Source organism: Rhodomicrobium vannielii ATCC 17100 (assembly GCF_000166055.1).
Classification (GTDB): domain Bacteria; phylum Pseudomonadota; class Alphaproteobacteria; order Rhizobiales; family Rhodomicrobiaceae; genus Rhodomicrobium; species Rhodomicrobium vannielii.
In genome coordinates, this window is the sequence record NC_014664.1 from 518,224 (window position 1) to 575,231 (window position 57,008).

Here is a 57,008-nt window from a genome sequence, read left to right on the forward strand (position 1 = left end):
ATCGGACCGCACGGCGGCCGCGATTTCCGCCAAGGGCAACAGCCTCGTGACCTCGGTCATCGGCATGAGCGAGCGCGTGGGCCGCGAAATTCCTGTGCTCCTCGAAAAGCTCGGCACGGAGCAGACGCGCCTTAGCGGCATCATCGACGGCGCGACGCGGAACCTTGCCGCGCTCGAAACAGCGCTTGCCGAGAAGACGCAGTCTCTCGACGCTACGCTTACCGACAAGACCTCCGTGCTTCAGACCGTGCTGAGCGAGCATTCGCGCTCGATCGACACGACGCTGGCCGAGCGCATTCAGGGTCTTGAGACGATCCTATCTCGCCGCACGCACAATTTCGAAGTCAACCTGTCGGAGCGCGCCAAGCAGCTCGACCAGGCACTCGCGGCACGTACGCAGGCGCTCGAAACGTCGGTCGGGAAGCATTCGACGAATATCCGCGAGACCCTGGACAAGCACTCCGGGTCGATGGAGCACATGCTCGCGCGGCAGGCGTCGTCCATCGAGCGCGCGGTCACGTCGAGCTCCGTCAATATCCAGCGCGCGGTCGAGGAACTGGCTGTCCGCTCGAACAGCGGCTCCGAAGCTCTGACAAATCAGGCGCGCGTGCTCAAGGAAGTGTCCGCGAACCTCGTGTCGCAGCTCGGCGGCCTCACGAAGCGCTTCGAGGATCAGGGCAACGCACTTGCCACAGCGTCACGCACCTTCGAAATGTCGAACGCAAAAGTCGACACGATGATGGAGCACCGGCAGGTCGCCTTCACAAAGTTGATGGAGACCCTGTCCACCCGTGCGACCGAACTCGACCGCATGATGAACAGCTACTCCAACATGCTGGAGCAGTCCCTCAGTCAGGCAGAGCTACGCGCGCGCAAGGTGACTGAGCTTCTGGCCAAGGATTCGGCCGAAAAGTCTCAGGTGGCCATCCGCGAAATTGAGCGGCTCCGCGTCGATGCTCAGGAGCACACGCAGAAGGCCGTGTCCGAGTTGCAGGCCAACTTCACGTCGCTCTCGGATCAGGTTTCGAGCCAGCTTACCGCGCTGTCTTCTAAGTTCTCCGATACGACGCGCGTGGTTCGCGACAATACGCGACGTGCAACCGTCGATCTCGAAACGGCACAGAACGAGCTGCAGCGCCACGCGAAGGGCTTGCCGGAAACGGCAAAGCAAAGCGCTGGCGCGATGCGGCGGGCTCTTCAGGATCAGCTTTCGGCGCTCGACGCGCTTTCCGATCTCGCCAACCGTCATGCCTATTCAAGCGCGGTCTCCACGCCCGACAGGCGCGAGCCGGTTCAGCAGCAACAACTGCCGCCACAGCAGCAACAAGACCCTTCGTTCGGAGCGCAGCGTCAGGGCTACGACTTCGGTCAGCCGCCGTCTGAAAAGGCCCTTTGGCCAGAGCAGCCGCCAGCGCGCCAGGCTCTGCCCGATCCCGTTCCCGTCCCTCCCCAGCCGCAACCGCAGCCCGTGCAGACTGTCTATCAGGAGCCTCCCGCAGCTGAGCGGCGCGGTAGCTGGAGCCTCGGCGATTTGCTCGCCCGTGCCTCCGAAGACGACGGCAGCTTCTTCGACAAGGACGAACAGGCAGGGCTTCCCGGTTCCTTCGCACCGCGTCCCGCCGCCGCTCCTCAAGCGGCAGATTTTAGCTCCGACTTCACGATGGGCGACATCGCGGCGTGCATCGACGAGCGGCGTGTGATGGAAGTTTGGCAGCGCCTGAAGCGTGGCGAAACGGAAATCCTCAAGCAGCGAGGCTTTTACAACCGTCAGGCGCAGGGCGTCGTCGACCGCGTTCTGCGTCGCTACGAGACAGACAAGACGTTCCGCTCCATCGTCGAGCGCTACCTCGGCGACTTCGAGAAGATGCTTCAGGATCTGAGCCGCAGCGACCCGCGCGGTGGCAGCGTGCAGTCGAGGCTTGCTTCGGAAGAAGGACGCATCTATTTCGTGCTGTCGCACATCAGCGGACGACTCGGCGGCTAGAACGACGCGGAGCCAGAAGCGGCACAACGCTCATCCGACTGGTGAGCGGATATTTCGGGCGCGGGGTCGGAACGATCTCCGCGCCTTTTTTGCGACCTGTTTCGTCCCCTGCTGTTGAGGAAGGGGCGCATCTCATCGCGCGGCAACCCGACGCTGCAACGGCGCACCCGAGTCATCATGCCCACCCCGCCGAGCGCCACCAAAAGACCCCTACCTTCCGCTGTTTCGCCCCAGTCGCACCCTTTTCGCGGAGCACTTTGCCGGCGTGTTCATCACTGCAATTGCCTGGATCGAAACCATGAAACCGATAATCGTAGCCGCAATATTCGCAGGACTTTCCACCATGGCGGAAGCGTCGGAACTGCCCCTGAAACGAGTCGTGTTGTCTTCGAGCGGGCTCGCTCAATTCACCCATGCGGGCGAGGTGGCTCCGGGCGCGGCCTTGTCGCTCCCCGTTCGTGTCGATCAGGTCGACGACGTGCTGAAGAGCCTCACCCTGTTCGCGGCACCGGGGACGCTCGGGGCCGTAAGCCTGCCCGGCAAGACGCCGCTCGCCGAACTCTTCCGCGATCTCCCGTTCGATCAGTCCGCGCTCGCGTCGCAAGCCGCGCTCCTCAACGCGCTGGTCGGCGCGGAGGTCGAAATTGAAGGCAGTGTGAATGCCGCAGGCCGCATCTTCCGCGTCGAAGACGAAGCGGCACAGCTTCCCAATAATGGCGGCGTCGTCAACCGCCATCGCCTCACGCTGCTGACGCCCAAAGGCATGGTTCAGGCGATCCTCGAAGACCTCACCGCGCTGCGCTTCGCCGATCCCGCGACACGCGCACAGGTGGACAAGGCGCTGACCGGCCTCGCGGGCAACCGCGCCAAGGATCTGCGCACGCTTTCGATCTCGCTGACAGGCGACGCGAAGGCGGCGGCGTTCAGCTATGTGGTCGCCGCGCCGGTGTGGAAGACGGCCTATCGACTCGTGCTGCCGAAGGATGGCGGCAAGGCGCGCCTGCAAGGTTGGGGCGTGCTCGAAAACCTCACCGGCGGCGACTGGAAGGACGTGGAACTGACGCTCGTGTCAGGCAATCCGGTCGCGCTGAAGCAGCAGCTCTACACCGCTGTTTTCGTTGACCGGCCGGAAATTCCGGTCTCGGCTGGGGTGCGCATCGTGCCGAAGAAGGATGAAGCCGAGGCGCGCAAGTCTTTGCGTTCGGGCGCTCCGGCTTATCGCGCTGCGCCCGCGCCGATGGCCGCCATGGAAAAAGCCGATGGCGAGGCGGACCTTTATGTCCCGCAGACCATGGGCTCGGCCGCGCAGGCCCCCGAAGCCGAGGAAGCCGCCACGCAGGTGCTTTATCGTTTCCCCGGCAAGGTGACGCTTGCCTCCGGCTCGACGCTGATGGTGCCCTTCGTCGATGCGGATGTCAGCGCGTCCCGCACCTTCATCTATCAGCGTGACACGAACGAACGTCATCCGCTGGCGGCAGTGCGCCTCACGAATGATGGCGCTTCGGCGCTGCCTGGCGGCATCATCACCGCGTTCGAGTCGGGCAGCGACGGCGCGGCGAACTTCGCAGGCGACGCGCAGCTTCCGCTTCTGCCGAAGGGAGCGACGCGCTTCGTGACCTTCGCGCTCGACGGCCGCACCGACATTCGCCGCATCGACCATGGCGTGACGCGTGCCCGTCTCGGCAAGGCGGTCGGCGGCACGCTGACGCTGACCACCAAATCGCGCTGGGCCATCGACTACGAAATCACGCCGCCCGCCACCGAAGACCGCGAGGTGATCATCGACGAGCCGCGCGCCGATGGGTGGAAGCCGCTGGCCGATACGAAGGATATCGAGGAGACCGCGACGCGGCTTCGCCAAAAGGTGAGCGCGCCCGCGGGCAAAACGACGCGGACGACGCTATCGCGCGAGCGCGTCGATTTCCAAACCGTGGTGCTCACGTCGCTTTCGCCCGACGAGATCGTGGCGACGCTTTCGGGGCTGGAAAATGCGTCGCCCGCGCTGAAAGACACGGTTGCGAAGCTCGGCGTCGTCGTCGACACCCTCGCGAAGCTGAACAGCCGCAAAGACGAAATCGACGGCGAGCGCAAGAAGATCGCCGACGATCAGGACCGCATCCGCAAGAACCTCGCGAGCGTAGGGCAGGGGACAGATCTCGGGCGCCGCTATCTCGATCTCCTGAAAACCCAGGAAGACAGGCTTGCGGCGTTTTCGACCGAAGAACGGAAGATCGAAGGCGACATTGCCGCCGCCAATCGCAAGGCCGAGGACATCGCGCAAGCGCTCGTGCTGTAACGCGAGGCCTGCGTGCTTCACGAGGCGCGGGGCCTAAATCAAAAATTCTGGCGGAACGGGATCGCTTCGGCTCAATGTCGGAGCGATTCCCCGCCAAATGCCGCGCGGTTACGGTCTGGGAGGGTTTAGGCGGCTTCTGCCACGCGCCGATCTCATCCGATCGCGGGATGTGTGACGGGCCCGGTTTGGATAGGCTGATTGGAAGCCGCACGTTGGGGGACACTTCCATGAAATGCATTTTGCCGCGGACGATGCCTTATCCGAAGATAGCCGCGACGGTGTTGGGCGCGCTTGCCGTTGCCGTCGTTTTTTGTGCGGGGTGTTCGAAAGCGACAGCCGAGACGATCGACGTTTACGACGATCACGGTGGATCGGTGGTGGCATACGATCAACGCTGGGCCGGGCTCGCGCGGCGGGGCGTGAATGTCCGCATCATTGGTCCGTGTCAATCGGCCTGTACCGTGCTTCTGCGCCATATACCGCGCAGTCGTATCTGTGTCACGCCTGCCGCGTCTTTCGGCTTTCATCTCGCCAAAAGGCAGCGAGGCACTGACATTCTGCGAGCAGGCTATGCGCCCGATATCATGGGCTGGATCAACCGTCATGGCGGCCTCACGCCCGATTTCATCTGGATGAGCGCGCCGGATACGTACCGCTTTTTCCGCAAGTGCTAGAGCAGTGAATGTTACGATTCGCGCCCGCTGGCGGCACAGTCATCTTGGTTGCTCGTGCTTGACGCGCGCATAATTCTGCTTGAGCGCGTATGGCAACGTGGACCAACCGTATGCGCCAGAGCACTGGGGTATGATCCGCAAAAGCGGACAATCTCGCGCAAACAAAGACCTGGCGTGCGATAACGAGCGTTGCCGGAGCATACCGGCGTCAGTTTGCGCGGCTGAGACCTGCGTCAAGCCTCGACTTGCGACGCGGCACCGTCATTCGGCAACAGGCCGGGCAGGCGCGGCACCTGCACGCCGATCATGCTTTCGCGCGTGACGAGGGCGGCAAGGTCTTCTTCCAGAAAGGCTTCGCTTCCGGCGGGCCGCATCGGCAGGACGAGATAGACGTGGTCCGCCGCCGCATCGTGGACGCGCACCTCGACATAGCTCGGGATGTCCGCGCCGAATTCCGCGAGCACCTGGCGCGGCTCACGCACGGCGCGGCTTCTGTACGCGGCGCTCTCGTACCACGCAGGCGCACGGCCAAGCAGCGCGCGTGGAAAGGATACGCCGAGCGAGGACACGACGAGATTATGCAGATGCGGCGTGTTTTCCACGACGATGAGCCGCCCCGGCCCCGCGTCACAATCGAACTCGCGCGCGGCGAGGTTGGCGTTCTCGAAAAGCCGCGCCTTGAAGCCAGGATCGACCCAGGCGCGGGCGATGAGCCGCGCGCCATAGGCGGGTGAACCTGCGTCGAGCGCTTCGACGGCACGCTGAATGTCGACGGCCTTGATCAGGCCCTTCGCGATGAGCAACTCGCTCAACGCCGCTTCGAGCGCTTCGTAATAGCCAAGCGGAGCAACTGTCGATGTTGTCGCGATCGCCCGCGACGTTGAACCGTGCTCAGGCCCGGCGCTTCCGCCGACCCGGCGCAACCCTACGATACCAAGGAAGTTGATCATCGGTCTTGTCTTTCGGATTGAGCGTCAGCCAGTGCTCGAACAGCTCGATTTCGAGAGTATCGTTCGGCGGGCCCTTATAGTCGGGCCACAGGTCGACCTGCCGGAACCGCACCCGATAGAGCATCTTCTTCGGCGTGAAGCGGCCATAGGCGATGTCGTCGGGGTTGAGGAATTCGCCGAGCGCGCGCGAGATGGTACCTTTGGCGCCCATGACGTAACGCGGCGTGCGGGTATAGGCCGGGCCGATCACGCGGCGCACATGGACGGTGTCGCCGGTGCCGAAGCGCGGCTCGTTGCCCTTGATGACCGGCAGCATCGAAGGCGCGACGGGCACCAGCACCGCCGGTGTCTCCGCTTCTGCCGAGGCGTCGGAAGGGACTTCGTTATCGGTGATGATCGTCTGGCTCATGATCGTCTGGCTCATGGTCGTCTGGCTCATGGCCGCCCCTGTTTCGAGACTGCTTCCAGCGCATCCGCCAGTTGGTCGCCCGAGATGACGCCGCGTTCGAGCAACGCATTCGCCAGCGCCACGACCGCGCGTTCATGATAGGTCGCGCCCTCGGCGGCGGCGTTGTCTATGCGCCGACGCATGTCGTCCGGCGTGAACAGTCCGCGCGCGGGATGCTGCACGAGCGTGAGCAGCGCCTCGACGCGATCTTGCCAGGGCAGCGACTCACGGCCGGTAAACTCGATCGCGCCAGCGGGCGAACCGCCGATATCGTTCTGTTTTCTCGGAGCTTCTTGCATGGGAATCGGCCGCGATGACGGTTTGGTGACAGATGCATCACGGTATAGCAAGACGGTGCTCGAAATGCAAAAATCAACGTCGGCGCGCAACGTGAGGCCGGTTATCGCACCGCCGGCGGGCGACGACGCGCGCGCTATGCGCCGTTATATTCCGCCCAGCATTCCGGCGTTTCGTAAACGCGCACGGCGGTGAGTTGCGGCAGCGCGTCCTTCACGCGGTCCCAGATCCACGCGGCGATGTTCTCGGCGGTGGGGTTCTCCAGCCCTTCGACTTCATTCAGATAATAATGGTCGAGCCGCTTGAGCAGCGGGCCGAACGCCGCCTCGATGTCGAAGAAGTCGACGACGAACCCGGTTTCCGGATCGACCGGCCCTTCGAGCTGAAGCTCGACCCGATAGGAGTGTCCATGCACTCGGCGGCAGGGATGAGTGTCCTTTACGAAGGGCAGGCGGTGTGCCGCCTCGAACCGGAACGACTGCGTAACTTTCATCGAAAAAATGCTCTCAACTGCGGATGGCGCGACGACGCGCCGCCTCCTTATAACCCATGCTCGCGGCTTGTTTCCAACATTTGCGTTCCGTTTTCGCAGGCTCGCAAGCAAGCTGGCTCGGCATAACCTCGAAATTGCCGGCCATGTTGTCGAATCGTTCTCTAGAACGAATCGGGGACGGTCACGCGCCAAGCTTGCGTCAAGCTTTATGTTTGGAGTGACGACCGCCTATGGAAAAAGCTGCGTCTTCGTCCAGGCTGCGCCGCGACCCTCCCGCCGGAACACGATGCGGTCGTGGAGGCGATATTGGCGGTCCTGCCAGAATTCGATCTCCAGCGGCACCACGCGGAAGCCGGACCAGTAGGGCGGACGCTTCGGCTCGATCCCGGCGAACAGCTTGCCGAAATGCTTGACGGCCTCGCCGAGCGCCGCGCGGCTTTCGAGCGGTCGCGACTGCTTGCTCGCCCATGCGCCGATGCGGCTGCCAAGCGGACGCGAGGCATAGTAGGCGTCGGCCTCTTCCGCGCTCACCTGTTCGACCGTGCCGCGCACACGCACCTGACGGCGCAGCGATTTCCAGTGGAAAAGTAGCGCCGCTTGCGGATTCAAGAGAAGCTCGCGCCCCTTGGTGCTCTCGAAGTTCGTGTAGAACACGAAGCCGCGCTCATCCACACTCTTCAGTAGCACCATCCGCGCGTTCGGCATGCCGCTCGGGTCGGCGGTGGCGACGGTCATCGCGTTGGGATCGTTCGGTTCGCTCCGCTCGGCTTCCTTGAACCATGCATCGAAGAGGGGCAGGGGATCGCTCGCCTGCGTGAAATCGCCGTCAGTCGTCGAGGTCATTTTTCGGGTCCGGGGTTGGTCGCAGACGCGCTCCGCTTGGAGCCCGGCGTGTAAACACGCAAACGAACTCGCCCGCGCCGCGTCAACGACGGCCGAACTTATCGCGTCCGCACCCGCCAAGCTATCACTTTACGCGAGCGGCTTAATGTGTAGGATGCGTCACCGTTAATATCGGGGAACGAACGTGGTCCAGACAGCACCTTTGATGAGCGGAAAACGCGGCCTGATCATGGGCATCGCAAACAATCGGTCCATTGCCTGGGGGATCGCCAAGGCTGCGGCGGACCAGGGCGCGGAACTGGCGTTTACCTATCAGGGCGATGCGTTGAAGAAGCGCGTTGAGCCGCTGGCGGCCGAAGTCGGCGTGAAGCACGTCCTGCCGTGCGACGTGACGGACGACGCCTCTGTCGATGCGGTTTTCGAAACGCTGAAGGCAGATTGGGGCAGCCTCGATTTCGTCGTGCACGCAGTCGCCTATTCCAACAAGGAAGAACTCGACGGCCGCTATGTCGATACGACGGCTGATAATTTTTCGAAGACGCTGCTCATCTCGTGTTACTCATTCACGGCGATTGCGAAGCGCGCCGAGAAGCTGATGACGAACGGCGGCTCACTCCTCACGCTCACCTATTACGGCGCCGAAAAGGTCATGCCGCATTACAATGTGATGGGCGTGGCGAAGGCCGCGCTTGAAGCGAGCGTGCGCTACCTTGCCGAGGATCTCGGCCGTCAGAAGATCCGCGTGAACGCGATATCGGCCGGGCCGATCAAGACGCTCGCGGCTTCGGGCATCGCCGACTTCCGCTATATCCTGAAGTGGAACGAATACAATTCGCCGCTCCGCCGGACGGTATCCATCGAGGATGTCGGCGGCGCAGGGCTCTATTTGCTGTCCGATCTCAGCAAAGGGGTAACGGGAGAGGTGCATCATGTCGACGCGGGCTATCACGTCGTTGGCATGAAAGCGGAGGATGCTCCCGATATCGCCGTGATTCAGTCCAATAGCTAGGCTTCAGTAAAACTGGCTTTGCGGCGGGCGCGACCGCCGATGTGGCGCGAGGTGAGTATGGAACCGTTCAAGGCGCTGACCCTGGTGGCGGCATCCGCTGTCATTTCGCTTGTCACAGCGGGCGCGGCCGGCTTCTACGCGGGCTATTCCGCCGGTCGCAGTAACCTCGCCGAAATCAAGACCTATCTCGCTGATGCGCCGGTTTCGGTTGCGAGCGGTTCGGGCGGCGCGCCGGTTTCGTTGAAGCCCGTCACCGATGAGATCCGCGCCTTGTCCGCGAGGATCGAAGCGCTCGCCGCCGAACAGCCCAAGCCGGTCGCAACCCCGGCGGCGGACGCTTCCGCGTCGTCCAAGCCTGTCATCGACGAAATCCGCGCCCTATCCCGTCAGCTCGACGGCGTGAAGGCCGACGTCTCGAAGGTTCATGCGGTTGCGGCGCCCGCATCTCCCGCGCTTGAGCGTGCCGTGGCGTCGGCGCCGGACTATTCCGACGCGCTGACGGATATCCGCGAGCAGGTTCGCGGCCTTGCCCTCAAGATGGACAAGCAGGAGCCGAAAGCGCCGAAAGCTCTTGTGGACGAAATCCGCTCGCTGAGCACGGCGGTTCAGGCGCAGGACAGCGGCACGAAAAGGGTGGTCGACGAAGTCCGCACGGGCTTCGCTTCGCTTCAGAACGCGGAGCCGAAAACGCCTAAGGCACTGGTGGAAGAGGTTCGCGCGATTTCGGCCACGATCAGCGCGCAGGCGGCCAAGCCGCAGGTTTCCGTGGTCGACCAAATCAAGATTTTGCAGGCGTCGATCGAATCGCTGAAGGCTCGGCTCGCGAGCGGTCAGAGCGGCGGCGCGACTGCCGATGGCGCCGATCTCGCGCAGATCCGGCAGCTTCTCCTCGCCGCGACGGAGCAGTTCGGCAAATGCCAGACGCAACTTGCGTCTTACTCCGCGCCGGCTTCCGCGCCGGTGGCGCAGACGGTGAGCGCACCCGCGGCCGCCGCTATTTCGGTTTCGCCGAGCACGCGTCAGGAACCGGCCGCCGTTGTGTTCTACGACAACGTCATGCTGAAGAAGGATCAGGAAAAGCAGTATGACGAAATCGGCGTGCGCCTCGCGCTTCAGGCCATCGGGCCGAAGCAGGTGAAGGTGGCGGTGAACCGGCAGGGCTTCGGCCTGGCATTCGGCGAGCGGAAGGTCTTCCGCAGTCAGGACGTCGAGTGCGAGATCAACCTGATGGAAACGAACCTTAACGAAGCGCAGGCCCGCGTCAGCCTGTCCTGCAAGCGCTGACAGCGAGACATGCCCCTCATATATTTCATTCGTCACGGTCAGACCGATTATAATGCCGCGCGCCGCGTGCAGGGCTGGCTAGACATCCCGATCAACGCGACCGGTCGCGTGCAGGCGCTGCGCAACGGCGGCGTGCTCAACGAGCTGATCAGCGACAAGATGCGACTCGATTTCATCTCCAGTCCGCTGCTTCGAACGCGTCAGACGATGGAAATCATGCGCGCCGCGATGGGGCTTCCCACAGCCGGATATCAGACGGACGATCGCCTGAAGGAGATCAGCTTCGGCGAATGGGAAGGCATGAACCGCGAGGAGATCGACGCGATCGCGATGGATCTGCATGCGAGCGTCGAGGCGGATCGCTGGAACAAGGCCCCGCCCGGCGGGCAGTCGTTTCGCGACTACACGGCGCAGGTGCTGTCGTGGCTCGCGGAAATAAAGCGGGACACGGTAGTCGTCGCGCATGGCGGCACGAGCCGCGTCGTGCGGGCGCACTTCATGAAGCTCGGCCCAGTCGACATGCATAAGCTCGATGTCCCGCAGGACAAGGTGTTGCTGATCGAGGGCGGCGCGCTGCATTGGCTGTGAGCGGCGTCGATCCGGCGCAACGCCACTCGGCGTTGAAACGGTTTCCAGCCGACGCCAATTGAGCATGATTCGCAAACTGGCTCTCGGTTGCGAGAGGAAAGTGTCCGCTGGCGCGAGATATTGCCGCTCCTGACGGGGCGAGGAGCAGAGATGTCCTATAACACCTTCGGCCATATGTTTCGCGTGACCACGTGGGGCGAGAGCCACGGCCCCGCCATCGGCTGCGTGATCGACGGCTGCCCACCCGGCATTCCGCTGACCGAGGCCGACATCCAGCCGTTCCTCGACAAGCGGCGCCCCGGCCAGTCGCGCTTCACCACGCAGCGGCAGGAAGAGGACCGCGTGCGCATCCTCTCGGGCGTTTTCCCGAACGAGGCGGGCGTGCAGGTGACGACGGGCACGCCCGTCGCGCTCGAAATCCAGAACACGGACCAGCGCTCGAAGGACTATTCCGATATCAAGGACAAGTTCCGTCCCGGCCACGCGGACTTCACCTATGTCGAGAAATACGGCATCCGCGACTATCGCGGTGGCGGCCGCTCGTCCGCGCGCGAGACGGCGATGCGGGTCGCGGCGGGCGCGGTTGCGCGGAAGGTTGTGCCGGGCATCGCCATTCGCGGCGCGCTCGTGCAGGTCGGTGCGGAGCAGATCGACCGCGCGCGCTGGGATTGGGCCGAGGTCGAGCGCAATCCGTTTTTTGCCCCCGACGCGGGCATCGTCGAGCGCTGGACGGCCTATCTCGACGGCGTGCGCAAGGCTGGCTCATCGTGCGGTGCGGTGGTTGAAGTGGTCGCGGAAGGAGCGCCCGCCGGCCTTGGTGCGCCGCTCTACGGCAAGCTCGACCAGGACATCGCCGCCGCATTCATGAGCATCAACGCCGTGAAGGGCGTGGAAATCGGCGAGGGGTTCGCATCTGCCGCACTTTCGGGCGAAGATAATGCCGACGAAATGCGCATCGGTCCAGACGGCCAGCCGGTTTTCCTGTCGAATCACGCGGGCGGCATCCTCGGCGGCATCTCGACGGGGCAGCCCATCGTCGCGCGTTTCGCCGTGAAACCAACGTCTTCGATCCTCACGCCGCGCCGCACCATCGACACGCAGGGCCACGACGCCGAGATCCTCACCAAGGGGCGGCACGATCCTTGCGTTGGCATCCGCGCGGTGCCGGTCGGGGAGGCGATGATGGCCATCGTTCTGGCGGACCACTGGCTCAGGCATCGCGCGCAGACGGGCCGGTAACGCCTGCTGCGCGGATGGCGTGGCGTGGGGCGGCGTCCTCGGGATGTATCTATGTGCTTCCCGCAGTGCGTTCGGTGCGTTAAGATCGCGTTAATTGGGCGGCACGATCCGGTGGAATGCGTCACGGCCCCTTCGGCCGCCGCGACGGCATCGCGTCTCGCGCCGTGCCCTGACGTTGTGTGGAGCGAATGACATTTGAGTCCCGATTGCTGCGAGATCTCGCTCGAATGTCAATTCAGAAGCTCCAGGAGACTCATAGTTGAGTGGCCCTTTTTGTTCCGAAATTGCTCGCGAGCGTGCTGCAAGCGGATGTAATGTCGGTATCGGACCACTCAGAGCATGATCCGCAAAAGGGTAACGCCGGTTTTGGGATAATTCATGCTCAAACAAGACATTGGAGCGCGCTTTTGAGTCCATCAAAGGCGAAAACACTTCAATCGTTGTCAAACGGGTGTGCTCATGGCGCGGCGGCCAGATCTTCCAGACTACTTGCAGGACGGGTTCATTCTTCCCTACTCGCGCACCGAGGTGCCGCGCTTCCACGTGCTGGCGTTCATTTCGGCGGCCACGTTCGCCGCGTGGCTGACGTGGGGCTACGAACTGCTTTCGATCACGGCAATCCTCGCGGGGTGCTCGGCGTACTATTTCTTCCCTTTCACAGAGAGCCGTCCGCGTCTCGGCGCGAACCAGTACGGCCTGTTCATAGACGGGCTCGGCCTCATCGCCTGGCGCTCCATCGGCGAACTGACGTTCGTGTCATTTTCCGTGCGCACGCTCGACATGGAGGAACTTCACATCAAGCTGCGGGAGCCGCTCGGCCGCGCGCTCATCGCGGACTGGCGGCGGCTGCCGATCTGGCGGCTTCTCATGCGCTTGCCGTGGAAGATGGGGCACGACGGCATCATCCGCATCAACCTCCAGCCGTTCGAGCCGCCCGGCGAGGAGATCGCGAAGACGATGGAGCGGATGTGGAAGTTTTATCGGTGAGCTGCCGCCGCCCATCACACATGAACGCCGGGGAATAGCGTCGAGAACGCGACCTGCTCGGCGGTGAGGTGCTGTTCGGGCGCACGGTCGGCGGCGGCGCCGTTTCCTTTCGTCGCCGTGTCGGGGAAGAGCTGGAACAACACGCTGTTGACGAGCAGGCCGAGCCGGGGAGCGGTTGCGCCGACAAGGCCGCCGAACACGCCGAGGCCGGTGGCAACGCGCGCCGGGCGGTGCAGGATCGCCTCGGCCAGCATTTCCGCCGCCTGATCCGGCGTCAGCACGGAGGCGTGGTCGTAGATCTTCGTCGGTGAGATCATCGGCGTGCGCACGAGCGGGAAGTTCACCACGGTGAAATGCACGCCCTTTTCGAAATACTCGGCCGCCGCCGCACGCGTCCACGCTTCGAGCGCGGCCTTGGACGCGATATAGGCCGAGAAACGCGGCGCACTCGTCAGCACACCGATGGACGAGATGTTGATGATGTGCGCGTCGCCCCTCTCGACCATCGACGGCAAGAGGCCGAGCGTTAGCCGCACCGCGCCGAAGTAATTCACCTGCATCGTGCGCTCGAAATCGTGCATGCGGTCGTAGGAATCGGCGACCGCCCGGCGGATCGAGCGGCCGGCGTTGTTGATGAGCACGTCAACGCCGCCATGCTCGCCGAGCACTTGCTTCACCAGCGCGTCGCATTGATCGGCGTGCGTCACATCGGCGGCGTAGGTGTGGAGCGTGAGCCCTTTCGCGGCGGCTTCCTCGCGCGCGGCTTCGAGCTTCAGAGGATCGCGCGCGACGATCAGCACGGTTGCGCCCGCGCCCGCTAGCTTCATCGCCGTGGCCTTGCCAATGCCCGAAGAGCCGCCGGTGATGAGCACGACCTTGCCCGCCAGCTTCTTGCGCAGCGTCTTCGCCGTCATGAGATCGGGATCGAGCTTGCGCTCCCAGTAATCCCAGATCGCGGCGGCGTAATCGTCGAGGCGCGGCACCATGATGCCCGCCGGTTCGAGAATCGCCTGAGTCTCGCTCGAATCGAACCGCGTGGGGTAATTGAGGAAGGTGAAGACGTCCTTCGGCAGCGCGAGTTCCTTGCGCAGCGCGGCTTGCAGACGGCGCAGCACCGGCATCGACGACAGCCCCGCCTTGAGGCCCGGCGGCACGAGGCGCAGCAGCCCCACATTGATGCGCATGCTGATGTCGGGCGCGTGGCCCGCATGGGCGAAGATGTTCATCACGTCGCCGACGCGATGCGGATGCGGGTCGGTGAGGTGGAACGCGCGCCCGTCGAGGCCCGGCTGGTGCGCGATATGGTCGAGGGCCGCGACGACGAAATCCACCGGTACGATGTTGATGCGCCCGCCTTCGAGGCCAACGAGCGGCATCCACGGCGGCACCGCGCCCCGGATCTTCTTGATGAGGCCGAAGAAGTAGTAGGGCCCATCGATCTTGTCCATTTCGCCGGACTTCGAATCGCCGACCACGATGCCTGGCCGGTAAACGCGCCAGGGCACCGAGCATTCGCGGCGCACGACGCCTTCCGACTCGTGCTTGCTCGCGTAATAGGGGTGGTCGAGCCCGCGCGCCTCCTCGAACATGTCCTCGCGGAACGTGCCCTCATAGAGACCTGCGGCGGCGATGGAACTCATGTGGTGGAAGTGCCGTGCGCCGATCGTCTCCGCGAAGCGGACAGCGTTGCGCGTGCCCTCGATGTTGGTGCGCGTCTCGATTTCGGCGTCGGCGTCGAGATCGTAGACGGCGGCGAGATGGAAGACGTGGTCTACCTTGCCCTTCAGCGCATGCGCGTTCTTCGCCGACACGCCGAGGTCGGGTTTCAGCAGATCGCCCTGCACCGCGATGGCGCGTTTCGCCGTCACCCCCCAATATTTGCGCAGGACATCGGCCCGCGCCGGGTCCGGGCTTCGCATCAGGAAATAGACGGTGGCGTCGGCCCGGGACAACAACGCCTTGACGAGCCGCTTGCCGATGAAGCCGCTCGCACCCGTAACGAAATAGATCATGGATCCCTCCCTCGGGCGCGGCATGTTTCCCGCCGTCGCCCGTCCCACTAAATGATTAGGCAGAACAGCCTAGAATGGTTTGATTGAGGTCAATCGACTTTCAGGCCGCGCAGATTATAAATACGAATACATACAACCATTCGCAAAGCGAAGGAATGGGAGGATAAAATGGGAAAGAAACTCAACGAACTCGCCGGTGAAGGCAGCGATACCCACCTCGTTCAAACGATCCGTGATTCCGCGTCGAACATCTGGCTAGCGGGCCTCGGTGCCTTTGCCAAGGCGCAGGAAGAAGGCGGCAAACTTTTCGAAGCGCTCGTGAAGGAAGGCGAGGCGGTGCAGAACCGCACGTCGAAGCAGGCGCAGGAAGCCATCTCCGACGTGAAGACGAAGGCGACCGGCACTTGGGACAAGCTCGAACAGGTGTTCGTCGACCGCGTCGCTCGCGCGCTTCACAGCCTCGACGTTCCGACGAAGAACGACATCGACGCGCTCTCGAAGCGGGTGCACGAACTCACGAAGGTGGCTGAAAAGCTCTCGGCGAAACTCGACGAGGAGGCGGAAAGCAGCGGCAAGACGAAAACCGTCGCCGAGGATGCTGAGAAGTCGGCCACCAAAAAGGCATCGACGCGCGCGCATTCTTGATGCGCCATGGTCGGTAGAACTCGAAACGTCCGCGCCGAGCCGCTGCGGACGGGGGTGGCGCTTGCGGGCGGAGGCCCTCTCGGCGGCATTTATGAAGTCGGTGCGCTCATAGCGCTCGACGAGGCGCTCTGCGGCCTGCGCCTCACCGAGTGCGACGTGTATGTCGGGGTCAGCGCGGGCGCATTCTTCGCGGCCGGGCTGGCGAACGGCATGACGCCGCGCGAGATGCACGAGCTTTTCATCGAGACGGATCGGGCCGACGACCCTTTCGAGCCCGAAGTGCTCATGAAACCGGCGTTCGGCGAGTATGCAAAGCGCATCGCGATGCTCCCGCCGCTTTTCGCATCGGCGATCGCGAATTACGTGCGCGGCCCGAACCGGCGCAGCGTGCTCGAGTCGTTTCTTCGGCTTTCGCAGGCGTTGCCGGGCGGGCTTTTCGACAGCAAACCCATCCGCGATTACCTGCAAAGGCTCGCGGCCGCTCCAGGCCACACGGACGACTTCCGCGATCTGAAGCGCAAGCTTTATATCGTCGCCACCGATCTCGACCGCTCCGAACTCGTTACCTTCGGCGCGGAGGGGTTCGATCACGTGCGCATTTCGAGCGCCGTGGAGGCGAGCGCCGCGCTGCCGGGGTTCTTTCCGCCGGTCCTGATCGATGGCCGCTATTACGTCGATGGCGCGTTGCAAAAGACGCTGCACGCCTCAGCCGCGCTCAGGGATGGGGTGCGCCTCCTGTTCGCGATCAATCCGCTCGTGCCGTTCAAGGCCGACGATCCGCACCCGGACGTCGATATCAAGAGTCTCGCGGAGGGCGGCTTCGTCACCGTCATGTCGCAGACCATCCGCTCGCTGATCTATTCGCGCATGAAGGTCGGCATGGACCGCTACCGGCATGAGTATCCCGAAGCCGACATTGTGCTGTTCGAGCCGCGCCGCGACGATGCGATGATCTTCTTCACCAACGTCTTCAGCTATGCGGACCGGCGGCGACTGTGCGAGCACGCCTATCAGCAAACCCGCGCCGATCTTCGCGCCCGCGCCTCCAGGTTGAAGCCGATCCTCGCAAGGCATGGTCTTTCGCTGAACGAGGCGGTGCTACGCGACACGAGCCTCACGCTTCTGCCGCCGGAGGACAGCAGCAGACGCCTCGGCACGGCCTTGCAGGAATTGTCCGACGCGCTGGCGAGGCTGGAACCCGCGCTGCGCGCCGCGGATGGGCCTTAGGGGCGGCCCGCGATGGAGCACAAGCCGAAACGCCAGACGCGCGCGCGCATCCGCAACGCCGCGCTTCTGCTTTTCAACCGCTTCGGCGAACCGAACGTGACACTATCCGCCATCGCCGCCGACGTCGGCATCAGTCATGGCAATCTGCACTATCACTATCCGTCGAAGGACAGGATCGTCGACGAGTTGGTGCAGGATTTTCTCGTCGAGATCGAAGCAACATTCGCGCTGCCGGGTGGCCGCACTGTAGAGGCGGACGACCTCTGGCTTTTCCTGCATCTCACCTTCGAGACGATTCTCCGGCACCGCTTCCTTTATCGCGACCTTATCGAGCTCCTGTCTCGTCACCGCCTCATCGAAAAGCAGATCCGTCGCGTGATCGAGGAGCAGACGCGCACGGCGGAAGCGCTGCTCAGCGGCCTGGCGGCGACTGGCGCGCTCGTCGTCGATGCCGCCGAGACGCGTGCGCTGGCTGAGCGTATGGCTTTCGTCGCGACGTGGTGGCTGTGTCACGCCTTCGTTCTCAACCCGCGCGCCGAGCCGGATGGCGACACTCTTGCGAGGGGTGTCGCGCGGTGTCTTTCGCTCGCCGCTCCATATTTGCGCGAAGAGGAGCGCGCTCATTTCGACAAGCTTTCAGGGCACTATATAAAAAAGGGAGGAAACAAAAATGATGGCGAAGAAAACAAAGTGGAAGCGGTACGAAGGTGAAACCTTCGAGTATTCCAGTCAGTTGCTGAAAAAGAACTGGGCGTGGCTGCATCGCGGCGACCGCGAGCCGTTCCCGGATGCGGCTTTCGTGAAGGCCCATGCCGCACTCGCGCCGGACGCAGACGCGGGCGACACGGCGGCGATCCTTCAGGATGCGTGGCGGGCGTATCATCGCGGCGATTTCGAGGACGCGTTCCTGCTCGGCGGGTCGCTCGGTCTCATCGGCGCGAACGTCGCGAACAAGGCGGTGAACATTCAGGCCACCTATCTCGAACACGACCACGATGCGAAGCTCGCGCTGTTTCTCGATGTCGTCCACCGTGCCGAGAATCTTCAGAAGGCCGCGCCGGACCTCGCCAACGGCTGGTATCTCTACGCGCAGGCGCTCGGCCGCTACAGTCAGGGCATCTCGGTGGCGAAGGCGCTGGCGGAAGGCCATGGCGGCAAGATCAAGGCAGCGCTCGAACGCGCCCTTGAGATCGAGCCGAAGCACGCGGATGCGCATATCGCGCTGGGCGCCTTTCATGCGAACGTCGTGAACAAGGTCGGCGGCATGGCGGCGCGCCTCACCTTCGGCGCGACCAAGGACGCCGCGCTTGAGCATTACGAGGCCGCGCTGAAGCTCGCGCCCGACTACGCCGTCGCGCATATCGAGTGTGCGAACGGGCTCGCGATGCTGTTCGGCAAGGCGAAGCTCGGCGAGGCGACGCAGCATTACGAGCAGGCGGCGGGCTTTGCGCCGGTGGATGCGATGGAGTGGCTCGACGTGGAACTCGCGAAAGCGGAGGTCGCGGACTGAGTCGCGAGGGCGGCGCGGCTCTCTTGTCGGCTGCGCCGCCTCCCTTCGCGTGGGAGCCGTTCCCCTGTGGGCGACGCCGCTTCCTTGTGGGCTGCGCCGCTTCCCCCTGTGGGCTGCGCCGCTTGCCACATGACAGCCCGAAATCACCGCCATAGGGTGACGCCAAGCTGACCGGAGGACTCATGGCTGAGGCAAGGCGCATCTTTATCGTCGCGGGCGAGCACTCGGGCGACGTGCTGGGCGCGAAGCTCATGGAAGCGCTGAAGGCGCAGGCGGGCGAAGGCGCGTTCGAGTTCGCAGGCGTCGGCGGCGACAAGATGCACGAAGCGGGGCTCGCCTCGATCTTTCCGATGTCGGATGTCGCCGTGATGGGACCGGCCGCGATCCTCGCGCGATTGCCGAAGCTCGTGCGGCGCGTCTGGCGCGCGGTGGACGCGGCGCTCGCCTATAATCCGCATGCCGTCATCATCGTCGACAGCCCGGAATTCACCCATCCTATCGCGAAGCGCATTCGCCGTCAGCGGCCGGACATTCCGATCGTGGATTATGTCAGTCCGAGCGTGTGGGCGTGGCGGCCGGGGCGCGCGAAGAAGATGCGGCCCTATGTGGATCGTCTGCTGGCGCTGCTGCCGTTCGAGCCTGCCGCGCATGAGAGGCTCGGCGGCCCGCCATGCAGCTATGTCGGCCATCCGCTGATCGAGCGCGCCCCGTGGATCGACAGCCTCGATACGTCGAGGTTTCGCGCGCGGCTCGGCATCGCGCCGGGTCGCCCCGTGCTGCTCGTCCTGCCCGGCAGTCGCACATCCGAGGTGTCGCGCCTGATGCAGCCGTTCGGCGAGACGGTGCTGGCGCTCGGCCAGAAGATCGGGCCGTTCTCGATGCTGCTGCCTGCGGTGCCGCATGTCCGCGGCATGATCGAGAAAGCCATCGCGGACTGGCCGAACAAGCCGCACCTGCTCGAAGGCGACGAGGACAAGTTCACCGCGTTCCGGCTTGCGGATGCGGCTCTCGCGGCGTCCGGCACGGTGACGCTCGAACTCGGCGTTGCGGGCACGCCGATGGTGGTCGCCTATCGCGTCGATCCTTTCGCCGCGCGGCTCCGCTTCCTGCTCAAGGTTCATTCGGTGGTGCTGGCGAACCTCGTACTCGGCGAAAATGCGTTTCCCGAGCTTCTTCAGGAGGATTGCACGGCGCTGAAACTTGCCGACGCGCTCGCGCCGCTGCTCAGCGGCGACACGCCGGAGCGGCAGGCGCAGCTTGCTGCGCTGGCTAAGATCCGCGAGCGGATGTTCCTGGCGCAAGGCACGCCGAGCGCGAAAGCGGCCGAGGTAGTGCTTTCCGTGCTCGACGGCGCACCCGCCCGCGCTGCCGCGTGACGCAGAAAGAGGCCGAACCGATGCGCATTCTCCAGATCATGACGAGCAAGGCCAACGGCGGCGCGGAGACTTACGCCTGCGACGTCATCATGAAACTGCATGAAGCGGGCGTCGATCAATGCGTGGTGATGCGCGAGGATCAGAGCCGCTTCGGCGAGTTGAAAGCGGCAGGCGTCCGGCTTGCGCCAGAGGTGCTGCGATTTCCTTTCGCGCCCGCGCAGCGCTTCCTGATCCGCCGCCTCATCGGGCGCGAGAAGCCCGACGTGGTGCAGACATGGATGCGGCGCGCGGCGAGCCTCGCGTCGAAGGGCGCGCAGCCGGTGATCGGCTGGTTCGGCGGCTATTACGATCCTGCGCATTTCACGGCCTGCGAGCGCATCGTGGGCGTCACGCGCGATATCCGCGACCACATGGTGAAGAGCGGCGTCGCGCCGGAACGCGCGCATTACATCCCAACCTTTCCTACGATCACGCCGCTGCCCGCCGCCGATAGAGCCGCGCTCGACACACCCGCCGATGCGAAGGTGCTGCTCACGCTGTCGCGGTTGCATCAGAAGAAGGGCCTTGACACGTTCCTGCACGCGGTGGCGGGGCTCCCGGGCGTCTATGCGTGGCTCGCGGGCGACGGGCCACTCGAAGCGGAGTTGAAGGCGCTCGCCGCCGATCTCGGGCTGACGGATCGCGTGCGCTTCCTCGGCTGGCGAACGGACCGCTCGGCGCTGCTCCGCGCGGCGGATGTCTGCGTGCTGCCTTCGCGCTACGAGCCGTTCGGCAATGTCATCCTTGAAGCCTGGGCCGCGAAGACTCCCTTCGTCGCGGCGAAAAGCGCCGGTCCCGCCGCGCATGTGGCGGACGGCATCAACGGTTTGCTCGTGCCCATCGACGATGCGGAGGCGCTGCGCGCGGCGCTCGCCCGCGTGCTGGGGGACGACGCGCTTTCGGCGGCGCTCGTCGCTAACGGCTATGAGACCTACGAGCGCGATTTCACGCCCGACGCCGTGACGGCGCAATGGCTCGCGTTTTACGATGCGGTGCTCGCGAGGGATACGGCGGCGCTGACGCGATTGAGCGCCGCTGCCTGAAGATGACCGGCGGTGCCCCACCGCCTGTCCCGCCGTCCAAAAAAACCTGATAAATCAATGCCAAGAAAGCGCTTTGGTGCGCGCGGAGAGGATCGAACTCCCGACCGTCCCGGTGTAAACGGGATGCTCTACCGCTGAGCTACACGCGCGGAAAGCGCAAGCGCGCCCCGGCGGGGACGCGCCGCACGCCTATAGACAACGGAGGGGCCGGGATTCGTCAAGCCTTTCTTCCGTAGGGGGCACGAAACCGCATTCAACCTCCGAAAGCGGTGTGGTAAAGCAGCACCGCGTTCAGCACGAGGATCACGGCAGCGCCAACAAGCGCCGCGATCTTCGTCAGGCGGCCATTGGCGAAACGGCCCATCAGCGCGCGGTCGCTCGACAGCACAATGAGCGCGATCATGGGGAAGGGGAGCGCGAGGCTCAGCACCACCTGGCTCATAACGAGCGCTTGGGTCGCGCCGACGCCCATGGCGACGATGGCGAACGCGGGGACCATGGTCACGAGGCGGCGCAGCCAGATCGGGATGCGGCGGCGGAAAAAGCCCTGCATGATGACCTGTCCGGCCATCGTGCCGACGACCGAGCTTGAGACGCCGGAAGCGAGCAGCGAGATGAGGAACGCGGTTGCCGCCGCGCCGCCGAGGAGCGGCGTCAGCATGTGATAGGCGGTCTCGATCTCGGCGACTTCAGGGTTGCCCGCGTTGAAGGCCGCCGCCGCCATGATCACCATCGCCATGTTCACGACGCCGGCGAGAGCGAGGGCGATGATGACTTCACGGTTGGAGAAGCGCAGCACGCGTTCGCGCTCGGCGTCGGAGTTGAGCACGCCTCGCGACTGCGTCAGGGCGGAGTGCAGGTAGATCGCATGTGGCATGACGGTCGCGCCGACGATACCGACCGCAATCAAGAGCGCGTCCGCGTCCGCGATCTGCGGCGTGACGAGCCCTGCCATCGCGCCGCCCCAGTTCACCGGCGCGATGAACAATTCGACCACGTAGCAGACGCCGATCACGGCGACGAAGAGGCCGACGACAAGTTCGATGCGCCGGAATCGTTCCCCGTTGAACATCAGGATGCCGTAGGTGATCACGGCGGTAGCGGCCATGCCGGTGAGGAGCGACATGCCGAACAGCAGCGAGAAGCCGATCGCGCCGCCAAGGAACTCGGCGAGGTCGGTCGCAATGGCGGCGATTTCGCTCACGATCCACATGACAAGGGCGAGCGGCCACGGAAAGCGTTCGCGCGCTAGTTCGGCGAGATTGCGGCCGGTGACGATGCCGAGCTTTGCGGACAGCGCCTGAAACAGCATCGCGATGAGGTTGGCCGAGAGCACCACCCACAGGAGCGTGTAGCCGTATTTCGCGCCCGCCTGGATGTTGGTCGCGAAGTTGCCGGGATCGATATAGGCGATGGAGGCCACGACAGCGGGGCCAGTGAACATCCATCCGGTGACGATCCTGCCGCGCCTTCCCGCGATGGCGTCCCGCAACGCCGCATGCGACATGCCGCCAGCGGCGGGGACGTTATCAACGGGAAAAGACGCGTCGGAAGCCATTCATTTACCTCCCTATGAAGTATAGCTTATGCTATAATAGCCGCGCATCGGGACGCAAGGCTCTTGATCGCTCGCCGAGAACAATTTCCGGTGAGGCAAAGGGTTCCGCTCTGGCCGCGGCGCACGAACGCGGTAACGGTGCGGTAGAGCCGCGCGTTCGGCTGGGATCGCGTCAAAGGGATTCCGATTTCGTGCGCACCGTTCTAGGATGACCAGATCCGCATTTTTTGCTCAGCGCCATGACCTCACAGAACACAGACAGCAATTCCCTTATCGACGCAGATCTCCAGTCCGCGAGCTTTCGTGAGACGCGGCGCGCGCATAGACTTGAGATCGTGGAAGATTACGTCGAGCTGATCGACGATCTGATCGCCGCGCGGGGCGAAGCGCGACAGGTGGATATTGCCGAGCGCCTCGGTGTTGCGCAACCCACGGTCGCAAAGATGCTGAAGCGGCTTATCGAGGAAGGGTTCGTGGTTCAGCAGCCTTACCGGGGCGTGTTCCTGACGGCGCTGGGCAAGAACCTCGCCTCGGAAGCGCGCGAGCGGCATCGTGTGGTTGAGGCGTTTCTCCTAGCGCTCGGCATTTCGCCGGAAACGGCACGCCGCGACGCGGAAGGCATCGAGCATCATGTGAGCGATGAGACGCTTGAGGTGTTTCGTGAGTTCACGGCGCGGCGGACGCCTTAAACGCTTGTTTTACATCTGCGAAGACTGAGACGGAGGTGGCTCGCACCTCCCTCATCCGGCATCCAACCGGGTCGCGAGTGACACACGCTCGCCCTCGTGCGCGCCAAGGGCGCGCAGCGATACCCGGAATACCTGCGTCTTGAGTTTTTAGAGCCGGTCTAATCTTGCATTTGATGGCGCAACCTCCAGCATAAATTAAATCAATGTCAAGCTGCGACTTATTTAGAACTAAGGCATAACTGAGACAGAGATGGCTCACGCAGAGGTTGTGCGGGCTATTTCCTTGGGGATTTTTATCTCCATTATAGCGCAGGTGTTTCATCTCGCTTGAATGAAAACCTGAAACCATTAAAGTGCCTTTTGAAGTTTTTTACAAAGTTTCTGCAAATCGTAACGAGCGCTTACGCATGTTCGATCTCCATAGTCATCTGCTGCCCGGAATCGACGATGGATCGCCCAATATGAGGGTCTCTTTCGAGATGGCGCGCGCCTATGTCGATCAGGGTGTCCTCTGTGTGGCCTGCACCCCGCACATTCTGCCCGGCCTCTATCACAACACCGGTCCTCAAATCCGCGAAGCGGCAGCTGCGCTGCAAACCAGTCTCGACGAGGCCGGAATACCGCTCCATATCGCCACCGGCGCAGACAACCATATCATTCCCGATTTCGTCGAAGGGCTGCGTCGCGGCCATCTGCTGGCGCTCGACGATACGGCCTACGTCCTCGTCGAGCCGCCGCACCACGTCGCCCTCGCGCGCTTGGAAGACCTGTTTTTCAGCATTCTCGTCGCCGGTTACGTGCCGATCCTGACTCATCCCGAGCGATTAACCTGGATCGAAGGGAAATACGACGTCATCGAGCGGCTTTCGGCGCGAGGGGTCTGGATGCAGATCACCGCCGGATCGCTTCTAGGGCGCTTCGGCCGCCGCCCGCGCTACTGGGCTCAGCGCATGCTTGAAGAAGGACGCGTGCATATCCTTGCAACGGACGCCCACAACAACGACTCCCGTCCCCCCGATCTCCTTAAGGGACGGGAAGCCGCCGCGAAAATCGTTGGCGAAAAAGAAGCCCATCACCTGGTCGTCACGCGTCCCTTGGGTGTGCTGAAAAACCTGCACGCTGGCAGTTTGCCGGAGCCGGAAGGAATTACGAGTGAGGAAGTTCATGAGGTTGAGCGCTCTGTTCAGGCTTCTGGCACCGGTGATGGCCGCAGCCTTCGTGAGCGCGTGCGGCGGCTCCTCGCTTAGCAACGGATCGCCGGAAAAGATGTCGATTGCAGGCACGCCGCCGGCCGAGGAAACTGCTGCGCCGAAGGCCAACGCAGCGAGCGGGGGAGCTACGGTGAAGGAGCCGGAGGCTGCCGCAGCAATCAAGCAGGCCGCCCTCACCTATAGTGCGATGAGCGATCCGAAGAGCAAATCCTACAAGGTCGGGCCGCTCGACGTCCTTGAAATTACCGTCTTCAAGGTTGCGGACTTGTCGAAGACGGTGCAGGTTTCCGAAGCTGGGACGATCAACTATCCGCTCGTGGGCGAGATGCAGGCGGGTGGCCGCTCCGCGCGCGAGATCGAGCAAGACCTGACGACACTTCTCGGTGCGAAATATCTTCAGAAGCCGCAGATCACCGTTTTCGTGAAAGAGTACAATAGTCAGCGCGTCACCGTGGAGGGCGCGGTGAAAAAGCCGGGCGTCGTGCCGATGGTCGGCGGTCTGTCTCTGGTGCAGGCCGTGGCTCAGGCCGGCGGCTCGGATGAAGCGGCCGACTCGACGGCCGTCGTGTTCCGCACGACCAACGACAAGCGATCCGCCATCCGCTACGATATGGCGAAAATCCGCGACGGGGGCGCTGAAGACCCACTCTTGCAGTCGGGCGATGTCGTCATCGTGCCGACTTCGAGCATGAAGCAGGGCTTTAACATCTTCGTCAAGATGCTCCCGCTCGCTACTGTGGTCTCATTCCTCTAATGCCGTTTCTTCAAGTTAGAGACGAACCCATCGGTGTGATTTGACCGGTCGGTTCGTCTCTCGATAAACCTCGCGTGGCGATGGGGCGCTTTTTTTGTTCGGGCATGGAGGTTCGCAAAGCGCTGTCATGGGGAAGGGCTCGGGTTCCTGGCGGTTGGCCGGAAGAAGCCGGTTCCGAGGGCATCCAGAGCATGAATGCGAATAGGGGGGGACAAGCTTGGTGTGAAGTGGAAAACCTTCGCGCATTGGTTGCGGTTCGAGATCAAGCCAATTAAGCAGATCGTGTTAGCAGTCGCGCTTCCTTCTAACGAGTTGGTCGGGTACCAATGTTCTGTCAGTCGTTGCAATATCGGCCCAGCGGAGCCCGGCCCGATGCTTGCCAACCTCGCGTCGACAACCAACTAATGCTTGCCTCGCTCGCGCCATCGAAAGCACGGTCGCTGAATCATCATTTGAAATCGCGCGGTCACCGACACCCTTTGGCGGGGGCGTCCGCTATGCCCCCTGCTCAACCGAAATCGTATGCAAATCAACGATCCGTGGAGAGAACATGACCTCTTGGATGCATAAAGTCGCGCTTTTCGCAGGGGCTGCGGCGCTGACGCTGACCGTTTCTGTCCCGGCGTCTGCGGAAGACGCCGCTCCCGCCCCGGCGCCTGCGGAAGCCGCTGCTCCCGTTCCGGCCATCGCGCCGGAACTTGCGGAGCGTATGGCCAAGGAGAAGGAAGACCGCAAGACATGCAAGCTCGAAATCTGCAAAGCGTTCGCGGAAGCGAAGAGCGGCGCGCCGATTTCTTGCAACGTCACCAAGACATGGCTCGGCTCCGACATTCAGGCGGGCTATCTGGGAGACAAGCTGACATGGCCTTGGGGACATGCGCTGTGTTCGGCGCACATCGATCTCGACCGCGACGCCATTGCCGAGGTTGCCTCTAAGCCTTCGGGTACGCTGAAGCTGAAGAAGCACGACATCACCTGTAAGCTCGACAACAAGAACCCCGCTGAAGGCAGCGCCTACGACGTCAAACTGTCGATCGAGCCTGTAGTTACCTTCGAGAACGGCCGGGCGACCAAGGCCGAGTTGAACTGGGGCACCATAGAGGCGCCTCTTCTTGCCAAGACGGCGATATGGTCCGCAACCGCAGTCGATGCGAACTTCAGCGTCATCGCGAACGGCGTCGTCAAGGAAATCAACGCCTTCCTTGGCGTCAAGTGCAAGGAAGAAGGCTTCAACATCGCCGCCGCTCGATAAGCGCGTTGGCTGTCAGCATGGGCTTTCTGCGTCCGTCGCTGGAAGACCCATGCATCTTTTGCGTTTCCGGCGGAGCAACATGTTCGAGCTGCGGCGGATTTCATGAGCAAGCCAATGCGTGCCAGGTTGACACGCTACGGCGCCTGCTGCCCTCTCTCACGCCGACTGCTCCGCATCATTCACGCAGGATGCAGCGCCACCTTTTCCCGGCGCACCGGTTCAGCCGCCGGGGCCTTTGCGGCGCTTGCGAACAAAAAATCGCGCACCGCCGCGATCTGATCCTCCGCCATCAGCCACGGCGCGTGGCCAATTCCCTCGAACTCCACGATTTTCGCGCGAGGTCCGCGCCGCATCATGTCATCGGCGATCTTCCCGAGCAAAAGGTCGCTTTCCGCGCCGCGAAGCACCAGCGTCGGGCAACGGATCGCTTCATAGGTCGGCCAGAGATCGACACCGGCGAGAAACTCGCTACCGAAGGCGACGCCCGTAACGCCGCCCGAGCGCATATGCGTGATAATCGCGGGATCGAAAGCGAGAACGTAGGAGCCGTCCCGCTGTTCGATGGCGCTGTTGGTCGTCACCTTCCGCCATTGTGTTTCGGTTAGCGGGCCGAATGAAGCGCACGTCTCGCGCAGATGGAACTCGACATCTTCGAGACACGAAAAGGAGCGGCCGAGCCCGGTCTGCGCCTTCTTCATGCGCATGAGGGCGGGCCAGGGCACGAGCGGGCCGACATCGTTCAGGATCAGGCGGCGGATCGGCGAATTCCGCCGAGCGGCGAGCATCATGCCGATGAGGCCGCCCATCGATGTGCCGATCCAGTCGATATGGCGCTTCGGCTTGGGCTGGGTGCGCCTGAAAATGCGCTTGAGGCCGGTTGGCGGTGGAGGCGGCGCGGTCACGCGGGAGAGAAGCGCCGCCGCGTCGGTGAGGTAGAGCGAAAAGGAATAGTCGTTTTTCTTCGCTAGCCACTCGCTTCGCCCGCGCCCGGCGACGTCCATGCACACGACGTGGCACTCCTCGGCGAGGCTTTCCGCGAGAACGTCGAAGTCGCGGCTGTTGCGCGTGTAGCCATGCACGCAGAAAACGAGACGAGGGCTTTGCGGGTCGCCCCATTCGGTATAGGCGACCTCGTGGAAGCCGTTCGGACCGAGGCTTTGAAAGCTGCAGAGACGCGGTTTCTCTGACATCAATTTCCACTTCCGGCGCGCGGGCGCCATGCTTGAGCAGGATAACGGCTCATTGTGCGGTGCACAATCGCTGCGGGATGAGACGCAACGAAGGCAGAGTGCTTGCCGAGAATCACTTCGGCATAAATTAACCCCGCCTGTGGGCCTTCGCGAGACTTGCGTGGCCTTTTCAACACCGCGAAAGAGAATTGGGGACGAAGCGCATGGCTGCTGCCCGGACACTTTTCGACCGCACGGTCAGGGCGACGATGGAGCAGAAGAGGCTAGTGGTCCGATCCGACGTTTACGTTTGCAGCACCCTCCCGAGCAGATGTCGGAAGCGCAACGGCCACTGGCAGCCCGCAGAAAAAAAGCTTTCCGGTCACAACCTGTAAAACGGGATCTGTGGTCGAGTTGAAGTGAGACGGATATGTCAATCGGCATTCACTCGCTCCTAGAGTGCGTTGGTGCAACCCGAAAAACCTTTTGCAGCAGCCTGCTTGTGGAGCTTTTGAATTTGTATTTGAGCGAGAATTCGTGACAGCCGGGACTCAAATGTCGAATTCATTCCACTGATTGGGCTAGCCCCAGGCGGGCAGGCGGCACGACCGCCTTCGCGCAGCGCCGGTTGCGTTTGCATCGCGTGCGCGGTAATGCGGGGGTTGGGCAACGCCGATGTTGCCCCGGAGTTTTGCATTTGATCCCGTTCCCCCGTCGCTTCGAGACGCTGCCTCACGCCCGGCAGTGGCTGATGCTCGCGCTTTTTTCGGCGGCGTTCGCGGCGCTTCTCGACCTCGCGAGTATTCCGGCGGCGGTGTTCCTCGGGCCGATGGCGGCTGGCGTGGTGCTCGGCGTCAAGGGCGCGACGATCCGCGTGGCGCGTGTGCCCTATATCGGCGCGCAGGCGTTGATGGGGCTTTTCATTGCGAGCGCGATCACGCCGTCGATCCTTCAATCCTTCGCGAAGGAATGGCCGATCATCCTCGGTGTCGTATTTTCGATTATCGTCGCGTCGAGCCTTCTCGGCTGGGCGATGAGCCGCTGGCGCGCCATGCCGGGGACGACGAGCATTTGGGGGTCGTGGCCGGGCGCGGCGGGCGCGATGGTTATCATGGCGGGCGAGTTCGGGGCGGACGCGCGGCTCGTGGCCTTCATGCAATATTTCCGCGTGGCCTGCGTGGCGAGTCTCGCGTCTGTGGTGGCGACGTTCTGGGCGCATTCGACCGGCGTCCCGCACCCGGACATCGCATGGTTCCCCGCCATGGACGAACGCCCCTTCGCCGTGACGCTGATGCTTGCGGGCATTTGCGCCATTGTGGGCCGCGCCACTCATTTTCCCTCGGGCGCGATGCTGCTGGCGCTTGTCGCCGGCTCCGCGCTCAACCTCGCCGGGCTCGTTCATATCGAACTGCCGAAATGGCTGATGGCGGTGACCTATGCGCTGCTTGGGTGGAATGTCGGCCTGTGCTTCACGCCGGACATCCTCGCGCATGCCTTCCGGGCGCTGCCGAAGATCGTGCTTTCGGTCGCGTTGCTGATCGCGTTTTCCGCCGTGCTCGCCTGGCTTCTCACCGAGACGCTCGGCATCGACGCGCTGACCGCCTATCTCGCGACAAGCCCAGGCGGCATGGACTCGGTCGCGATCATCGCCGCATCGACGAATGTCGACGTGCCCTTTGTCATGGCGCTGCAAACGATTCGTTTCCTCATCATCATCATGATCGGGCCGCCGCTCGCGCGCCTTGTCGCGCGACATATGGAGGTCAGCGGGCGCTATGGCTGAGACTGGAAAACAGGCTGCTATTATCGGCGGCGGGCCGGCAGGGCTGATGGCGGCCGAGGTGCTGGCGGGCGCGGGCGTCGCCGTGACGGTCTACGATGCGATGCCGAGCGTCGGCCGCAAGTTCCTGCTCGCCGGGCGCGGCGGGCTGAACCTCACGCATAGCGAAGAGCTTTCGCAGTTTCTTGCCCGCTACAGCGCGGCGGAGCCGCATTTGCGCGGTGCGATCGAGGCGTTTCCGCCGTCCGCGCTGGTCGCATGGTGCGAGGCGCTGGGGCAGGAAACATTCGTCGGCACAAGCGGGCGCGTATTTCCGAAAGCGATGAAGGCATCGCCGCTGCTGCGCGCTTGGCTCGGGCGGCTGCGGGGTCTCGGCGTCGCGTTCCGACAGCGCCATCGCTGGCGGGGCTGGGACGATGCGGGCGCGCTCCTGTTCGACACGCCGGACGGTCCCGTGACCGTTCGCGCCGACGCGGCGATCTTCGCGCTCGGTGGTGCAAGCTGGCCGCGCCTCGGCTCCGATGGCGGCTGGGTGCCGATTTTCGAACGTGAGGGCATCGACGTCGCGCCGCTGAAACCGTCGAACTGCGGCTTCGCGGTCGGTTTCTCGGACATCTTTCTCGCGCGCTTCGAGGGCGATCCGCTAAAGGGCGTCACGTTTTCGTTCGAAGGGCGAAGCGTGCGCGGCGACGCCACCATCACGAAGGCGGGCATCGAGGGCGGCGCGATCTATGCGCTGTCGGCGGCCCTGCGCGAAGCCTTGGAGCACGAGGGGGCTGCGGATCTGATTATCGACCTGCGCCCGGGGATCGAAGCCGAGGCCCTAGAAGCGGCGCTATCGAGGCCGCGCGGCAAGCAGACGCTGTCGGCCCATTTGCGCAAGGCGGCGAAGCTCGCGCCCGTCGCTATCGGCCTTCTCTATGAAGAAGCCGTGCGCGGTGGCTCGCCGCTCGCCGATCTCGACGTGGCCGAGCTTGTGCGCCTCATCAAGGGCGTTCGCGTGCCGCTCACAGCGCCCGCACCCATCGAGCGCGCGATCTCGTCGGCGGGCGGCGTGCCATTCACCGAGCTCGATGGCTTCATGCTTCGGAAGAAGTCGGGCGTCTTCGTCGCGGGCGAAATGCTCGACTACGAAGCGCCGACCGGCGGCTATCTGCTGCAAGCGGCGTTCTCGACCGGAACGGCGGCGGCACGTGGCGCGCTCGCCTTCCTCTCCCGCGCCTGACGGAACATCGCGGCTTCCGCGCTCTTTGTTCTCGCAAGAGATAATGGAGTTATGCCGTGAAGCCGATCAGGACGATTTTCGCTATGGGTCTTGCCGCCATCGCGCTCTCCGCCTGCGAGAGCCAGACCGCCACGCCCGTCTCGGAAGGGATGGGGCCTAATCCGAAGCTCCCGCCGCCGAAGGAAACGGCGCTTCCGACAATCAATATCGCCGTCGCGCGGGGCTGGGGCGAGGGGCAGAAACCGAAGCCCGCCGAGGGACTTCAGGTGGCGGCGCTTGCTCGCCATCTCGATCATCCGCGCTGGATTTATGTACTGCCGAACGGTGACGTGCTCGTGGCCGAAAGCGACGCGCCGCCGAAGGAGGCCACCGGCTTCCGCAATTGGGTGCAGGGCAAGGTCATGAAGATGGCGGGCTCCAACAGGGGTAGCGCCGACCGCATCACGCTCCTGCGCGGCGTCGGCCCGAACGGCGAGGCGCAGACGCGCGAGGTCTTCCTCGAAAACCTGTTCTCGCCCTTCGGCATGGCGCTGATTGGCGACACGTTTTACGTGGCCAACGCCAATTCGATCATGAAATACCCTTACCAGGAAGGACAGACAAAGATTACGGCCGCGGGCGAAAAGCTGACGGACCTTCCGGGCGAGCTTAACCACCACTGGACGAAGAATATCGTCGCGAGCAAGGACGGCACGAAGCTTTTTGTCGCCATCGGCTCGAACAGCAATATCGGTGAAAACGGCATGGAGCTTGAGAAGGATCGCGCGATGATCTGGGAGGTCGATGTTGCGACCGGCCAGCATCGCGTGTTCGCAAGCGGACTGCGCAATCCGGTCGGCATGGCCTTCGAGCCGCAGACGGGCGTTCTGTGGGTGGCGGTGAACGAACGCGACGAACTCGGCAGCGAGCTTCCGCCCGATTATCTGACGAGCGTCAAGGAAGGCGGCTTCTACGGCTGGCCTTATTCCTACTGGGGTCAGCATGTCGATACGCGCGTGCAGCCGCAGCGGCCCGACCTTGTGGAGAAGGCCATCGTGCCGGATTACGCGCTCGGCAGTCACACCGCATCGCTCGGACTGACGTTTGCGGAAGGCAGCAAACTGCCGAAGCCATTCGCGAACGGCGCGTTTATCGGCCAGCACGGCTCGTGGAACCGGAAGCCGAAGAGCGGCTACAAGGTGATCTTCGTGCCGTTTGAGAACGGCAAGCCGAACGGCATGCCCATCGATGTGTTGACGGGCTTCCTCAGCCAGAACGACGAGGCGCTCGGGCGACCCGTTGGCGTGACGTTCGATAAGGACGGCGCGCTGCTCGTGGCGGATGATGTGGGCAACGTCGTCTGGCGGGTTACGGGCGCGGGCTCGGCGCAAAGCGCGAAGGCTGAATAGCCGCAACCGTTACTGCGTCGATGCGCCTTTTCAACGGCCGGGTTCTCCTTTGCGTGAGGCCCGGCCGTCCGATAATCTCACAGAGCATGATTGACGGCGGCCTCCGAAACGCCCTATCTATGGCGTTTGAGAGAGAAAGCGCCTTGTCATGACCAAAAGAACCTATCAACCGAGCAATTTGCGCCGGAAACGCAAACACGGCTTCCGCGCACGCATGTCCACCAAGCAGGGCCGGACCGTATTGTCCCGCCGCCGCGCGCGCGGCCGCACGAAGCTCTCGGCTTAAACAGTCGAAAAAAAGCGCTGCGGCCATGGAGACGCTCAAGACGCGCGCGGAATTCAAGCGCGTGCAGAAGGGCCGCAAATGGGTGACGCCTGCCTTTATCATGCAGGGCCTCGCCCGCGCGGACATCGAAAGTCAGGGTCCGCGCTTCGGGTTCACCGTATCGGGCAAGTCGGTCGCCGTTGAAGGCGAGGGCGGCAGGAAAAGAGGCAAGGCGGTCGACCGCAATCGCGCGAGACGTCGCCTCAAGGAAGCCGTTCGCCTGACTTTTGCGGAAGCCGCACGGCCGAATCTGGATTACGTGATAATTGGCCGCGCCGTTGCGCTGACCAGAAAATTCGAAGATCTACTTGCGGATATGCGGCGTGCATTCCATAAAGTGGGCCAGCCGGCGCGCTCCGACAAGGAAAATAACCCTGCCCCGTGAACGCTGCGCTGGAAAAGCCGGATTGTCTTCCCACGAAGTCAGGAACCGGCTAAAGCGATTTGGCTGAACGGATTGGGCAGTCTTTCTTCGATGGCGTGGCGCGCATCGAACGGTTTTTCTGAGCGGGTTCATGGACAACAACAGAAACTTCATCATCGCGATTGCGCTTTCGCTTTCCGTGCTGCTTGGCTGGCAGTTCCTCTACATGAAGCCCGCCTCCGACAAGGCGCGCCAGCAGGCCATCGAGGCGCAGCAACAGACGGCAGGCGAACAGGGCACGGATCCGACAGTGGGCGGAGCGGCGATTCCGCCGCGCGCATCCTCGGTGATCCCGGTGCCGACGACGCCGAAATTCGCGTCCCGCGAGGCAGCCCTCGCCGCGACACAGCGCATCGCGTTCGACACATCGTCCCTCACCGGCTCGATCAACCTCAAGGGCGGCAGCGTCGACGACGTCACCTTGAAGGAGTACCGGCAGACGGTCGACCCGAACAGTCCGCCGGTCACGCTTCTTTCGCCAGCGGGCAGCCCCGAACCTTATTATGCCTATACCGGCTGGTATTCCGACCAGGCGGATATCTCCGTTCCCGGTCCCGATACGGTTTGGAAGCAGCAGGGCACTGGCGCGCTCGCCCCCGGCAAGCCCGTCACGCTTACGTGGGACAACGGCAAGGGCCTCGTCTTCAAGCGCGCGATCACGCTCGACGAGCACTACATGTTCACCATCACCGACACGGTGGAGAACAAGACCGGCAAGCCGGTCACGCTGCGGCCACGCGCCGAGGTGGCGCGCCTCTACGAGCCGACGAACCTTTTCGGCTATTCCGTGCTGCATGAGGGGCTGATCGGGCTCTTCAAGGACGCGGGGCTGAAGGAACTTACCTACTCCAGCGCCATCAAGAATTTCGACCCCGCTGCCGATAATGGCAAGGGCGTGTCGAAAGAGATTATCAGCGACAAGGGCGGCTGGCTCGGCTTCACCGACCAATACTGGGCGGCGGTGCTCGTTCCCGATCAGTCCAAGCCTCTGACGGCCCGACTTTTCGGCACGCCGCAGAAAGATTTCTTCGTCGAGTTCAGCGAGAACCCGGTGACGGTCGCGACGGGCGCATCCGAGACTTTCACGAACAAGTTGTTCGCGGGCGCGAAGAAGGTCGTGCTTATCGAACAATACATGGCGGACGACAAGATCGATCGCTTCGACAAGCTCGTCGACTGGGGTTGGTTCCCATTCCTCACGCAGCCGCTCTATTTCCTTTTGAACTGGCTATATCTGCATGTCGGCAATTTCGGCATCGCGATCCTTCTGACGACGGTTCTTGTCAAGGTTCTGTTTTTCCCGCTCGCCAACAAGTCCTATTCGGCGATGAACAAGCTGAAGATGCTTCAGCCGGAAATGAAGAAGATTCAGGAGCGCTTCAAGGACGACAAGCAGCGTCAGCAACATGCCATGATGACCCTCTACAAGAAGGAGAAGGTCAATCCGGCTGCGGGCTGCCTGCCCATCCTCGTGCAGATCCCGGTGTTCTTCGCGCTTTACAAGGTTCTTCTCGTTTCGATCGAGATGCGGCACGCGCCGTTCTACGGCTGGATCCACGATCTTTCCGCTCCCGACCCGACGAACATCTTCACGCTGTTCGGCCTCATCCCGTGGACGCCGCCGCATTTCATGATGCTTGGCGCGCTGCCTCTGATCATGGGCTGCTCGATGTGGCTCCAGATGCGGCTCAATCCGACGCCGCCGGACCCGATCCAGCAGAAGATCTTCGCGTGGATGCCGGTGCTGTTCACCTTCATGCTTGCACCGTTCCAGGCCGGCCTGATCCTCTACTGGACGTGGAACAACATCCTGACCTTCGCCCAGCAGGCGCTCATCATGAAGCGTCAGGACAAAAACATGAACCTTCTTGAGCAGATCGGGCTCAAGAAGTCGAACGGCGCTGCGAAGCATCGGTCGCATGCGCATGACGTCGCGCACAAGCCAACGGCGGAGCCTGTCCGTCCGGGCAAGGCGGCCGATGTCAAGACTGCATCCGTGCCGGCAACGGCCGACTCGGCAGCACCCGTTGCTAATGCCGGCGAAGCAAACGAGGCGGTATCAACGGCGGAGGGTGCGCAGGCCGTGATCGACAAGCCGCAGCCGACCGAGCCGACAACGGCGCGTCCGGTCGCACCGGTTGCGGCCGCGCCGAGGGGCAACCTCGCGAGCAAGAAGTCGGTCAAGCAGCGCGGCAAGAGCGGTCGCAATCGCCGCCCCGGCCGGTAGCGGCCGATGACGGCGACCGACGAGGAAAACCACGCGCGGGAGTTGGCAGCCCGCGCGGAAGCGCTGTTCAAGGCTCCCGCCGAGTTCGTGCTCGGCGTGACCGATGTTGCGGCGCTCCCGGAAGGCAATAGGCCCGAGGTGGCATTCGCCGGACGCTCGAATGTCGGCAAGTCGAGCCTCCTCAACGCGCTCCTGTCGCGGCGCAACCTCGCGCGCGTTTCCAACACACCAGGGCGCACGCGTGAGGTGAATTACTTCTCCGTGGGCGATGCGCTTTATGTTGTGGACATGCCCGGCTATGGCTACGCCAAGGCCCCGAAAGCGCTGGTGAAAGGGTGGACGCAACTCATCCACGATTACCTGCGCGGAAGGCCCCAGCTCAAGCGCGTGATGCTCCTCATCGACAGCCGCCACGGTCTGAAACCGTCCGACAAGGAAATCATGACGCTGCTCGACAAGGCGGCCGTGTCCTATCAGGGCGTTTTGACCAAGGCCGACAAGCCAAAGGCCGGCGATCTCGGACAGGTCGTGCGCGAGACGGAAGCCGTGATGCGGACACATCCTGCCGCGCATCCCGTGGTTCTGACCACCTCCTCGGTCGATGGCGCGGGGATCGAAGAACTTCGGACGGCAATTGCAGAACTTTGTTAATCTTTAATTAATACTTACGAGTCTTCGCCTCCCTCAATATAGCGCGATCACGCAAACGTGATCGCATGGCTATTTACAACCGGGAATTTCTCCGGGTTGGCGGATAGGTGCCCACCCTCGGCATCTAACGCTCATACGCCTCATCAGAAAAAATCCACGTAGAACAAGGAGATAGCATCTCCTTATGCTCTCGCTCGCGGTTCGCCGGCGCTGCGCGCCTCCAGCGGGGCGCAGCCTTAAGGGTGATCGGCAGGTGCACGCTCTGCGCGAGATAGCTATGTCCTTTTCTTGGTATTTACCCTACTGTTTCTATCAGAAGTTGCATCGAACTTCTTCGAGTTGGTCTCTGTAATGCGTGGTGTGGTCTGTAAAAGTAAATGTAAAATTGAGTGAGAAAGTAATGGCACGTCAAAAAGAAAACAAGACGGCGGAGCCCACTGCGTTAACGGTTGCCTTCACCCTTTCCCTTCTCGTCAGCGTCAGCACCATCGCCATAGTAGCGTGCCTGTCGCAGGCTCACGCGCAAAGCACCTTCAGCGATCCTAGCCAGGGCTGGGCCTCCTCCAATGGGTCGAGCACGACCTACACCAAGAAGTCGCAGATCTATAACGGGCAGGTGATCGGCACCGATACTTTGGGACACACCACGGTTCTGCAAGGTTCGGGCGTGACGTCGTCAAACGGTTCCGCGAGCGCTTCCTTCACCGCAAACGGTCTGTCGGTCTCCAACGGCTCAAACGTCACCACTGTCGGCCCGAGTTCGGTGACGACAGGGACCGTCTACGCGGATACGTTCAGCGGAGGCTCTCTCTCCACGACCAGCGTGAGCACGTCGTCGCTTTCGGTTTCGAACGGCTCGAACGCAACCACCATCACGCCGACATCGGTGACGACTGGCACCCTGAAGGCGACCACACTCGACGTGGACAACTTCAACGCCACGAACCTCACCAGTACGAACCTGACCAGTACAAACATCAATGCGACGGGCGCGATTACAGCCACATCGCTGACCACGACCGGAGCCGTCAATTCGGGTTCGATGAACACCGGCACGATGAACGCAACCACCGTGAATGCCTCGACATTCAACGGCGGGGCCTTCAACGGGCAGTCGCTCACCGTGACGGATGGAACGCACACAAGCACCGTTATGCCGGGCTCGATCTCGACCACAGGAACGCTCAGTTCGGGCGCGTTTACGTCGAGCGGCATTACCTCCACAGGCGACATCTCGGCGACCGGGGTTTTGTCGTCAGGCTCGATCTCGACCGGCGCGATCCATGCGACCGACATCACGACGAACACGATCACCGCCAACACGTTCAACGCCACCAATCTCGGCACGTCGAACCTCACGGTGTCCAACGGCACGAACACCACAACGATCACGCCGACATCGGTTACCACTGCGTCCGTCAACACCGGGACGCTGACGACAGACCATATCTACATCCAGCACTCTGGCGGAACGAATTACATCGACCTGAATGCCAGCGGCGACTCGGCGACCTTCCAGGGCATGAAGCTCACGGTCAAGACAGCTGACGGATCGAGCTACACGAAGGTTGTCGATGGCCATGTCGAGGTTTCGGACAGCCTCATCACCAAGGATCTGAAGGCGACCGGAACCACGACGCTTTCCAACCTCAAGGTGGGGCAAGGAGGCACCGCTGATATGGGCGGCGCGGTCGTGCATAACGTGGCGGGGCCGGTGGTCGGCAGCGACGCAGCGAACAAGGCCTATGTCGACTCCGTCTGGTCGGATAACACCGCACGCGTTCAGGAACTGGACGGGAGAATAGATGCGGGCCTGCGCTCCGCGAACCGTCGTATCGACGAAACGCAGGAGGGCGTCGCCATCGCGCTCGCGCTTCAGCAGCCGATCTTCGCGCCGGGGCAGAATTTCGCTGTGCGTGCCGGTTGGGGCAATTTCGAGGGCGAGAGCGCGTTCGGACTGTCGGGGGCGGGTATCATCGGCCGCGACTGGTTCGGCCAAGGCACGGTCGTCGCTCTCGACGGCGGCTTCGGCTTTGGCGCGAGCACCGGCGCCATGGCGGGCAAGGCGGGCTTCACGTTCGGTTGGTGATCTGTTTCATCTGAACGATCCCACTAACGAAAATGAAGGCTCCCGGCCATAAGCTTGGGCCGCGCCGTCTGGGCAACGGCGCGTCAACCCTCTCTGCAATCATCAAATGCGGGAACGTCGTTTCGACCGACGGCATGTCATGAAATCCACCGTGTTCCGAGTTGCCCTTTTACGTGCTGCCCTATGCTCTGTTGCGATCTTCTCCGCGAGCGAAGTGCTTGCGGAGGGCAAGGGGGCACCCCTCGCCAAGCGGGCTCCCGAGGCCGCCGCGAAATCCCAGCCGAGCGCTACGATGGACGGCGTTCAAATCGCGATGCTGATCAAGTCTACCGTCATCGCGCTCCAGCACGCGAACCAGACCGGCAATTATTCGGTCTTGCGGGATCTGGGGACGCCACTGTTCCGCGAGCGCTTCGATCAGGTCAAGCTCTCGGCGATCTTCTCGGGCTTGAGGGGCCGTGGCGTCAATCTCAGCCCGATTCTCGTGCTTTCGCCGACACTGACGAAGCAGCCGGAACTGACCGATCAGAGGCAACTTCGGCTTGTCGGCAATTTCCCCACGCAACCGCTTCAAATCAAATACGAACTCGTCTATCAGCAGATCGACGGCGTCTGGCGCGTCGATGGCGTGTCGGTTGAGGCCGTTGCCGTCCAGACGACGGAGGCCGGACGGGCTGGCGGGACGCCTTCGCTCGCTGCGCAAACGCCGGCGCCAGTCAAGCCCGTCGCGAGCGTGAAGTCGGGAAAGAAGCCGGTGCAGCGCCAATACTGATGCCGAACTGGCTCGGCGCTTCCTCTATCGTCAACGCGCTCCCGATGCCGTCGGTTTCTCGGCCTCGGCCAAATCGAGCAAAGCCTGACACTCGCCCGGCAGGTCGGTGACGAGCATGGGCTTCGGCTTGGGCTGAGGTTTCGGTGGCTTGGGAGGCTTCGGGCGAGGCGCACGCAGCTTCCTGAACCATGCATCGAGTTCCTCTCCGCACCCGTCGTCAGCCTTGATCGCGGGTTGTGAGACGCAGCCATTGCTACCCGCCGGGCAACTCAGGCGGACATGCAGATGGTCATCGTGTTTGTACCAGGGGCGGATTTTTTGCAGCCAGACGCGGTCGCTTCCCGCGCTGTCGCACAGAGCTTTCTTGATGGCGGGGTGCACGAAGATCCGCGAAACCTCGGGGTAAGAAGCGGCGCGCTTGACGAGCTTCGTCTGCGCGTCCGTCCAGCGCGCGGGATCGACCGTCAGCGTGGTCTGATCGACGTAGTTGGTGGCGGCGAATTTCTCGCGATCTTCCGCCGACAGCGTTCGCGCGGGCATGAGATTATACCAGAGATCGACGTCGATGCCGCTCTGATGGCTCGCATGCCCGCCGAGAAGCGGACCGCCAATCGGCTGTGCCATGTCGCCGACGAGGATGCCGGGAAGGCCGTCGAGGCGCTTCACGTCACGCGCGAGCGTCTCAATATAGGAGATGAGCGCGGGATGCCCCCAGTAGCGATTGCGCGAAAGGCGCATCGCCTGCCAGCCATCGCCATTCATCGCGATCTTCTGCGCGCCCGCGACGCAGCCGAGATCGTACCGGCCGATGGCCTGCGGGGGCAGCGCGGGCGGAACCTTGATCGCTCCGAACGCTTTCTTCGCCTCTCTGGGCTCTGCGATTGGTGCGGAAGCATTTTCGGCATGAGCGGCGAAACAGAGAGCCGCGATTGTCAGCGTGCAAAGCGCCGCGCTTGAGAGTTTGTGCTTCACGTCAACGGCCAAACGGGTTCCAGGCCGTGTTGGGTGCTGGCGCTGGCGCAGGAACCGGAGCCACCTCTACCTGCGTTTGCTCCGCAGGAGCAGGAGCCGGTGCGGATGGCGCGGGTACGGACGAAGAGAGTGATGGCCCAGCCTGCTGCTGGGGCGTCGGTCGCGCGGGTTGCTGAGGCGCTGCGGCCTGGTCCGGCTTCGGCTTTTTCGGAGACGGCGAAGCTTTCTTTTGCGGCTGTTGTGGCGCGGCGCCGCCAGCGGGTTGGGTCAGGTCGATCCGGATCGGTTTCGACTCGGCTGCGCGCTGCGGCGGTGCCTCGTTCATGGTAGACGCCTGCTGACCCTCCCCCGGAGGCGCGACGTTGACCGCGATGGCCGCCAGCATCCATTGATCGCCCGTAATCTGGAAAGCGATGTCGAAATTAACGTGCTCCGGCGCTGTCGCGAAGAAGCCGGTCAAACGGAGCACTTGCCCTTCAAGCATGTTCGGCTGAGCGGTGAGCCTTGGCGGGAAAAACATGACGGGGGATATGTCGATCTTGCGGTTGCGCAAGGTCGCAAACGCCTCGGCAAGTTTTGCGGGGTTGTTCGTCTGCTGGAACGTGGGCGTGCCGAGTTCGCGCAGCACCGAATAATTGCCGGTGATGTTGGCCTGATTGAGGGCAACGATCGCATTGCGGATCATGAGGATCAGGCGAAGCTCGTCGGGCGACTGCGCCTGCTGCTGTCCCGCCGGCTGCGCCGAAGCCGTGACAGGCGCCATCGCTAGGGCTACCGCACAAAAAAGGCTCAGGCTGTATTTTCTCACGGGTACCCCTCGACCATCGCCAGTCTGCCAGCCATTCTTAATAGCCGGACCGGGTGACTTCAAGATGAAAGGGCCACGTGCAGGGGTTATGCACGCCTTGGTTGCGCGCAGGCATGGTGGGCGCGTGATGCTTCGGCGCGGTGGTTTGGTCGGCGTCTGGCGGCACGACGCGGAGCGCGCACCGTTTCAGGCCGCTCCGCACGGCGTGACCCTGCCGCGCAAACATCCATGACCGCGACGCTCGTCGTCAGCTCCTCGGCAGTTTGCGGCGCGCCGTGGCTTTCGGTGCCGGTGATGCCACCGTTTCGCCGCCGCTGCGAATGCGCGCGGGTTGCCGGGGCTTCCTTGGCGTCGGCGGCGGCACAAGCGGCGGGGTCGCAGCGGCCGCCGCCGCTTTTGGGCCAGCCGCTTTTCCCCGTTCATTGGCGGGCAAATTTGCTACGCTGCCTTCCCTCGAACGAACAGCCGCCTCTCTTGAAACCGCTTTGGCTCCTTTGCGCGCCGGTGCTCGTCCAGGTGCATCGCTCGCATCACCGAATGCACTTCGAGAGCGAGCGTCCTCAATGTCAGGGCGTGGCTTCGCCCTTCCGCGCACTGCGGCCGCGATTGGCGTTGCCTCGGGCGCCGCTGAAAGGTCCGGCTTGAAGGCTCTCGGCGACCTGCGCGCGCGCGGTGCGGCACCGGTCGCTTCGGCCGCAAGCGCTATTTCGGCGGTAGCGGGTGTTTCGGGCCGCTTGCGACGGCTGGCGGCTCCGCTGGGCACCTTTGCCGATGCGATGCCAGTTGGCAGGTTCGCTCCCTGATCGTCGTCGGCTTTGGGAACGGGTGTGACCGGCGGAGACGCGGCGGTTTTGGGAGCCTTGCGTGAGCGCGTCACCGGGGGCGACACTTCCCCCTCGGCCTTTGGCGGCGCGTCTGGTGCCTTCGCCGACGGACGCGGCTTCGCACGCCGCGCCTTCAACTTTGGGGTCTCGGCGACGGCGGGAGCGCCTCGCTCGTCCGCATCGCCCCACGCGCCCATCAGAACATAATAAAGCAGTTGCTCGAACTTCGGCCGGAACTCGGCGATGATCGCCTCCGGGTCCGGCACCATGGCCGCGTCCGTAATCAGCCCGAACTGCACCATATCGTTGAAGGACAGGATCGAAACGCCCATGCCGATGTCGCCCGATTGCGGCACCCAGAACATGATCTGCGAGACCCTCGCGCCGCCGAGATAGAGCGGCTCCTTCGGCCCCGGCACGTTCGTCATGACGGCGGTGGCGCGCTTCATGAGCATGTTGAAAAGCCGGTCCTGCACCATCTGCGGCGCGTGGCCGATCACCTCCAGCAGGCCGAGTGTCACCGGCGGCTCCAGCGACTGCTTGAGCGCCTGCATGCGGCGCTGAACCTCAGCGAGACGCGCCAGCGGGTTTTCGATCCCGGCCGGAAGCTCGACGCCCACCAGCCCGAAGCGGTTGCCGAGCTGGCCCGCCTCGTGGCTTTGGCGCATGTCCACCGGAATGAACGCGCGTATTTCCACGCCGTCGGTTTCGTCGCCCTTCGCCTTGAGATATTCGCCGAGCGCGCCCGCCACGGACGCGAGCAGCATGTCGTTCAACGTGCAGCCGAGCGCGTGGCTGACCGCCTTCACCTCCGGCAGCGGGATCGGATCGGTCCACGCCACGCGCTTGTTGCCGGACGCCTTGCCCTTGAAGCGCGTCGGACTGTCCTCCGGCATCATGAGCAACCACGCAAGTTCACCCGCGACGCCCGCGCCCAGTCGCGCGGCCTGCGTGGGATTCTGCGCCAGCGCTGCGGCCTCCTTCCAGAGATCGACGCCCGTGCCGAGGCCGCGCTTCAGAAGTCCGAGGCCGGGGAGGGGAATGCGAAAACCAGACTGGCGCTCCCGCGTCGCGGTCCAGACAGAGCGATCGCCGCCATCGGTGATCGAGAGCATCACGCCCACCAGCGCCATGCCGTCCCCGATGGCGTGATGGATGCGAAGGACGAGCGCCGCGCCGCCTTCATAATCCTCCACGAGCCGGATTTGCCAGAGCGGGCGCGATTTATCGAGCGGCTCGGATGCGAGGCTCGCGATATAGCGTTGAAGCTCGGCCTGGCCAGCCTTGCCCGGCAGGCGTACGCGCTGAATGTGCCTTTCGCGGTCCAACCAGGGATCGTCGACCCACCAGTACTCGCCCGAGCGGGTCTCGATATGCTGCCGAAAGCGGGGGATCGCAAGGAAGCGCTCGCACAAGGTGGCTTCCAGCGTGTTGAGATCGAGCGGCCCCTCAAGTATAAGTACACCTACAATGACCATCGGGTTGGACGGCCGGTCCATTCGCAGCCACGTGGTGTCTACCGCTGAGACGCGTTCCGCTTTCGACATTGGCGGGCACCCCTTGAGGTTCTAAATTGGCGGTTATGCGTCGTGTACGAAACCTTCATGCGCCGGCAGGAAACAATCGTCCAAAACGGGCGACGCTTCTTAGTAAATACATCACAAAGGAAAACGATTGACTACCAGGAACGAGATTGCCAGGCGCATTGAATCGCTGCTCGACGCCTCGGCGGAGCTTCGGGCGCGGCTTGCGGCCCGGCCGCAGGGAGAGGCCGCTCGCGATGCGTTGCGGCAGTGGCAGGCGGAGCGGCTTCAGCGCGAACACGCCGACATCGTGGCCAATCCGCTCTATTCGAAGACGGCGCTGTTTTTTCTGAGCGACATTTACGGCCCGAAAGACCTGAGCCGCCACGAGGAAGAAGTGCGGCGCATCCTTCCCGTGATGAAGGCGGTGCTGCCTGAAGCGGGCCTCGATACTGTGGCGGATGCCATCGAGGTCAACACGATTTCCGAGTCGCTCGACACCGACATGCTGGAGGCGCTCGGGCAGGATGTGTTTGCGCTCGACATCGACAAATGGGTGGCGGCTTACAAGAAGGTCGGCCGCCGCGACGACCGCGAGCGCCAGATCGCACTGATCGCGAGCCTCGGCCGTTCGCTGGACCGGTTGACGCGCAAGCCGTTCATCGGCACGGCGCTGTCGATGATGAAAAAGCCCGCCGAAATCGCGGGGCTGTCCGATTTGCAAAGCTTCCTTGAGCGCGGCTATGACGCGTTCCGCTCCATGAAGGGCAGTTCGGCCGCGTTCGTGCGCCGTGTGACCGAGCGCGAGACGGAATTGATGAACGAGTGGCTACCTGAAGAGCGCGCTGCCGCGTCGAACTGATGGCGCGGCGGCGGCTGTGACGTGTGTCATCCGCTTCAGAACCTTGAAGCGGAATGTGGACTCTGTCACCACCCAAAGTGTCAATCCATACTGTAGCCACGCAAAGTGTTCAGTGCCATGGAACAACCATGATTGATGAGGGCCGAAGTAAAACCGGTATTCCGGCGCATGGCGAAGGAAGCGGGCGGCGTGATCCGGCTCGACGCAATCAACCCACTCCACGCCACCTATCGCATTTCACCGCCCGGCGACGGCAAGGTGCTGGCCCGGCTAACTATCAAGCAAACTAATTATTAACAATAATTTCGCGCTATCTACACACAAATTCGTACTCGGAGTTTTACGGCGCACTGAAAGCGCGCCGTCTGTCATCTCGCGACGCATGACCACAGAGCGAAATGCGTTGTAAGATCCCTGGTGCCCCGTAATCATTCTGGCTCGGGCTGTCCCTCTTGGCTTCGTGCCTCCCCAACGATCGAAGCAAGCCTGCGCGGACCAGCGCCTTCATGGCCTAGTTCGTCGCCGGGGTTGCGCAGCGGACATTCCTCAAGCGACAGGCATCCGCAGCCGATACAATTTATGAGATGCTCGCGCAGCTCGGTCAGCGCGGCGATGCGCTCGTCGAGCATGTCTCGCCACGCAGTTGAAAAATTCTTCCAGTCTTCGACGTCGGGCGGCCGGTCGTGCGGGAAATCCCTCAGCGCTTCCCGGACGACCTGCAAGGGTATGCCCGCGCGCTGGGCAACGCGGATGATCGCAACGCGGCGCAGCACGGAGCGGTGATAGCGCCGCTGGTTGCCGTCGGTCCGCCAACCCTCGATAAGTCCTTTCGACTCGTAAAAATGCAAGGTGGACACCGCCACCCCGGCACGTTTGGCGACCTCGCCGACGCTGAGCGTGATCTTGATATCGTCGTCCGTTTCCATCGCTTCCCTCTCGATGACGGCCTTCGCACTTGCGACGTTGCGACGCGATAAAGCGCGCACACCCATGCTTGACCTCAACATTAGTTGAGGTTTTATAGTCCGTGTCGGCTTGCAGGGGCAAGTCCCGCGACGTCTCAGCGGACGTTTTCAGGAGGGGCCGACATGTTCACCAGTTTCAAGGCATGGCTATATCGCAGGCAGCCGGATTTGGGGCCTGCGCTGTTTATCGGTTTTCTGGCGCTCATTGCCGTTTTGATGTGGCTTGAGACGCTGAGGGTCAGCACCTTTTTCTGCGAAAACGATCTTTGCTGCTCGTTATGGGTGGCTGCCTCTGACGTGCGGGAGGCGACCCATGGTTGATCTGCAGTCGCGCTCCTTTTTCGCGAAATCCGTCTCAGTTCACATCCTCGCTCTCGCGATCCTGACCACCGTGTTTTCCGGGGTCTATGCGTGGCGCTCCATGAGACTGCAATCGTCAGGTCCACAAGCCTTGCCTCCCATCGAGGTCGAGGCCTGGACCGTCGAGCCCAAGGCCGTGCCGCAGGAGTTGGACGCCATAGGCTCGCTCTCGTCCGTGAACGAGGTGACGATTGCGCCCGAAGTGGCAGGCCGAGTGATCGCGATCGATTTCGAAGCCGGGGTGGAGGTGGCAGCAGGCGCCGAACTCCTTCGCCTGTACGATGCACCGGAGCGCGCCGATCTTGAAACGGCGAAGGCAAAACTGGAATTTGCCCGGCTTCAGTTCGACCGCGCGCAGGAACTCGCACCCAAAGGCGCCGAGTCCCGCCAGATGCTCCAGCAGCGCGCCGCTGAACTCGCGCAAGGCGAAGCGGCGGTGCGATTGGCGGAGGCACGCCTCACGCAACGCACGATCCGCGCGCCATTCGCCGGTCGGCTGGGCGTGCGCCGCGTCAACCTCGGACAATATGTGAACGCGGGCGAGCCGCTCGTAACGTTGACCGCGCTCGATCGGCTGTACGTCAATTTTACTTTGCCACAGCAGGAATTATCGAAGCTCGCGAACGGCGGCAAAGTGTCGGTTCGGACCGACGCATGGCCTGAACGCGACTTCGAGGCTCGCATCAATGCCATCGAGCCTGTGGTCGCCGCCGAGACGCGCAATATTTCGGTGCAGGCCACGCTTGGAAACGCGGACGGTGCGCTCCGCCCCGGCCTCTATGTCACCGCGAAAGTGATCCTGCCACCTCGGGCCAGAGCGATCCTTGTCCCCGTGACAGCGGTCGTTACAGGTCCGTCCGGCGACACCGCGTATGTGGTCCGCGGCGGCAAGGTCGAGATCGTTCCGGTCGAAACGGGCCGAAGATTTGGGCCGCACGTCGTCGTGGAGCGCGGTCTCAAGGGCGGCGACGTCGTTATCACCACCGGCCAACTCCGCCTCCAGCCCGGCGCGGCTATCACTCTTGCTACCACCATGGCGAAGAAATAGGCGCGCGATGCGATTTACCGATCTGTTCATTCACCGGCCGATCCTGTCCGTTGTCGTCAGCCTGCTGATTTTGCTGGCCGGCATCAACGCGTTCTTCTCGCTGCCGGTGCGGCAATATCCGAACCTGCAAAGCGCGACGATCACGGTGGACACGAGCTTCCCGGGTGCCACGCAAGACGTGATGCAAGGCTTCGTCACTACGCCGATTGCCCAGGCGATCGCGACCGCGAGCGGCATCGAGTATCTGACCTCCACCACGACCATGGGTCAGAGCCAGATCAAGGCGAAGCTCGTCCTAAACGCGGATTCCGATCGTGCGATGACCGAGGTTCTGTCCAAGGTCCAGCAAGTCAAATATCGGTTGCCGCAAGGCGCGTTCGACCCCGTCGTGACCAAGATCACCGATGGCGCTTCCGCCGTCCAATATATCGCTTTCGTCAGCGACACGCTGACGATCCCCCAGATCACCGATTTCGTGACGCGGGTCGGTCAGCCGCTGATCACCTCGGTCAAGGGCGTCGCTTCCGCAGACTTCGCAGGCGCGCAGGCGCTCGCCATGCGGGTTTGGATCGATCCTGTAAAGCTCGCCGCTCGTAATCTGACGGCTGGCGACATAGCGACGGCGCTGCGCGCGAACAACGTGCAAGCGGCACCGGGCCAGCTTGAAAGCGACCGCAGCATTACCAGCATCACGGCGACAACCGACGCCAGCTCTGTCGGCGATTTCCGGGAGATGGTGATCAAGACCAGCGCCAGCGGCCTCGTTCGCCTTCGCGATGTGGCCGATGTCGAAATCGGTAGTCAGAACCAGAAGACACTCGGTTGGGCGAGCGGCCGCCGGGCCGTCTATCTGAAAATCTCGCCGACGCCCGACGGCAACCCATTGGAAATCGTGGCGGCGACAAAAGCACTGATCCCGAGCATGCAGAGTGTCGCCCCGCCCGGGCTCAAGGTGGAGAACCAGTTCGACGTCGCCCATTTCGTCCATGCTTCGATCGACGAGGTGCTGCATACGCTCGTCGAAGCTGTCGTCATCGTTGTCGTCGTTATCTTTCTGTTCCTTGGCTCGCTCCGCGCGGTCGTCGTTCCCGTCGTCACCATCCCGCTGTCGCTGGTCGGCACGGCGGCGCTGATGCTGGCGTTCGGCTTCTCGCTCAATCTGCTGACGCTGCTCGCCATGGTGCTGGCGATCGGGCTTGTGGTCGATGACGCCATCGTAGTCGTGGAGAACATCCATCGCCATATCGCGGAGGGCCGCTCCCCTATAGACGCCGCGCTCGCCGGTGCGCGGGAGATCATAGGCCCGGTCATCGCGATGACGATAACGCTCGCCGCCGTCTACGCGCCGATAGGTCTGATGGAGGGCCTGACCGGCAGTCTGTTCCGGGAGTTCGCATTCACGCTGGCCGGATCAGTGGTCGTGTCGGGAGTTGTCGCGCTGACCCTGTCGCCGATGATGTGTTCGCGGCTCTTGAGCGGCGAGGCCAGCGAAAGCCGCTTCGCCAGGCTGACCGAGCGCTTTCTGACGACGCTCGCCTCCCGCTACGGGAGTCTTCTGGAGCGAACGCTGACCATGCGGTCTGTCGTGCTGCTCGTCGCGGGCGCGATGCTCGCCGCCATCGTGGTGCTGTTCCTCGGAGCCAAGCGCGAACTCGCCCCGCAGGAGGATCAGGGCTACGTGTTCACCGCCGTGCGCGCCCCGCAATACGCCAATCTCGACTACACGGCTTCCGCAGCCGCCCACGTTCAGCGGATCTTCCAGTCTTTCCCCGAATACGCGGCGAACTTCTTCGTCGTCGGTACCGATGGAATGAACAACGCTTTCGGCGGCATCATTCTAAAGGAGTGGAGTGAACGCCAACGAACGTCGACCGACATTCAGGCTCAACTCTACCGAACCGTCAGAAGTGTGCATGACGCCTCGGTCACGCCGTTCCAGCCGATGGCGCTGCCCGCCTCGACGGGCGGCCTGCCATTCCAGATGGTGCTGCGCTCGCCAGCCGGTTACGACGGGATCTATCAGGAAATGGAGGGCCTGAAGGCGGCAGCACGGCGCAGTGGCCTTTTCGTGTTTGTCGACAGCGATCTCGCCTTCGATAGTCCGACCGCGCGGATGCGCATCGACGTCGCCAAGGCGGGTGAGGTCGGGGTGACCATGCAGACGATTGCCGACACTCTGGCCGTGCTCGTCGGCGAAAACTACGTCAACCGTTTCAACTATTACGGCCGATCTTACGACGTGATCCCGCAGGTCCGCCAGCCTGACCGTGTGTCGCCGGACGCGCTCGGTCGCTTCTACGTTCGCGCCAGATCAGGCGCGATGATGCCGCTCGCCTCCCTCATCAAGCTCGATGTCATGCCGCAGCCCAACCGCTTGCCGCAGTTCAATCAGATGAACGCTGCCACGCTTTCGGCCGTATTGAAGCCCGGCGTGACCATGGGGCAGGCCGTTGCATTCATGGAGTCGCTGCCACGCGCGCCCGGCGTCACCATCGACTGGCTCGGCGACAGCCGCCAGTATGTGCAGGAAGGCAACCGTCTGACCGTAACTTTCGGTTTCGCGCTGATCGTGATCTTCCTTGTGCTAGCTGCGCAGTATGAAAGCTTTCGCGATCCGCTGGTGATCCTCGTCACCGTGCCTCTCGCGGTCTGCGGAGCGCTCGTGCCGCTCTGGCTCGGCTATACGACGCTCAACATCTACACGCAGATCGGGCTCGTGACGCTGATCGGGCTCATTTCGAAACACGGCATCCTGATGGTTGCGTTCGCGAACGACATCCAGCGACGCGAGGGCGCGGGAAAGCGGGAGGCCATCCTCAAGGCGGCGATGGTGCGCATGCGGCCGATCCTGATGACGACGGCGGCGATGGTGACGGGCCTCGTGCCGCTTCTCTTCGCGACCGGCGCGGGAGCAGCCAGCCGCTTCGCAATCGGCATCGTGGTGGTCATGGGAATGCTGATCGGGACGTTGTTCACCCTCTTTGTGTTGCCGACATTCTATGTCCTGCTCGGGAGCGAACGAATGCAACGTCCGAGTTGACCAACAGGTGGGCCAAGGTGACGATATGCGGCGTCTGCTATCTGCTCGAAAGCCGGCGGGGCGATAAATGTAAGGGATGTCAGCTTGTTGTGATCGAAAACGTTCACAATTGCCGCCCCCCCTCGAGTTCCCTTTGATGAAAGGTCTCAGCCTTATCGTCGAGGGCCTTCGAATTCAGTTCCGAAGGATCATCACTGGCGTTTCGAGGCCGTCTAGCTTGACGGACGCCGTGCCGCGAGGGTAGCGACCCTGGCACAGCCCGCGAACGCACAGCCGGTTTACTACTTCAAACGATAGCCGACGCCGGTTTCGGTGATGATGTGCTGGGGGCTCTCGGGATGAGCCTCGATTATATGAGAACTTCGAACATGGGACTCCTCACCCGATGCGTTATTCACCGGCGAAGGATAGGTCGCGGTGGCATATAGGTTCGACGGAGGAGAAAGCGCGAAAAAATAGGGTTCTCATATACAAACAGCGCAAATGCGCGCTGCTTTCGCTAGCTGAGCGGGGTGCCGAGTGCATCGGCATGCTACTGGCACAGCCGGCGCCATGATGACGATCGAGCGCAGGCGGCGACGCGACGTCAGGTGATCGGCGAATGTTCGTACCACCTTGGACTAAACATCTCAGATTCGTACGTTTCAGTACGAATGAAGCCGCGACTGGCATCATTTTCAGATGCCGGTTTGATACGGGGCCGCTACTTAAGAGCCGCAAATCAGTCAGGAAGACACTGGCATGACGCTTGCTGACGGTCCCGTGCCGCCAGTCGATCAAAATGGTCGTGCGCATTTCCGCTTGCCCCTTTCGTCCCTCCCAAAACGATCCCCAACGATGCGATACCGACTGTTCTCCCTTCTCGCCGCCTTGGTCGTCCTGTCGTCAGCGACAGCGAGCGCGGGGGAAGTCGTCGACATGAGCGGTCGACAGGTAAGCCTCACGGATCGCCCGGCGCGTGTCTTCGCCGCTATGTCCACCACGACGACGCTTGTCTTGTCGGTTGCCCCCGAACGGCTGATCGGAACCTATCTCGGCTCAAATTCCAAAGCGGATCGATTCCTTCCGGCAGGCGCACTCGGCAAGCCCCTGATGGAAGTCGCCGGCGTTCAGACCATCGACATTGAAAAGGTGGCACAAGCGAAGCCCGACGTAGCCATCTCGCTTGCGGTGCCGGGCATAGGCGACCGGTTCAGGGGCGATATGGCCCGCATCGGCGTGCCGGTGTTCGAAGTCAAGGCGGAGCGTCTCGAAGACTATCCCGCAGCCTTCCGCAGCCTCAGCACTTTGCTCGGCGAAGCGGAACGAGCCGAAGCATGGGCCGCGTTGCTTGAGCGACGGCTCGCAGAGCTCAAGGCTGCTCGCGACGCCATCCCAGCCGCCGCGCGCCGCCGAGTCTATTACGCTGAAAGTCCGAACGGCATGACAACGCAATGTGCCAATGCCGCACGCGCCGAGGTGCTCGCACTGGGAGGCGCGATCAACACCGTTCCCTGCTCCGGTCCAACCGGAATGGCTTTCACCACGACCATCGATCCGGAAATGCTGCTGCTGCTCGACCCGGACATCATAGTCGCGCGCTTTCCCCAGGCGAGAACTGCGTTCATGACGGATACCCGCTTCCAGAAGCTGCGCGCGGTCAGGGAAGGCCGAATTTTCGTCATTCCCGATCTTCCGTTCAACTGGTTCGACCGACCGCCATCGCATTTCCGGCTGCTGGGCGCGATCTGGCTGATGGATTGTCTTTATCCGGACCGGACAAAGCCGGATCTGGCGGCTACGACCCGGGAGTTCATGCGCCTGTTTCTGGCGCGCGACCTGAGCGCCGATGAACTCGCAAACTGACGGGCGCGCGTTGATATGCTGGATGCGCTGGACGAGGAACCGGTTTTCCCGGAAGAGGATGACGCCCGCGTGCGGCGGCGGCTCGATTATCTCGCGCGCCCTTATCCGCCGCTGCAACGCGAAATGCGCCGCAGCATTCATCTTCTTCTGCGCGACGAGCACCGGCGCAGCGGCCTCGAAGCGGCGTGGTACGTCGCCCGCGTCGGTCCCGCGCAACCCTACGACGACATTGCAGAGGCGACAGACCCCGACACCATCCCCGCGCTGATTTCCGATCCGGGCCTTGGCGGCATTGCGCGCCAACCCTTCGTCGAACGCTGGCTCGATACGGGCGTTTTCGAACAGCGACAGCAAGTGTTCGCGCGGCGTGACTTCACCGAAGCGGGGTTCGCCGACCCGACTGGGCTGTTTCAGGTCGACGGCGCGGGGAGCTGGGTGATCCTCGTCGACAAGACGCGCCTCGCCGGTCGCCCGATACCGCGAAGCTGGGAGGATCTGCTTCACCCGCAATGGCAAGGCGACATTCTATCGAGCGGGCAGAACGGGGTCGTTCTGGCGTTGCTGCTGGTCAATCTCGCGCAGGACTTCGGGCTCGACGGCATGCGCGCCTTCGCCCGTAACGTGCGCGAGGTGCGCGGCGGTGCGGCGATGGCGCGTTACGTCGGCACTGACGACCCCCGCAGCGCCGCGATCTGCGTTCTGCCGAATTTCTGGGCGCATACCGTCGTGCGGCGCGACAGGAGCGAGTTGGTCTGGCCGCGGGAAGGCGCCTACGCCCCTCCGATCCTGCGCCTGAAGAAGTCGGAGACGACGCCTGCGGCCAACTTCATCGAGGCCTACATCACCGGGAGGGAGTGGGCGGCGCGGATGGAATCGGCCCGATGTTTTTCCGTCCGCGACGACGTCCCCGCCGAGCCGCCGGGCGGGGCGCTGCGCTGGATCGGCTGGGAGCGCGCCCGCTCCCTCGACTTCACCTACATCCGCGAAACGCTGGTCGCCGCATATCTGAAGGAACGCACGCCATGAACCTCATCACGGTCGCGGGGCCGCCATCGGCCGGAAAAACATCGCTCATCCTGAAGGCGGCGCGCCATCTCCGCGAAGGCGGCCTGAAGGTCGGCGCGGTGAAGTTCGATTGCCTTTCAGGGCGCGACGGCGACCGCTATCGCGCGGCAGGCATTCCCGTGCTGACCGGCTTTTCGGGCAATTTCTGCCCCGACCACTTCTTCGTCACGAACATCGAGCGCTGTGTCGAGTGGGGACGCAAGCAGGGCCTAGATTTCCTCGTCAGCGAATCTGCGGGGCTATGCAACCGCTGCGCGCCGCATATTCGCGGCTTCCTCGCAGTTTGCGTGCTCGACAATCTGTCGGGCATCGATACGCCCGCCAAGGTCGGTCCCATGCTGAAGACCGCCGACCTCGTGGTTGTCACCAAGGGCGACATCGTGAGTCAGGCCGAGCGCGAAGTCTTCGCCTACCGCGTCCGGCAGGTGAACAGCCGCGCCGATATCATGTTCGCCGACGGCATCACTGGGCAGGGATCGCTGGAGATCGCCATGATGTGGCGCGAAGCACCATCGGGTACGCCGCTGACAGGCGGGCGCCTGCGCTTTTCGGTTCCGTCGTCGGTGTGCTCCTATTGTTTCGGGCAGACGCGCATCGGCAAGGAATTTCAGCACGGCATTGTGCGAGAGATGCCGATCGAGGACTTGAATGATGCCCGATGAAATCGAAATCCTCGACAAGACTGCCGAAGCATTCCTTGCCGCACGGGGCTTCCCGCCCGTCAGCGAGCATCGCAAGCTCGAAGCTTACTGGGCCGCGCTGCCTTGGGAGTTTCGCGATACCTGCGGCTGGACGCTCGAAACGCTTCGGCAGGGGCTGCGAGACTATCGCGCCGCCGAGCGCGAGGGCGCTGCCTCGCTTTCCGTCGAGCGGCTCGACGTGCTGCCAGGCCGGAGCAAGTCGGGCGAACCTGAGTCCTTCAGCCTGACGTTCAGGCCCGGCGACGTGACGGCCATCGTCGGCCCCACCGGCTCGGGAAAAAGCCGCCTGCTCGGCGATATCGAGTGTCTCGCGCAGGGCGATACGCCATCCGGGCGCGTGGTGCTCGTCGATGGCGGCAAGCCCGACCGCAAGACGCGCTTCACGGCCGAGGGGCGGCTCGTGGCGCAAATTACGCAGAACATGAACTTCGTGATGGACCTCGAAGTCGAGACGTTCTTGCGCCTTCATGCTGAAAGCCGTGGATCGCAAACGCCGGATACAGCCGCCGCCGATGTCCTCGAAGCGGCCGTTTCTATGGCGGGTGAGGCCTTCACCGGCAAGACGCCGCTGACGCAGTTGAGCGGCGGCCAGTCGCGCGCGCTGATGATCGCAGGTGCGGCGCTGCTCAGCCCGAAGCCAATCGTGCTGCTGGATGAGATCGAGAACGCAGGCGTCGACCGCGCCCGCGCGTTGGCGCTGTTCACCGACCGGGGCAAGATCGTTCTGCTTTCAACGCATGATCCGCTGACGGCGCTGTCGGGAAGCCGCCGCATCGTGATCCGCAACGGAGGTATCGCCGCAATTCTGGAGACGACGGACGAAGAGCGCGGTTACGCGGAAGTCCTCCTGCGCAGGGAGCAGCGCCACAACGCCTTGCGTAACGCGATGCGTTCCGGCACGCCGCTCGCGCAGGCGTGGCAGGAGCTTTGACGCCCGTTTCATCCGTATGCCGCGCAAGATCGCCACGCTTGCCCGCCGCCGTCGCGCGGCTGCGGCATTAGGTCAAGCGTCGACTTGGCTGTTCATTTTGCGCTCTATGATGTATCAGAACGTATATAGCTTTCGGGATGTGTAACGGTCATTCGGCCTACACACACACGGACCGAATGAGAGGCATGCAGGGTGGCGAGGATTGCGGACCGCACGTTCGCAGCTCTGCCAAACGGCAATCCAAGGATATCGACATGTGCGCCCGACCGAAAAAATCCGCGTTCTTCCGCGCGGCGGCCCTTTCCCTGTGCCTGGCGTTGGCTGGTCTGCAAGCGACCCAGACGGCCTCGGCGCGCGAAATCGTCGATATGTCAGGGCAGAAGCTCACCGTGCCGGACGACATCCGAAGCGTCTACGCGATGACGCACGCCATGCCGCTTCTGGTGGCGCTTGCGCCCGATCTGATGGCGGGCTTTGCCATGCCGGTTGCGCCCCGACCGGACGTTTTCCGTTTCCTGCGGCCAGAAATGGCGAAGCTGCCCAATCTCGGCGGCGGCCCGAACGTCAACCTCGAAAAGCTCAAGGATGTCGGCGTTCAGGTGGCGCTTGGCTGGACGAGCCCGAGCGAGCAGTTCCCCGCGAAGAAATACACCCGTATCGATATTCCGGTTGTGAACATCGAGGTCGACAAGCTGGCGCTCTATCCGGCGTCCTTCCGCTTTCTGGGCACGCTCTTCCATCGCGAGGCGCGTGGCGAGGAACTGGCGCGCGGGCTTGAAGAGACGGTGGCGGCCGCGAAAGCCGCAACGCAAGACATCCCCGACGCTGAAAAGCCGAAGATTTATTATGCCGAATCCGTCGACGGCCTCGTCTCGCAGTGCGACACGTCCGACCGCTCCGAGGTCATTACGCTCGCGGGCGGCATCAACGCGCTTCACTGCACCGGCCCCGTATCGATGAAGGACAATTATCCGATCGACATCGAAAAGCTTCTCACCGTCGACCCGGACGTGATCGTGACCCGCTTCCCGCAGACGGCGAAGACCATTCAAGCGGACCCGCGTTGGGCTGGGCTCAAGGCGGTGAAGACGGGCCGCGTTTACGCCGTGCCGGGATACCCATTCAACTGGTTCGACCGGCCGCCGTCCTTCATGCGGGCGATGGGCGCGCGGTGGCTGGCGGCGAAGCTCCATCCCGAACGCTGTGCCTTTGATCTCCGGGGCGAGACGAAGAAATTCTATACGCTGTTCTTCGGCGTGACGCCGACCGACGCCGATCTCGACCTGCTGTTTGCCCAGTGAGCGAAGCCGGAATTTCGACCACGCGGGTGCGTAAAGCCGCGCCGCTTCTTCGCGCTCCCGCATTCGCCGCGCTGGGCTGGACAGCCCTGCTTGCACTTGTGCTTGCTGTCGCGGTGATCGGTGCGCTCGGCATCGGCAGATATCATGTCGAAAGTGGCGAGATCGTCACCTTTCTGCTCGCCACGGTGGGGCTCGCGGACATGCCCGCCGAACGCTATGCCACGCTTCAAAACGTGATCGTGGATATAAGGCTGCCGCGTATCGCAGCGGCGGTGCTGGTCGGCGCGGCGTTGGCTTCGTCGGGCGCGGCGTTTCAGGCGGTTTTCCGCAATCCGCTGGTGTCGCCTGGGCTGCTTGGAGTGCTTGCGGGCGCGTCGTTCGGGGCCGCGCTCGGCATCGTTCTCGATGCGTCATGGGGCGGAATCCAGTGGCTCGCCTTCTTGATGGGGCTTGCGGCGGTGGCTATCGGCGTCGGCATCGCGTCAATGTTCGCAGGCGCGTCGCTCATCATGCTCGTACTCGGCGGCATGATTTCCAGCGCGCTTTTCGCGTCGCTCCTCTCCATCGTGAAATACGTCGCGGACCCGATGAACCACCTGCCCAACATCGTTTACTGGCTGATGGGAAACCTCGGGCAGTCGGACCTTGGTCAGGTGACGCTTCTCGCATGGCCGATGGTCGCGGGTATCGTCACGCTTTCGCTACTGGGCCGGTCGCTCGATGTGCTGTCCATGGGCGACGACGAGGCCCGCAGTCTCGGACTTCCCGTGACCACCATCCGCTACGGAACGATTGCACTGGCGACGCTCGTTTCTGCGCTGACCGTGTCAATGGCCGGAATGATCGGCTGGGTGGGGCTCATCATCCCGCACATCGCCCGGCTCGCGCTCGGAGCCAGCAACACGCGGCTGATACCGGCGAGCGCCTTGATGGGGGCAATCTTCCTTGTCGCCACGGACGCGCTCTCGCGCACGGTGATGGACGCGGAAATACCGATCGGCATCCTGACCGAGCTGCTCGGCATTCCGGTTTTCCTGCTGGTGCTCGGTCGAAGCTGGCGAGGCTGGCGTGAATAGCGCGAGGCAGCTCACCGCAGAGGGCATCGTCTTTCGGCGTGGACGCAGGCGCGTGCTTGACGGCGCGACCCTGGCTTTCAGCGGTGGTGAAATCGTCTCGCTGCTCGGCAGCAACGGAGCGGGAAAGACGACCTTGCTGCGCATCATGCTCGGGCTTGTCGCGCCGGACGAAGGCAGCGTCAAACTCGACGGTGTCCCTATCGCGCACCTCAGGAGACGCGAACTTGCCCGGCGGATCGCCTATGTTCCGCAAGGCCATCACGCGCCTTTCCCGTACCTCGTTCGCGAAGTCGTCGCGCTCGGACGGTTTCCGACTCAAGGGTTCTTCGGTCGAACCGTTTCCGCCGACGCGACGGCGGTCGAAGCGATCCTCGCGAATCTCCGCATCGCTCACCTCGCAGACCGGACCTACACGCATCTTTCGGGCGGCGAGCGTCAACTCGTCATGATCGCGCGGGCACTGGCGCAAGATGCGTCGCTCCTCGTCATGGATGAACCGCTGAGCGGCCTCGATTACGGCCATCAGATCGAATTGCTTCGCAGCCTCCGCGACCTCGCGGCCCAAGGCTTCGGCATCCTGATGACGACGCATCACCCCGACCAGGCTCTTATGGTTTCGACGCGCATTGCGACGCTGATCGACGGTCGCATCGACAGCGACGGCGCGCCGCGCGATGTGATCACCCCGGAGACAATCCAGCGGCTCTATGGCGTTACGCTCGCGCCGGACGAGATCCACGCACAGGGCTTGCTGGCCAGCGTTTCACCGAACGGTAAATAGCATTCAGAAAACGCATGGCTGATGTGACCCCAGCTTGGCCTAGACCTCAAGATTTTGACACAATAGCGCGTTGACAGACGCCCCTCCTTTTTTAAAAGTTATATCGGGCAGTATATAACTTGGTGGGATAACAACGTGAATAAGGCATTATTTTCTCTTGCAGAAATGCAGGAGATCAAGGGGCGTGCGCGCCTTCTCGTGACGGTTTCGGCGCTTGCACTCGGGTTCGGTTTGGCGTCTTCGGCATCGGCGCAGGATGCGCAGATCCTTCCGCCCGTACGGGTCACGACACCGGCGGATGCTCCGAAGAAGGTGAAACGGCAAGCGCCGCAAACTGCATCCGTCGATCGGAGCCTGGGCCAAGACCAAGGGCAGGGCGGACAAGGCGGTGAGGCGCGGCAGGGCGGCGATTCCGGCCCGAGCGGCTTCACTCCGCAAACGGCCTCGA

At 63.1% G+C, this 57,008-nt stretch carries 52 protein-coding genes and 1 tRNA gene (2 of these 53 only partly in view); 40 read left to right on the plus strand and 13 right to left on the minus strand.

All coding sequences use genetic code 11. From position 1 onward, the window contains the following. The 3 genes from RVAN_RS02200 to RVAN_RS02210 form a co-directional block, all read left to right on the plus strand. Positions 1–1,984 carry the 3' portion of a hypothetical protein gene (locus RVAN_RS02200; protein ID WP_013418133.1) on the plus strand. Its footprint begins 1,121 nt before the window's first position, so 1,984 of the gene's 3,105 nt are visible here — the last part of the coding sequence; the start codon falls outside the window, past its left edge; the stop codon is at positions 1,982–1,984. Between the two features lie 298 nt (positions 1,985–2,282). Next, entirely contained in the window at positions 2,283–4,280 is a 1,998-nt protein-coding gene (locus RVAN_RS02205; RefSeq protein ID WP_041788044.1) for a DUF4139 domain-containing protein, read from the plus strand. A gap of 251 nt (positions 4,281–4,531) precedes the next feature. Further along, positions 4,532–4,954, plus strand: a complete 423-nt coding sequence (locus RVAN_RS02210; protein WP_245258021.1) for a hypothetical protein — start codon at positions 4,532–4,534, stop codon at positions 4,952–4,954. A gap of 233 nt (positions 4,955–5,187) precedes the next feature. Here RVAN_RS02210 and RVAN_RS02215 read toward each other — a convergent pair whose 3' ends face one another. The 5 genes from RVAN_RS02215 to pdxH form a co-directional block, all read right to left on the minus strand. After that, on the minus strand, positions 5,188–5,904 hold the full coding sequence (locus tag RVAN_RS02215) for a nitrile hydratase subunit alpha (protein WP_013418136.1): 717 nt from the start codon (positions 5,902–5,904) through the stop codon (positions 5,188–5,190). Further along, positions 5,846–6,343 carry an SH3-like domain-containing protein gene (locus RVAN_RS19455; protein ID WP_013418137.1) on the minus strand — a complete coding sequence of 166 codons (498 nt, stop codon included), beginning with the start codon at positions 6,341–6,343 and terminating at the stop codon, positions 5,846–5,848. Before RVAN_RS19455 ends, RVAN_RS02215 begins: the two co-directional genes overlap by 59 nt. Beyond that, positions 6,340–6,651 carry an SH3-like domain-containing protein gene (locus RVAN_RS02225; RefSeq protein ID WP_013418138.1) on the minus strand — a complete coding sequence of 104 codons (312 nt, stop codon included), beginning with the start codon at positions 6,649–6,651 and terminating at the stop codon, positions 6,340–6,342. The genes RVAN_RS19455 and RVAN_RS02225 overlap by 4 nt, the downstream gene beginning before the upstream one ends. A 134-nt stretch (positions 6,652–6,785) precedes the next feature. Then, positions 6,786–7,142, minus strand: coding sequence for a 6-carboxytetrahydropterin synthase QueD (gene queD, locus RVAN_RS02230; protein ID WP_013418139.1), 357 nt, complete (start codon positions 7,140–7,142; stop codon positions 6,786–6,788). 228 nt (positions 7,143–7,370) lie between these two features. Beyond that, positions 7,371–7,985 (minus strand): pyridoxamine 5'-phosphate oxidase, encoded by a 615-nt coding sequence (pdxH, locus tag RVAN_RS02235; protein WP_013418140.1) that lies wholly within the window; start codon positions 7,983–7,985, stop codon positions 7,371–7,373. A 184-nt stretch (positions 7,986–8,169) separates the two neighbouring features. On the opposite strand from pdxH, the gene fabI reads away from it, so the two are divergent. The 5 genes from fabI to RVAN_RS02260 all read left to right on the plus strand — a co-directional run bounded on the left by fabI (position 8,170) and on the right by RVAN_RS02260 (position 13,092). Continuing rightward, positions 8,170–8,994 carry an enoyl-ACP reductase FabI gene (fabI, locus tag RVAN_RS02240; RefSeq protein WP_013418141.1) on the plus strand — a complete coding sequence of 275 codons (825 nt, stop codon included), beginning with the start codon at positions 8,170–8,172 and terminating at the stop codon, positions 8,992–8,994. A gap of 57 nt (positions 8,995–9,051) precedes the next feature. Then, positions 9,052–10,278: a hypothetical protein gene (locus RVAN_RS02245; RefSeq protein WP_013418142.1), complete on the plus strand. Its 1,227-nt coding sequence runs from the start codon at positions 9,052–9,054 to the stop codon at positions 10,276–10,278. Between the two features lie 9 nt (positions 10,279–10,287). Then, positions 10,288–10,866 (plus strand): histidine phosphatase family protein, encoded by a 579-nt coding sequence (locus RVAN_RS02250; protein ID WP_013418143.1) that lies wholly within the window; start codon positions 10,288–10,290, stop codon positions 10,864–10,866. 150 nt (positions 10,867–11,016) lie between these two features. Beyond that, on the plus strand, positions 11,017–12,105 hold the full coding sequence (aroC, locus tag RVAN_RS02255; RefSeq protein WP_013418144.1) for a chorismate synthase: 1,089 nt from the start codon (positions 11,017–11,019) through the stop codon (positions 12,103–12,105). A 459-nt stretch (positions 12,106–12,564) separates the two neighbouring features. Further along, positions 12,565–13,092, plus strand: coding sequence for a hypothetical protein (locus RVAN_RS02260; RefSeq protein ID WP_013418145.1), 528 nt, complete (start codon positions 12,565–12,567; stop codon positions 13,090–13,092). Between the two features lie 14 nt (positions 13,093–13,106). Here the strand turns inward: RVAN_RS02260 and RVAN_RS02265 are convergent, their stop codons facing one another. Beyond that, positions 13,107–15,104: an SDR family oxidoreductase gene (locus RVAN_RS02265; protein WP_013418146.1), complete on the minus strand. Its 1,998-nt coding sequence runs from the start codon at positions 15,102–15,104 to the stop codon at positions 13,107–13,109. Positions 15,105–15,272: 168 nt separating this feature from the next. Between RVAN_RS02265 and RVAN_RS02270 the strand changes: the two genes are divergently transcribed. The 6 genes from RVAN_RS02270 to RVAN_RS02295 all read left to right on the plus strand — a co-directional run bounded on the left by RVAN_RS02270 (position 15,273) and on the right by RVAN_RS02295 (position 20,944). Further along, positions 15,273–15,749, plus strand: coding sequence for a phasin family protein (locus tag RVAN_RS02270; protein WP_013418147.1), 477 nt, complete (start codon positions 15,273–15,275; stop codon positions 15,747–15,749). 6 nt (positions 15,750–15,755) lie between these two features. Then, complete coding sequence (locus RVAN_RS02275) at positions 15,756–16,976, plus strand: patatin-like phospholipase family protein (RefSeq protein ID WP_013418148.1); 1,221 nt, start codon at positions 15,756–15,758, stop codon at positions 16,974–16,976. A 12-nt stretch (positions 16,977–16,988) separates the two neighbouring features. Then, entirely contained in the window at positions 16,989–17,687 is a 699-nt protein-coding gene (locus tag RVAN_RS02280; RefSeq protein ID WP_013418149.1) for a TetR/AcrR family transcriptional regulator, read from the plus strand. After that, a complete protein-coding gene (locus tag RVAN_RS02285) occupies positions 17,647–18,486 on the plus strand; it encodes a hypothetical protein (RefSeq protein WP_013418150.1) in 840 nt (279 codons plus the stop codon). The genes RVAN_RS02280 and RVAN_RS02285 overlap by 41 nt, the downstream gene beginning before the upstream one ends. Before the next feature lie 182 nt (positions 18,487–18,668). Beyond that, positions 18,669–19,862: a lipid-A-disaccharide synthase gene (gene lpxB / locus RVAN_RS02290; protein ID WP_013418151.1), complete on the plus strand. Its 1,194-nt coding sequence runs from the start codon at positions 18,669–18,671 to the stop codon at positions 19,860–19,862. Between the two features lie 20 nt (positions 19,863–19,882). After that, a complete protein-coding gene (locus RVAN_RS02295) occupies positions 19,883–20,944 on the plus strand; it encodes a glycosyltransferase (protein ID WP_013418152.1) in 1,062 nt (353 codons plus the stop codon). Positions 20,945–21,018: 74 nt separating this feature from the next. On the opposite strand, the gene RVAN_RS02300 is transcribed toward RVAN_RS02295, so the two are convergent. Both RVAN_RS02300 and RVAN_RS02305 read right to left on the minus strand, forming a co-directional pair. Continuing rightward, positions 21,019–21,093: transfer RNA gene (locus tag RVAN_RS02300), tRNA-Val, on the minus strand. Positions 21,094–21,197: 104 nt separating this feature from the next. Next, entirely contained in the window at positions 21,198–22,502 is a 1,305-nt protein-coding gene (locus RVAN_RS02305) for an Nramp family divalent metal transporter (RefSeq protein WP_013418153.1), read from the minus strand. Between the two features lie 239 nt (positions 22,503–22,741). On the opposite strand from RVAN_RS02305, the gene mntR reads away from it, so the two are divergent. The 4 genes from mntR to RVAN_RS02330 all read left to right on the plus strand — a co-directional run bounded on the left by mntR (position 22,742) and on the right by RVAN_RS02330 (position 26,408). After that, positions 22,742–23,191 (plus strand): manganese-binding transcriptional regulator MntR, encoded by a 450-nt coding sequence (gene mntR / locus RVAN_RS02310; protein ID WP_013418154.1) that lies wholly within the window; start codon positions 22,742–22,744, stop codon positions 23,189–23,191. 353 nt (positions 23,192–23,544) lie between these two features. After that, complete coding sequence (locus tag RVAN_RS02315; RefSeq protein ID WP_245258022.1) at positions 23,545–24,438, plus strand: tyrosine-protein phosphatase; 894 nt, start codon at positions 23,545–23,547, stop codon at positions 24,436–24,438. A gap of 19 nt (positions 24,439–24,457) precedes the next feature. Beyond that, positions 24,458–25,156, plus strand: coding sequence for a polysaccharide biosynthesis/export family protein (locus tag RVAN_RS02320; protein ID WP_013418156.1), 699 nt, complete (start codon positions 24,458–24,460; stop codon positions 25,154–25,156). A 550-nt stretch (positions 25,157–25,706) separates the two neighbouring features. Continuing rightward, positions 25,707–26,408, plus strand: a complete 702-nt coding sequence (locus RVAN_RS02330) for a hypothetical protein (protein WP_013418158.1) — start codon at positions 25,707–25,709, stop codon at positions 26,406–26,408. 179 nt (positions 26,409–26,587) lie between these two features. On the opposite strand, the gene RVAN_RS02335 is transcribed toward RVAN_RS02330, so the two are convergent. Next, positions 26,588–27,598 (minus strand): alpha/beta fold hydrolase, encoded by a 1,011-nt coding sequence (locus RVAN_RS02335; RefSeq protein ID WP_013418159.1) that lies wholly within the window; start codon positions 27,596–27,598, stop codon positions 26,588–26,590. A 676-nt stretch (positions 27,599–28,274) separates the two neighbouring features. Here RVAN_RS02335 and RVAN_RS02340 point away from each other — a divergent pair. From RVAN_RS02340 to RVAN_RS02380, 9 genes are all read left to right on the plus strand, one after another. Further along, positions 28,275–29,360 carry an AbrB family transcriptional regulator gene (locus RVAN_RS02340; protein ID WP_013418160.1) on the plus strand — a complete coding sequence of 362 codons (1,086 nt, stop codon included), beginning with the start codon at positions 28,275–28,277 and terminating at the stop codon, positions 29,358–29,360. After that, a complete protein-coding gene (locus RVAN_RS02345; RefSeq protein ID WP_013418161.1) occupies positions 29,353–30,582 on the plus strand; it encodes an NAD(P)/FAD-dependent oxidoreductase in 1,230 nt (409 codons plus the stop codon). Before RVAN_RS02340 ends, RVAN_RS02345 begins: the two co-directional genes overlap by 8 nt. Positions 30,583–30,638: 56 nt before the next feature. Further along, complete coding sequence (locus RVAN_RS02350) at positions 30,639–31,970, plus strand: PQQ-dependent sugar dehydrogenase (protein WP_013418162.1); 1,332 nt, start codon at positions 30,639–30,641, stop codon at positions 31,968–31,970. 148 nt (positions 31,971–32,118) lie between these two features. Beyond that, positions 32,119–32,256 (plus strand): 50S ribosomal protein L34, encoded by a 138-nt coding sequence (rpmH, locus tag RVAN_RS02355; protein ID WP_013418163.1) that lies wholly within the window; start codon positions 32,119–32,121, stop codon positions 32,254–32,256. A 25-nt stretch (positions 32,257–32,281) separates the two neighbouring features. Next, entirely contained in the window at positions 32,282–32,680 is a 399-nt protein-coding gene (rnpA, locus tag RVAN_RS02360; protein ID WP_013418164.1) for a ribonuclease P protein component, read from the plus strand. 130 nt (positions 32,681–32,810) lie between these two features. Beyond that, the gene (gene yidC, locus RVAN_RS02365; RefSeq protein ID WP_013418165.1) at positions 32,811–34,946 is read left to right on the plus strand and encodes a membrane protein insertase YidC; all 2,136 of its coding nucleotides are present in this window, start codon (positions 32,811–32,813) and stop codon (positions 34,944–34,946) included. Between the two features lie 6 nt (positions 34,947–34,952). After that, the gene (gene yihA / locus RVAN_RS02370; RefSeq protein ID WP_013418166.1) at positions 34,953–35,597 is read left to right on the plus strand and encodes a ribosome biogenesis GTP-binding protein YihA/YsxC; all 645 of its coding nucleotides are present in this window, start codon (positions 34,953–34,955) and stop codon (positions 35,595–35,597) included. Positions 35,598–35,997: 400 nt separating this feature from the next. Beyond that, positions 35,998–37,686 (plus strand): hypothetical protein, encoded by a 1,689-nt coding sequence (locus tag RVAN_RS02375; RefSeq protein ID WP_013418167.1) that lies wholly within the window; start codon positions 35,998–36,000, stop codon positions 37,684–37,686. Between the two features lie 139 nt (positions 37,687–37,825). Beyond that, entirely contained in the window at positions 37,826–38,458 is a 633-nt protein-coding gene (locus RVAN_RS02380) for a hypothetical protein (protein WP_013418168.1), read from the plus strand. A gap of 30 nt (positions 38,459–38,488) precedes the next feature. Here the strand turns inward: RVAN_RS02380 and mepA are convergent, their stop codons facing one another. The 3 genes from mepA to RVAN_RS18635 form a co-directional block, all read right to left on the minus strand. Continuing rightward, positions 38,489–39,430: a penicillin-insensitive murein endopeptidase gene (gene mepA, locus RVAN_RS02385; RefSeq protein ID WP_169309502.1), complete on the minus strand. Its 942-nt coding sequence runs from the start codon at positions 39,428–39,430 to the stop codon at positions 38,489–38,491. 1 nt (position 39,431) lies between these two features. Beyond that, positions 39,432–40,193 carry a hypothetical protein gene (locus tag RVAN_RS18630; protein WP_049779182.1) on the minus strand — a complete coding sequence of 254 codons (762 nt, stop codon included), beginning with the start codon at positions 40,191–40,193 and terminating at the stop codon, positions 39,432–39,434. Positions 40,194–40,485: 292 nt separating this feature from the next. Further along, a complete protein-coding gene (locus RVAN_RS18635; protein ID WP_013418171.1) occupies positions 40,486–42,609 on the minus strand; it encodes a wax ester/triacylglycerol synthase family O-acyltransferase in 2,124 nt (707 codons plus the stop codon). Positions 42,610–42,736: 127 nt separating this feature from the next. On the opposite strand from RVAN_RS18635, the gene RVAN_RS02405 reads away from it, so the two are divergent. Together RVAN_RS02405 and RVAN_RS19995 are read left to right on the plus strand one after the other, a co-directional pair. Next, positions 42,737–43,447, plus strand: a complete 711-nt coding sequence (locus tag RVAN_RS02405; RefSeq protein ID WP_013418172.1) for an FFLEELY motif protein — start codon at positions 42,737–42,739, stop codon at positions 43,445–43,447. A 135-nt stretch (positions 43,448–43,582) separates the two neighbouring features. Then, entirely contained in the window at positions 43,583–43,744 is a 162-nt protein-coding gene (locus RVAN_RS19995) for a hypothetical protein (RefSeq protein ID WP_013418173.1), read from the plus strand. Between the two features lie 131 nt (positions 43,745–43,875). Here the strand turns inward: RVAN_RS19995 and soxR are convergent, their stop codons facing one another. Then, on the minus strand, positions 43,876–44,373 hold the full coding sequence (soxR, locus tag RVAN_RS02410; RefSeq protein ID WP_041788071.1) for a redox-sensitive transcriptional activator SoxR: 498 nt from the start codon (positions 44,371–44,373) through the stop codon (positions 43,876–43,878). A gap of 162 nt (positions 44,374–44,535) precedes the next feature. On the opposite strand from soxR, the gene RVAN_RS02415 reads away from it, so the two are divergent. The 11 genes from RVAN_RS02415 to RVAN_RS02465 form a co-directional block, all read left to right on the plus strand. Further along, entirely contained in the window at positions 44,536–44,733 is a 198-nt protein-coding gene (locus RVAN_RS02415) for a hypothetical protein (RefSeq protein WP_013418175.1), read from the plus strand. Further along, positions 44,726–45,820, plus strand: coding sequence for an efflux RND transporter periplasmic adaptor subunit (locus RVAN_RS02420; protein ID WP_013418176.1), 1,095 nt, complete (start codon positions 44,726–44,728; stop codon positions 45,818–45,820). The genes RVAN_RS02415 and RVAN_RS02420 overlap by 8 nt, the downstream gene beginning before the upstream one ends. Before the next feature lie 7 nt (positions 45,821–45,827). Beyond that, entirely contained in the window at positions 45,828–48,860 is a 3,033-nt protein-coding gene (locus RVAN_RS02425; RefSeq protein ID WP_013418177.1) for an efflux RND transporter permease subunit, read from the plus strand. A gap of 918 nt (positions 48,861–49,778) precedes the next feature. After that, positions 49,779–50,705 carry an ABC transporter substrate-binding protein gene (locus RVAN_RS02430; RefSeq protein ID WP_169309503.1) on the plus strand — a complete coding sequence of 309 codons (927 nt, stop codon included), beginning with the start codon at positions 49,779–49,781 and terminating at the stop codon, positions 50,703–50,705. A gap of 15 nt (positions 50,706–50,720) precedes the next feature. Then, positions 50,721–51,731, plus strand: coding sequence for an ABC transporter substrate-binding protein (locus tag RVAN_RS02435; protein WP_013418179.1), 1,011 nt, complete (start codon positions 50,721–50,723; stop codon positions 51,729–51,731). Beyond that, positions 51,728–52,432, plus strand: coding sequence for a GTP-binding protein (locus RVAN_RS02440; RefSeq protein ID WP_013418180.1), 705 nt, complete (start codon positions 51,728–51,730; stop codon positions 52,430–52,432). The genes RVAN_RS02435 and RVAN_RS02440 overlap by 4 nt, the downstream gene beginning before the upstream one ends. Then, positions 52,419–53,402, plus strand: coding sequence for an ATP-binding cassette domain-containing protein (locus RVAN_RS02445; protein WP_013418181.1), 984 nt, complete (start codon positions 52,419–52,421; stop codon positions 53,400–53,402). Before RVAN_RS02440 ends, RVAN_RS02445 begins: the two co-directional genes overlap by 14 nt. Positions 53,403–53,656: 254 nt before the next feature. Further along, positions 53,657–54,703 (plus strand): ABC transporter substrate-binding protein, encoded by a 1,047-nt coding sequence (locus tag RVAN_RS02450; protein ID WP_013418182.1) that lies wholly within the window; start codon positions 53,657–53,659, stop codon positions 54,701–54,703. Then, positions 54,700–55,779, plus strand: coding sequence for a FecCD family ABC transporter permease (locus RVAN_RS02455; RefSeq protein ID WP_013418183.1), 1,080 nt, complete (start codon positions 54,700–54,702; stop codon positions 55,777–55,779). Before RVAN_RS02450 ends, RVAN_RS02455 begins: the two co-directional genes overlap by 4 nt. Next, positions 55,772–56,560, plus strand: coding sequence for an ABC transporter ATP-binding protein (locus RVAN_RS02460; RefSeq protein WP_013418184.1), 789 nt, complete (start codon positions 55,772–55,774; stop codon positions 56,558–56,560). Before RVAN_RS02455 ends, RVAN_RS02460 begins: the two co-directional genes overlap by 8 nt. 135 nt (positions 56,561–56,695) lie before the next feature. After that, a protein-coding gene (locus RVAN_RS02465) for a TonB-dependent receptor (RefSeq protein WP_155942328.1) crosses the window boundary here: on the plus strand, positions 56,696–57,008 show its 5' end (the start). 2,015 nt of this gene lie beyond the right edge of the window; 313 of the gene's 2,328 nt are visible here — the first part of the coding sequence; it begins with the start codon at positions 56,696–56,698; its stop codon lies beyond the right edge, outside the window.

What these genes read in the sequence shown, in the direction of transcription:
- RVAN_RS02205 (WP_041788044.1), top strand. Translation starts at nt 2,283, where the DNA reads ATGAAACCGATAATCGTAGCCGCAATATTCGCAGGACTTTCCACCATG.
- RVAN_RS02210 (WP_245258021.1), top strand. Translation starts at nt 4,532, where the DNA reads ATGCCTTATCCGAAGATAGCCGCGACGGTGTTGGGCGCGCTTGCCGTT.
- RVAN_RS02215 (WP_013418136.1), bottom strand. Translation starts at nt 5,904, where the DNA reads ATGATCAACTTCCTTGGTATCGTAGGGTTGCGCCGGGTCGGCGGAAGC.
- RVAN_RS19455 (WP_013418137.1), bottom strand. Translation starts at nt 6,343, where the DNA reads ATGAGCCAGACGACCATGAGCCAGACGATCATGAGCCAGACGATCATC.
- RVAN_RS02225 (WP_013418138.1), bottom strand. Translation starts at nt 6,651, where the DNA reads ATGCAAGAAGCTCCGAGAAAACAGAACGATATCGGCGGTTCGCCCGCT.
- queD (WP_013418139.1), bottom strand. Translation starts at nt 7,142, where the DNA reads ATGAAAGTTACGCAGTCGTTCCGGTTCGAGGCGGCACACCGCCTGCCC.
- pdxH (WP_013418140.1), bottom strand. Translation starts at nt 7,985, where the DNA reads ATGACCTCGACGACTGACGGCGATTTCACGCAGGCGAGCGATCCCCTG.
- RVAN_RS02245 (WP_013418142.1), top strand. Translation starts at nt 9,052, where the DNA reads ATGGAACCGTTCAAGGCGCTGACCCTGGTGGCGGCATCCGCTGTCATT.
- RVAN_RS02250 (WP_013418143.1), top strand. Translation starts at nt 10,288, where the DNA reads ATGCCCCTCATATATTTCATTCGTCACGGTCAGACCGATTATAATGCC.
- aroC (WP_013418144.1), top strand. Translation starts at nt 11,017, where the DNA reads ATGTCCTATAACACCTTCGGCCATATGTTTCGCGTGACCACGTGGGGC.
- RVAN_RS02260 (WP_013418145.1), top strand. Translation starts at nt 12,565, where the DNA reads ATGGCGCGGCGGCCAGATCTTCCAGACTACTTGCAGGACGGGTTCATT.
- RVAN_RS02265 (WP_013418146.1), bottom strand. Translation starts at nt 15,104, where the DNA reads ATGATCTATTTCGTTACGGGTGCGAGCGGCTTCATCGGCAAGCGGCTC.
- RVAN_RS02270 (WP_013418147.1), top strand. Translation starts at nt 15,273, where the DNA reads ATGGGAAAGAAACTCAACGAACTCGCCGGTGAAGGCAGCGATACCCAC.
- RVAN_RS02275 (WP_013418148.1), top strand. Translation starts at nt 15,756, where the DNA reads ATGGTCGGTAGAACTCGAAACGTCCGCGCCGAGCCGCTGCGGACGGGG.
- RVAN_RS02280 (WP_013418149.1), top strand. Translation starts at nt 16,989, where the DNA reads ATGGAGCACAAGCCGAAACGCCAGACGCGCGCGCGCATCCGCAACGCC.
- RVAN_RS02285 (WP_013418150.1), top strand. Translation starts at nt 17,647, where the DNA reads ATGATGGCGAAGAAAACAAAGTGGAAGCGGTACGAAGGTGAAACCTTC.
- lpxB (WP_013418151.1), top strand. Translation starts at nt 18,669, where the DNA reads ATGGCTGAGGCAAGGCGCATCTTTATCGTCGCGGGCGAGCACTCGGGC.
- RVAN_RS02295 (WP_013418152.1), top strand. Translation starts at nt 19,883, where the DNA reads ATGCGCATTCTCCAGATCATGACGAGCAAGGCCAACGGCGGCGCGGAG.
- RVAN_RS02305 (WP_013418153.1), bottom strand. Translation starts at nt 22,502, where the DNA reads ATGGCTTCCGACGCGTCTTTTCCCGTTGATAACGTCCCCGCCGCTGGC.
- mntR (WP_013418154.1), top strand. Translation starts at nt 22,742, where the DNA reads ATGACCTCACAGAACACAGACAGCAATTCCCTTATCGACGCAGATCTC.
- RVAN_RS02320 (WP_013418156.1), top strand. Translation starts at nt 24,458, where the DNA reads ATGTCGATTGCAGGCACGCCGCCGGCCGAGGAAACTGCTGCGCCGAAG.
- RVAN_RS02330 (WP_013418158.1), top strand. Translation starts at nt 25,707, where the DNA reads ATGACCTCTTGGATGCATAAAGTCGCGCTTTTCGCAGGGGCTGCGGCG.
- RVAN_RS02335 (WP_013418159.1), bottom strand. Translation starts at nt 27,598, where the DNA reads ATGTCAGAGAAACCGCGTCTCTGCAGCTTTCAAAGCCTCGGTCCGAAC.
- RVAN_RS02345 (WP_013418161.1), top strand. Translation starts at nt 29,353, where the DNA reads ATGGCTGAGACTGGAAAACAGGCTGCTATTATCGGCGGCGGGCCGGCA.
- rpmH (WP_013418163.1), top strand. Translation starts at nt 32,119, where the DNA reads ATGACCAAAAGAACCTATCAACCGAGCAATTTGCGCCGGAAACGCAAA.
- rnpA (WP_013418164.1), top strand. Translation starts at nt 32,282, where the DNA reads ATGGAGACGCTCAAGACGCGCGCGGAATTCAAGCGCGTGCAGAAGGGC.
- yidC (WP_013418165.1), top strand. Translation starts at nt 32,811, where the DNA reads ATGGACAACAACAGAAACTTCATCATCGCGATTGCGCTTTCGCTTTCC.
- yihA (WP_013418166.1), top strand. Translation starts at nt 34,953, where the DNA reads ATGACGGCGACCGACGAGGAAAACCACGCGCGGGAGTTGGCAGCCCGC.
- RVAN_RS02375 (WP_013418167.1), top strand. Translation starts at nt 35,998, where the DNA reads ATGGCACGTCAAAAAGAAAACAAGACGGCGGAGCCCACTGCGTTAACG.
- RVAN_RS02380 (WP_013418168.1), top strand. Translation starts at nt 37,826, where the DNA reads ATGAAATCCACCGTGTTCCGAGTTGCCCTTTTACGTGCTGCCCTATGC.
- RVAN_RS18630 (WP_049779182.1), bottom strand. Translation starts at nt 40,193, where the DNA reads ATGGCGCCTGTCACGGCTTCGGCGCAGCCGGCGGGACAGCAGCAGGCG.
- RVAN_RS18635 (WP_013418171.1), bottom strand. Translation starts at nt 42,609, where the DNA reads ATGTCGAAAGCGGAACGCGTCTCAGCGGTAGACACCACGTGGCTGCGA.
- RVAN_RS19995 (WP_013418173.1), top strand. Translation starts at nt 43,583, where the DNA reads ATGAGGGCCGAAGTAAAACCGGTATTCCGGCGCATGGCGAAGGAAGCG.
- soxR (WP_041788071.1), bottom strand. Translation starts at nt 44,373, where the DNA reads ATGGAAACGGACGACGATATCAAGATCACGCTCAGCGTCGGCGAGGTC.
- RVAN_RS02415 (WP_013418175.1), top strand. Translation starts at nt 44,536, where the DNA reads ATGTTCACCAGTTTCAAGGCATGGCTATATCGCAGGCAGCCGGATTTG.
- RVAN_RS02420 (WP_013418176.1), top strand. Translation starts at nt 44,726, where the DNA reads ATGGTTGATCTGCAGTCGCGCTCCTTTTTCGCGAAATCCGTCTCAGTT.
- RVAN_RS02425 (WP_013418177.1), top strand. Translation starts at nt 45,828, where the DNA reads ATGCGATTTACCGATCTGTTCATTCACCGGCCGATCCTGTCCGTTGTC.
- RVAN_RS02430 (WP_169309503.1), top strand. Translation starts at nt 49,779, where the DNA reads ATGAGCGGTCGACAGGTAAGCCTCACGGATCGCCCGGCGCGTGTCTTC.
- RVAN_RS02435 (WP_013418179.1), top strand. Translation starts at nt 50,721, where the DNA reads ATGCTGGATGCGCTGGACGAGGAACCGGTTTTCCCGGAAGAGGATGAC.
- RVAN_RS02440 (WP_013418180.1), top strand. Translation starts at nt 51,728, where the DNA reads ATGAACCTCATCACGGTCGCGGGGCCGCCATCGGCCGGAAAAACATCG.
- RVAN_RS02445 (WP_013418181.1), top strand. Translation starts at nt 52,419, where the DNA reads ATGATGCCCGATGAAATCGAAATCCTCGACAAGACTGCCGAAGCATTC.
- RVAN_RS02450 (WP_013418182.1), top strand. Translation starts at nt 53,657, where the DNA reads ATGTGCGCCCGACCGAAAAAATCCGCGTTCTTCCGCGCGGCGGCCCTT.